Annotated in this window: 50 protein-coding genes, 5 tRNA genes, 6 rRNA genes, 1 other RNA gene, 1 pseudogene and 1 other annotated feature (1 of these 64 running past the window's edge); of the genes and pseudogenes, 57 read left to right on the forward strand and 6 right to left on the reverse strand. The window is 43.6% G+C overall.

Translation table 11 applies throughout. From position 1 onward, the window contains the following. The first annotated feature begins 200 nt into the window (after nucleotides 1-200). The 12 genes from dnaA to rrf (HC660_RS00060) all read left to right on the forward strand — a co-directional run bounded on the left by dnaA (nucleotide 201) and on the right by rrf (HC660_RS00060) (nucleotide 14546). The gene (dnaA, locus tag HC660_RS00005; RefSeq protein ID WP_168746730.1) at nucleotides 201-1541 is read left to right on the forward strand and encodes a chromosomal replication initiator protein DnaA; all 1341 of its coding nucleotides are present in this window, start codon (nucleotides 201-203) and stop codon (nucleotides 1539-1541) included. Nucleotides 1542-1734: 193 nt separating this feature from the next. After that, on the forward strand, nucleotides 1735-2871 hold the full coding sequence (gene dnaN / locus HC660_RS00010) for a DNA polymerase III subunit beta (RefSeq protein ID WP_168746731.1): 1137 nt from the start codon (nucleotides 1735-1737) through the stop codon (nucleotides 2869-2871). A gap of 131 nt (nucleotides 2872-3002) precedes the next feature. Further along, nucleotides 3003-3218 carry a ribosome maturation protein RlbA gene (rlbA, locus tag HC660_RS00015; protein WP_003219264.1) on the forward strand — a complete coding sequence of 72 codons (216 nt, stop codon included), beginning with the start codon at nucleotides 3003-3005 and terminating at the stop codon, nucleotides 3216-3218. A gap of 15 nt (nucleotides 3219-3233) precedes the next feature. Next, nucleotides 3234-4346 carry a DNA replication/repair protein RecF gene (gene recF, locus HC660_RS00020; RefSeq protein WP_168746732.1) on the forward strand — a complete coding sequence of 371 codons (1113 nt, stop codon included), beginning with the start codon at nucleotides 3234-3236 and terminating at the stop codon, nucleotides 4344-4346. A 17-nt stretch (nucleotides 4347-4363) separates the two neighbouring features. Continuing rightward, nucleotides 4364-4609, forward strand: coding sequence for an extracellular matrix regulator RemB (gene remB / locus HC660_RS00025; protein ID WP_010332676.1), 246 nt, complete (start codon nucleotides 4364-4366; stop codon nucleotides 4607-4609). Between the two features lie 55 nt (nucleotides 4610-4664). Then, nucleotides 4665-6581, forward strand: coding sequence for a DNA topoisomerase (ATP-hydrolyzing) subunit B (gene gyrB / locus HC660_RS00030; protein WP_010332677.1), 1917 nt, complete (start codon nucleotides 4665-4667; stop codon nucleotides 6579-6581). A 211-nt stretch (nucleotides 6582-6792) separates the two neighbouring features. Continuing rightward, on the forward strand, nucleotides 6793-9264 hold the full coding sequence (gene gyrA / locus HC660_RS00035) for a DNA topoisomerase (ATP-hydrolyzing) subunit A (RefSeq protein ID WP_168746733.1): 2472 nt from the start codon (nucleotides 6793-6795) through the stop codon (nucleotides 9262-9264). Between the two features lie 288 nt (nucleotides 9265-9552). Further along, nucleotides 9553-11102, forward strand: a 16S ribosomal RNA gene (locus HC660_RS00040). Between the two features lie 101 nt (nucleotides 11103-11203). Beyond that, a tRNA-Ile gene (locus tag HC660_RS00045) sits at nucleotides 11204-11280 on the forward strand. 12 nt (nucleotides 11281-11292) lie between these two features. After that, nucleotides 11293-11368, forward strand: a tRNA-Ala gene (locus HC660_RS00050). Between the two features lie 81 nt (nucleotides 11369-11449). Further along, nucleotides 11450-14377: ribosomal RNA gene (locus tag HC660_RS00055) — 23S ribosomal RNA — on the forward strand. A gap of 53 nt (nucleotides 14378-14430) precedes the next feature. Further along, nucleotides 14431-14546 (forward strand): 5S ribosomal RNA (gene rrf / locus HC660_RS00060). Together the 16S, 23S and 5S rRNA genes with 2 tRNA genes alongside form the textbook arrangement of a ribosomal RNA operon. 37 nt (nucleotides 14547-14583) lie before the next feature. Here rrf (HC660_RS00060) and HC660_RS00065 read toward each other — a convergent pair. Beyond that, nucleotides 14584-15534: a YaaC family protein gene (locus HC660_RS00065; RefSeq protein WP_168749331.1), complete on the reverse strand. Its 951-nt coding sequence runs from the start codon at nucleotides 15532-15534 to the stop codon at nucleotides 14584-14586. 120 nt (nucleotides 15535-15654) lie between these two features. Here HC660_RS00065 and guaB point away from each other — a divergent pair, with 120 nt between their 5' ends. The 6 genes from guaB (at nucleotide 15655) to HC660_RS00095 (ending at nucleotide 22133) form a co-directional block, all read left to right on the forward strand. After that, complete coding sequence (gene guaB / locus HC660_RS00070) at nucleotides 15655-17121, forward strand: IMP dehydrogenase (RefSeq protein WP_168746734.1); 1467 nt, start codon at nucleotides 15655-15657, stop codon at nucleotides 17119-17121. A gap of 154 nt (nucleotides 17122-17275) precedes the next feature. After that, nucleotides 17276-18607, forward strand: coding sequence for a D-alanyl-D-alanine carboxypeptidase (dacA, locus tag HC660_RS00075; protein ID WP_168746735.1), 1332 nt, complete (start codon nucleotides 17276-17278; stop codon nucleotides 18605-18607). A 196-nt stretch (nucleotides 18608-18803) separates the two neighbouring features. After that, nucleotides 18804-19688 (forward strand): pyridoxal 5'-phosphate synthase lyase subunit PdxS, encoded by an 885-nt coding sequence (gene pdxS, locus HC660_RS00080; RefSeq protein WP_024123589.1) that lies wholly within the window; start codon nucleotides 18804-18806, stop codon nucleotides 19686-19688. Between the two features lie 20 nt (nucleotides 19689-19708). Continuing rightward, nucleotides 19709-20299, forward strand: a complete 591-nt coding sequence (pdxT, locus tag HC660_RS00085; RefSeq protein ID WP_168746736.1) for a pyridoxal 5'-phosphate synthase glutaminase subunit PdxT — start codon at nucleotides 19709-19711, stop codon at nucleotides 20297-20299. Between the two features lie 52 nt (nucleotides 20300-20351). After that, nucleotides 20352-20564, forward strand: a binding site (T-box leader). Nucleotides 20565-20630: 66 nt separating this feature from the next. Continuing rightward, nucleotides 20631-21908 carry a serine--tRNA ligase gene (gene serS / locus HC660_RS00090; protein ID WP_168746737.1) on the forward strand — a complete coding sequence of 426 codons (1278 nt, stop codon included), beginning with the start codon at nucleotides 20631-20633 and terminating at the stop codon, nucleotides 21906-21908. Between the two features lie 132 nt (nucleotides 21909-22040). After that, nucleotides 22041-22133 (forward strand) — tRNA-Ser (locus HC660_RS00095). A gap of 114 nt (nucleotides 22134-22247) precedes the next feature. Here the strand turns inward: HC660_RS00095 and dck are convergent. The 4 genes from dck to HC660_RS00115 all read right to left on the reverse strand — a co-directional run bounded on the left by dck (nucleotide 22248) and on the right by HC660_RS00115 (nucleotide 25517). Further along, complete coding sequence (gene dck / locus HC660_RS00100; RefSeq protein WP_168746738.1) at nucleotides 22248-22901, reverse strand: deoxyadenosine/deoxycytidine kinase; 654 nt, start codon at nucleotides 22899-22901, stop codon at nucleotides 22248-22250. Continuing rightward, on the reverse strand, nucleotides 22898-23521 hold the full coding sequence (dgk, locus tag HC660_RS00105; RefSeq protein WP_168746739.1) for a deoxyguanosine kinase: 624 nt from the start codon (nucleotides 23519-23521) through the stop codon (nucleotides 22898-22900). Before dgk ends, dck begins: the two co-directional genes overlap by 4 nt. Nucleotides 23522-23619: 98 nt before the next feature. Continuing rightward, nucleotides 23620-24909 (reverse strand): glycoside hydrolase family 18 protein, encoded by a 1290-nt coding sequence (locus HC660_RS00110; protein ID WP_211090772.1) that lies wholly within the window; start codon nucleotides 24907-24909, stop codon nucleotides 23620-23622. A 56-nt stretch (nucleotides 24910-24965) separates the two neighbouring features. Beyond that, on the reverse strand, nucleotides 24966-25517 hold the full coding sequence (locus HC660_RS00115; RefSeq protein ID WP_010332741.1) for a cysteine hydrolase family protein: 552 nt from the start codon (nucleotides 25515-25517) through the stop codon (nucleotides 24966-24968). 83 nt (nucleotides 25518-25600) lie between these two features. On the opposite strand from HC660_RS00115, the gene tadA reads away from it, so the two are divergent. From tadA to rsmI, 25 genes and pseudogenes are all read left to right on the forward strand, one after another. Further along, the gene (gene tadA / locus HC660_RS00120) at nucleotides 25601-26086 is read left to right on the forward strand and encodes a tRNA adenosine(34) deaminase TadA (protein WP_168746741.1); all 486 of its coding nucleotides are present in this window, start codon (nucleotides 25601-25603) and stop codon (nucleotides 26084-26086) included. An 82-nt stretch (nucleotides 26087-26168) separates the two neighbouring features. Next, nucleotides 26169-26433: signal recognition particle sRNA large type (ffs, locus tag HC660_RS00125), an RNA gene on the forward strand. A 128-nt stretch (nucleotides 26434-26561) separates the two neighbouring features. After that, nucleotides 26562-28256, forward strand: a complete 1695-nt coding sequence (dnaX, locus tag HC660_RS00130; RefSeq protein ID WP_168746742.1) for a DNA polymerase III subunit gamma/tau — start codon at nucleotides 26562-26564, stop codon at nucleotides 28254-28256. Between the two features lie 23 nt (nucleotides 28257-28279). Next, the gene (locus tag HC660_RS00135) at nucleotides 28280-28603 is read left to right on the forward strand and encodes a YbaB/EbfC family nucleoid-associated protein (RefSeq protein ID WP_010332744.1); all 324 of its coding nucleotides are present in this window, start codon (nucleotides 28280-28282) and stop codon (nucleotides 28601-28603) included. Between the two features lie 14 nt (nucleotides 28604-28617). Further along, a complete protein-coding gene (gene recR / locus HC660_RS00140; protein WP_003242386.1) occupies nucleotides 28618-29214 on the forward strand; it encodes a recombination protein RecR in 597 nt (198 codons plus the stop codon). A gap of 18 nt (nucleotides 29215-29232) precedes the next feature. Continuing rightward, a complete protein-coding gene (locus HC660_RS00145; RefSeq protein ID WP_010332745.1) occupies nucleotides 29233-29457 on the forward strand; it encodes a YaaL family protein in 225 nt (74 codons plus the stop codon). Nucleotides 29458-29523: 66 nt separating this feature from the next. Next, a complete protein-coding gene (gene bofA / locus HC660_RS00150; protein WP_010332746.1) occupies nucleotides 29524-29787 on the forward strand; it encodes a sigma-K factor-processing regulator BofA in 264 nt (87 codons plus the stop codon). A gap of 247 nt (nucleotides 29788-30034) precedes the next feature. Beyond that, nucleotides 30035-31583 (forward strand): 16S ribosomal RNA (locus tag HC660_RS00155). 101 nt (nucleotides 31584-31684) lie between these two features. Further along, nucleotides 31685-31761: transfer RNA gene (locus HC660_RS00160), tRNA-Ile, on the forward strand. A 12-nt stretch (nucleotides 31762-31773) separates the two neighbouring features. Further along, nucleotides 31774-31849 (forward strand) — tRNA-Ala (locus HC660_RS00165). Nucleotides 31850-31930: 81 nt separating this feature from the next. Then, nucleotides 31931-34858: ribosomal RNA gene (locus HC660_RS00170) — 23S ribosomal RNA — on the forward strand. Between the two features lie 53 nt (nucleotides 34859-34911). Beyond that, a 5S ribosomal RNA gene (gene rrf, locus HC660_RS00175) occupies nucleotides 34912-35027 on the forward strand. Between the two features lie 180 nt (nucleotides 35028-35207). After that, the gene (locus HC660_RS00180; protein ID WP_168746743.1) at nucleotides 35208-35402 is read left to right on the forward strand and encodes an anti-sigma-G factor; all 195 of its coding nucleotides are present in this window, start codon (nucleotides 35208-35210) and stop codon (nucleotides 35400-35402) included. 142 nt (nucleotides 35403-35544) lie between these two features. Then, a complete protein-coding gene (locus HC660_RS00185; RefSeq protein ID WP_168749333.1) occupies nucleotides 35545-36159 on the forward strand; it encodes a 5-bromo-4-chloroindolyl phosphate hydrolysis family protein in 615 nt (204 codons plus the stop codon). Between the two features lie 17 nt (nucleotides 36160-36176). Next, complete coding sequence (locus HC660_RS00190; RefSeq protein ID WP_168746744.1) at nucleotides 36177-37334, forward strand: toxic anion resistance protein; 1158 nt, start codon at nucleotides 36177-36179, stop codon at nucleotides 37332-37334. Between the two features lie 84 nt (nucleotides 37335-37418). Next, a complete protein-coding gene (locus HC660_RS00195; protein ID WP_168746745.1) occupies nucleotides 37419-38858 on the forward strand; it encodes an aminotransferase class I/II-fold pyridoxal phosphate-dependent enzyme in 1440 nt (479 codons plus the stop codon). After that, nucleotides 38855-39493 carry a dTMP kinase gene (gene tmk, locus HC660_RS00200; protein WP_010332683.1) on the forward strand — a complete coding sequence of 213 codons (639 nt, stop codon included), beginning with the start codon at nucleotides 38855-38857 and terminating at the stop codon, nucleotides 39491-39493. Before HC660_RS00195 ends, tmk begins: the two co-directional genes overlap by 4 nt. 74 nt (nucleotides 39494-39567) lie before the next feature. Continuing rightward, nucleotides 39568-39897 carry a cyclic di-AMP receptor DarA gene (gene darA, locus HC660_RS00205; protein WP_003218295.1) on the forward strand — a complete coding sequence of 110 codons (330 nt, stop codon included), beginning with the start codon at nucleotides 39568-39570 and terminating at the stop codon, nucleotides 39895-39897. A gap of 12 nt (nucleotides 39898-39909) precedes the next feature. After that, the gene (locus HC660_RS00210; RefSeq protein ID WP_168746746.1) at nucleotides 39910-40350 is read left to right on the forward strand and encodes a YaaR family protein; all 441 of its coding nucleotides are present in this window, start codon (nucleotides 39910-39912) and stop codon (nucleotides 40348-40350) included. Nucleotides 40351-40361: 11 nt separating this feature from the next. Continuing rightward, a complete protein-coding gene (gene holB / locus HC660_RS00215) occupies nucleotides 40362-41351 on the forward strand; it encodes a DNA polymerase III subunit delta' (RefSeq protein WP_010332685.1) in 990 nt (329 codons plus the stop codon). A 2-nt stretch (nucleotides 41352-41353) separates the two neighbouring features. Beyond that, complete coding sequence (gene ricT, locus HC660_RS00220; RefSeq protein WP_010332686.1) at nucleotides 41354-42181, forward strand: competence/sporulation regulator complex protein RicT; 828 nt, start codon at nucleotides 41354-41356, stop codon at nucleotides 42179-42181. Nucleotides 42182-42195: 14 nt separating this feature from the next. After that, nucleotides 42196-42555 (forward strand): DNA replication initiation control protein YabA, encoded by a 360-nt coding sequence (gene yabA, locus HC660_RS00225; RefSeq protein ID WP_010332687.1) that lies wholly within the window; start codon nucleotides 42196-42198, stop codon nucleotides 42553-42555. Between the two features lie 60 nt (nucleotides 42556-42615). Further along, nucleotides 42616-43360, forward strand: a pseudogene (locus HC660_RS00230) (tRNA1(Val) (adenine(37)-N6)-methyltransferase). Further along, nucleotides 43347-43646 (forward strand): GIY-YIG nuclease family protein, encoded by a 300-nt coding sequence (locus HC660_RS00235; protein WP_010332689.1) that lies wholly within the window; start codon nucleotides 43347-43349, stop codon nucleotides 43644-43646. The pseudogene HC660_RS00230 and the gene HC660_RS00235 overlap by 14 nt, the downstream one beginning before the upstream one ends. After that, complete coding sequence (gene rsmI / locus HC660_RS00240) at nucleotides 43621-44499, forward strand: 16S rRNA (cytidine(1402)-2'-O)-methyltransferase (RefSeq protein WP_168746747.1); 879 nt, start codon at nucleotides 43621-43623, stop codon at nucleotides 44497-44499. Before HC660_RS00235 ends, rsmI begins: the two co-directional genes overlap by 26 nt. A gap of 49 nt (nucleotides 44500-44548) precedes the next feature. Here the strand turns inward: rsmI and abrB are convergent, their stop codons facing one another. Further along, entirely contained in the window at nucleotides 44549-44839 is a 291-nt protein-coding gene (gene abrB, locus HC660_RS00245) for a transition state genes transcriptional regulator AbrB (protein ID WP_003226760.1), read from the reverse strand. A 496-nt stretch (nucleotides 44840-45335) separates the two neighbouring features. Here abrB and metG point away from each other — a divergent pair, with 496 nt between their 5' ends. The 14 genes from metG to HC660_RS00315 all read left to right on the forward strand — a co-directional run. After that, nucleotides 45336-47330 carry a methionine--tRNA ligase gene (gene metG / locus HC660_RS00250; protein ID WP_168746748.1) on the forward strand — a complete coding sequence of 665 codons (1995 nt, stop codon included), beginning with the start codon at nucleotides 45336-45338 and terminating at the stop codon, nucleotides 47328-47330. Between the two features lie 78 nt (nucleotides 47331-47408). Continuing rightward, nucleotides 47409-48176 carry a TatD family hydrolase gene (locus HC660_RS00255; RefSeq protein ID WP_168746749.1) on the forward strand — a complete coding sequence of 256 codons (768 nt, stop codon included), beginning with the start codon at nucleotides 47409-47411 and terminating at the stop codon, nucleotides 48174-48176. Between the two features lie 245 nt (nucleotides 48177-48421). Next, nucleotides 48422-49645: a G5 and 3D domain-containing protein gene (locus HC660_RS00260; RefSeq protein WP_229150235.1), complete on the forward strand. Its 1224-nt coding sequence runs from the start codon at nucleotides 48422-48424 to the stop codon at nucleotides 49643-49645. 144 nt (nucleotides 49646-49789) lie between these two features. Continuing rightward, nucleotides 49790-50350 (forward strand): ribonuclease M5, encoded by a 561-nt coding sequence (rnmV, locus tag HC660_RS00265; RefSeq protein WP_168746751.1) that lies wholly within the window; start codon nucleotides 49790-49792, stop codon nucleotides 50348-50350. Then, complete coding sequence (gene rsmA, locus HC660_RS00270) at nucleotides 50343-51221, forward strand: 16S rRNA (adenine(1518)-N(6)/adenine(1519)-N(6))-dimethyltransferase RsmA (protein ID WP_168746752.1); 879 nt, start codon at nucleotides 50343-50345, stop codon at nucleotides 51219-51221. The genes rnmV and rsmA overlap by 8 nt, the downstream gene beginning before the upstream one ends. A 160-nt stretch (nucleotides 51222-51381) precedes the next feature. Further along, complete coding sequence (gene prtG, locus HC660_RS00275) at nucleotides 51382-52254, forward strand: sporulation-specific protease PrtG (protein WP_010332695.1); 873 nt, start codon at nucleotides 51382-51384, stop codon at nucleotides 52252-52254. Nucleotides 52255-52455: 201 nt separating this feature from the next. Then, on the forward strand, nucleotides 52456-52716 hold the full coding sequence (veg, locus tag HC660_RS00280; protein ID WP_010332696.1) for a biofilm formation stimulator Veg: 261 nt from the start codon (nucleotides 52456-52458) through the stop codon (nucleotides 52714-52716). Nucleotides 52717-52876: 160 nt separating this feature from the next. Next, entirely contained in the window at nucleotides 52877-53062 is a 186-nt protein-coding gene (locus HC660_RS00285) for a small, acid-soluble spore protein, alpha/beta type (RefSeq protein WP_010332697.1), read from the forward strand. A 147-nt stretch (nucleotides 53063-53209) separates the two neighbouring features. Further along, on the forward strand, nucleotides 53210-54079 hold the full coding sequence (gene ispE / locus HC660_RS00290; protein WP_010332698.1) for a 4-(cytidine 5'-diphospho)-2-C-methyl-D-erythritol kinase: 870 nt from the start codon (nucleotides 53210-53212) through the stop codon (nucleotides 54077-54079). Nucleotides 54080-54134: 55 nt separating this feature from the next. Next, nucleotides 54135-54992 carry a pur operon repressor gene (gene purR, locus HC660_RS00295; protein WP_168746753.1) on the forward strand — a complete coding sequence of 286 codons (858 nt, stop codon included), beginning with the start codon at nucleotides 54135-54137 and terminating at the stop codon, nucleotides 54990-54992. Continuing rightward, complete coding sequence (ridA, locus tag HC660_RS00300; protein ID WP_003226738.1) at nucleotides 54989-55366, forward strand: 2-iminobutanoate/2-iminopropanoate deaminase; 378 nt, start codon at nucleotides 54989-54991, stop codon at nucleotides 55364-55366. The genes purR and ridA overlap by 4 nt, the downstream gene beginning before the upstream one ends. Before the next feature lie 194 nt (nucleotides 55367-55560). Beyond that, nucleotides 55561-55854 (forward strand): septation regulator SpoVG, encoded by a 294-nt coding sequence (gene spoVG / locus HC660_RS00305; RefSeq protein ID WP_003218346.1) that lies wholly within the window; start codon nucleotides 55561-55563, stop codon nucleotides 55852-55854. 191 nt (nucleotides 55855-56045) lie between these two features. Then, nucleotides 56046-57416, forward strand: coding sequence for a bifunctional UDP-N-acetylglucosamine diphosphorylase/glucosamine-1-phosphate N-acetyltransferase GlmU (gene glmU, locus HC660_RS00310; protein ID WP_168746754.1), 1371 nt, complete (start codon nucleotides 56046-56048; stop codon nucleotides 57414-57416). Nucleotides 57417-57438: 22 nt separating this feature from the next. Beyond that, nucleotides 57439-57671, forward strand: partial view of a ribose-phosphate diphosphokinase gene (locus tag HC660_RS00315; RefSeq protein WP_010332701.1) — the 5' portion only. 721 nt of this gene lie beyond the right edge of the window; 233 of the gene's 954 nt are visible here — the first part of the coding sequence; it begins with the start codon at nucleotides 57439-57441; its stop codon lies beyond the right edge, outside the window.

Consider the following 57671-nt stretch of genomic DNA (forward strand, 5'->3'; position numbering starts at 1 on the left):
ATAAGATGTGGATTGATTTCACACAGCATGTGTAGAAAGTTGTCCACATCTTGTGAAATTTGTCGAAAAGCTATTTATCTACTATATTATATGTTTTCAACATTTAATGTGTACGAATGGTTACCGCCATTTGCTCTTTTTTTGTGTTCTATAACAGAAAAAGACGTTATTTTTTTAGAAAAGGAGGGACGTGCCGGAAGATGGAAAATATATTAGACCTGTGGAACCAAGCCCTTGCTCAAATCGAAAAAAAATTGAGCAAACCGAGTTTCGAGACTTGGATGAAATCAACGAAAGCCCACTCACTGCAAGGGGATACATTGACAATTACCGCTCCTAATGAATTTGCCAGAGACTGGCTGGAGTCCAGGTACTTGCATCTCATTGCAGATACTATATATGAATTAACCGGGGAAGAATTGAGCATTAAATTTGTCATTCCTCAAAATCAAGATGTCGAAGACTTTATGCCAAAACCGCAAGTCAAAAAATCGGTAAAAGAAGATACATCTGATTTTCCTCAAAATATGCTCAACCCAAAGTATACATTTGATACTTTTGTCATCGGATCTGGAAACCGATTCGCTCACGCAGCTTCCCTAGCAGTAGCGGAAGCACCTGCAAAAGCATACAACCCTTTATTTATCTACGGAGGCGTTGGATTAGGGAAAACACACTTAATGCATGCGATCGGCCATTATGTAATAGATCATAATCCTTCTGCCAAAGTGGTTTATCTGTCTTCTGAGAAATTTACTAACGAGTTCATCAACTCTATTCGGGATAATAAAGCAGTTGATTTCCGCAATCGCTACCGAAATGTTGATGTGCTTTTGATAGATGATATTCAATTTTTAGCCGGGAAAGAACAAACGCAAGAAGAATTTTTTCATACTTTCAACACGCTGCACGAAGAAAGCAAACAAATCGTCATTTCAAGTGATAGACCGCCTAAAGAAATTCCGACACTTGAAGACAGATTGCGTTCACGCTTTGAATGGGGTCTGATTACAGATATCACGCCTCCTGATTTAGAAACGAGAATCGCGATTTTAAGAAAAAAAGCCAAAGCGGAAGGCTTGGATATTCCGAACGAGGTTATGCTTTATATCGCAAATCAAATCGACAGCAACATTCGGGAGCTGGAAGGGGCATTAATCAGGGTCGTTGCGTATTCATCTTTAATTAATAAAGACATTAATGCCGATCTGGCCGCCGAGGCATTAAAAGATATTATTCCTTCCTCAAAACCGAAAGTGATTACAATAAAAGAAATTCAGAGAGTAGTAGGCCAGCAATTCAATATTAAGCTTGAGGATTTCAAAGCAAAGAAACGGACAAAATCGGTAGCATTCCCGCGTCAAATCGCTATGTACTTATCGAGAGAAATGACTGACTCCTCTCTCCCTAAAATTGGGGAGGAATTCGGTGGCCGTGACCATACAACCGTTATTCATGCGCATGAAAAAATCTCAAAACTGATGGCAGATGATGAACAGCTTCAGCAGCATGTAAAAGAAATTAAGGAACAGCTTAAATAATAGGGCCGGGGATAAATCGGGAGAAGTGTGAATAACTTTTCTACAGTCATGCACAGTCTGTCCACATGTGGATAGGCTGTGTTTCCTGTCTTTTTCACAACTTATCCACAAATCCACAAGCCCTACTATTACTTCTACTACTTTTTTTAAAAAAAATATATATATTAATACATTATCCGTTAGGAGGATAAAAATGAAATTTACGATTCAAAAAGATCGTCTTGTTGAAAGTGTCCAAGATGTGTTAAAAGCAGTTTCATCCAGAACTACAATTCCGATTTTGACCGGTATTAAGATCGTTGCCTCAGATGAAGGGGTATCTTTTACAGGAAGCGATTCTGATATTTCCATTGAGTCTTTTATTCCGAAAGAAGAGGGAGATAAAGAAATCGTTACGATTGAACAGCCAGGCAGCATTGTATTACAAGCCCGCTTCTTTAGCGAAATTGTAAAAAAACTCCCGATGGCAGCTGTAGAAATCGAAGTGCAAAATCAATATCTGACGATTATCCGCTCTGGAAAAGCCGAATTTAACCTAAATGGACTTGATGCTGATGAATATCCGCATTTGCCGCAGATCGAAGAGCATCATGCGATTCAGATTCCTACGGATTTGTTAAAAAACCTAATTAGACAAACAGTGTTTGCGGTGTCCACCTCAGAAACACGCCCTGTATTGACAGGTGTAAACTGGAAAGTGGAGAAAAGTGAATTATTATGCACTGCGACGGATAGCCACCGTTTGGCTTTAAGAAAAGCGAAACTTGATATTTCAGAAGACAGATCCTATAACGTCGTGATACCGGGTAAGAGCTTAACTGAACTCAGCAAAATTTTAGATGACAACCAAGAACTAGTTGATATCGTCATTACAGAAACCCAGGTTCTGTTTAAAGCAAAAAACGTCTTGTTCTTCTCGCGCCTGTTGGATGGAAATTACCCAGATACAACGAGCCTTATTCCGCAAGAAAGCAAGACAGAAATCATTGTGAACACAAAAGAATTCCTTCAAGCGATTGATCGTGCATCTCTATTAGCCAGAGAAGGACGCAATAACGTGGTGAAGCTTTCTGCAAAGCCTGCTGAATCAATTGAGATTTCTTCTAATTCACCTGAAATCGGAAAAGTTGTGGAAGCAGTTCTTGCAGATCAGATTGAGGGTGAGGAATTAAATATCTCTTTTAGTCCAAAATATATGCTGGATGCATTAAAGGTGCTTGAAGGAGCAGAGATACGTGTCAGCTTTACAGGAGCTATGAGACCTTTCTTAATTCGCACGCCGAATGATGAAACAATCGTACAGCTTATCCTCCCTGTCAGAACCTATTAATCCGATATACGGCTGCCGACCTGTTCGGCAGCTTTTCTATTCGGTATCTGCTCCGTCAAGTTTTCCCTTTCCCTAATTCGTTTTTTTTTAGTACAATTAGATATTAGTGATATTTGAAAGAGGTCGATATAATGGCAAATCCGATTTCTATTGATACAGAGATGATTACACTCGGTCAATTTCTGAAATTAGCCGATGTGATTCAGTCAGGCGGTATGGCAAAGTGGTTTTTGAGCGAGCATGAAGTGCTTGTAAACAATGAGCCGGACAATCGCCGCGGCAGAAAGCTGTATGTTGGAGATGTGGTAGAGATTGAAGGATTTGGTTCATTTCAAGTCGTCAATTAAAGCGGGTGACACTGATTGCATATCCAGAACTTAGAACTGACATCTTACCGCAACTACGAACATGCTGAACTTCAATTTGAAAATAAAGTAAATGTGATCATTGGAGAAAATGCCCAGGGGAAAACAAACCTCATGGAAGCGATCTATGTCTTGTCCATGGCAAAATCGCATCGGACTTCAAATGACAAAGAACTTATCCGATGGGACAAAGACTATGCTAAAATAGAGGGAAGAGTGATGAAGAAAAACGGAGCGATTCCGATGCAGCTCGTCATCTCCAAAAAGGGTAAAAAGGGCAAGGTCAATCATATCGAACAGCAAAAACTCAGCCAGTATGTCGGTGCCCTCAACACCATCATGTTTGCGCCGGAAGATTTAAACCTTGTAAAGGGAAGCCCTCAAGTGAGACGGAGGTTTCTTGACATGGAAATCGGCCAAGTTTCTCCCGTCTACCTGTATGACCTTTCTCTTTACCAGAAGATTCTTTCCCAGCGAAATCACTTTCTGAAGCAGCTGCAAACAAGAAAACAAACTGACAGAACAATGCTTGATGTTCTGACTGATCAGCTTATTGAAGTTGCCGCAAAAGTCGTCGTAAAACGTCTGCAATTCACGGCACAGCTCGAAAAATGGGCGCAGCCTATCCATTCGGGCATCTCAAGAGGGCTTGAGGAACTGACGCTGAAGTACCATACGGCTCTTGAGGTATCAGATCCTGAAGACTTGTCGAAAATAGGAGATAGCTATCAAGAAGCGTTTTCTAAATTAAGAGAAAAAGAAATTGAGCGTGGCGTCACGCTGTCTGGACCTCATCGGGATGATGTTCTTTTCTATGTGAACGGACGCGATGTGCAGACGTACGGTTCTCAAGGACAGCAGCGGACGACGGCATTATCCCTTAAGCTGGCTGAGATTGACCTGATCCATGAAGAAATCGGAGAATATCCCATTTTACTATTGGATGATGTGCTGAGTGAGCTGGATGATTATCGCCAATCGCACTTGCTTCATACCATCCAGGGCCGTGTACAAACGTTTGTCACAACGACAAGCGTCGATGGCATTGATCACGAAACCTTACGGCAAGCAGGAATGTTCCGTGTGCAAAACGGTGCGTTAGTGAAGTGAAGAAATGAGGTGGGCAATTGTATATTCATTTAGGTGATGATTTTGTGGTTTCGACATGCGATATTATTGGCATTTTTGATTTTAAAGCCAACATGTCGCCAATTGTTGAAGAATTTCTGAAAAAACAGAAACACAAGCTGGTGCCTTCCGTAAATGGCACACCCAAATCTATCGTAGTCACGGTTCAGAATATATATTACTCTCCCTTATCTTCCAGCACATTAAAAAAACGTGCGCAATTTATGGTTGAAATAGATTCTTAGTGATTTTTTATAACGAATATATTGTTTAAGAAAAGTGTAGGTGAATAACGTGGCTATGGAACAGCAGCAAAATAGTTATGATGAAAATCAGATACAGGTACTAGAAGGATTGGAAGCTGTTCGTAAAAGACCGGGGATGTACATCGGTTCAACTAACAGTAAAGGTCTTCACCATCTGGTATGGGAAATTGTCGACAATAGTATTGACGAAGCCCTGGCCGGTTATTGTACAGATATCAATATCCTAATTGAAAAAGACAACAGCATCACAGTAATTGATAATGGCCGCGGGATTCCAGTCGGTATTCATGAGAAAATGGGCCGTCCTGCGGTTGAAGTCATTATGACTGTGCTTCACGCCGGAGGAAAATTTGACGGAAGCGGATATAAAGTATCCGGAGGTTTGCACGGTGTAGGTGCCTCGGTCGTTAACGCGTTATCAACAGAGCTTGATGTGACTGTTCACCGTGACGGAAAAATCCATCGTCAAGTCTATAACCGCGGTATCCCGGTTTCTGATCTCGAGGTTATTGGCGAAACGGATCATACCGGAACGACTACACATTTTGTTCCAGATCCTGAAATTTTCACGGAAACAACTGAGTATGAATATGATCTGCTTGCTAACCGTGTTCGTGAACTAGCCTTTTTGACAAAAGGCGTAAACATCACGATTGAAGATAAACGTGAAGGACAAGAACGCAAAAATGAGTATCATTACGAAGGCGGAATAAAAAGCTATGTAGAGTATTTAAACCGCTCCAAAGAAGTTGTCCATGAAGAGCCGATTTATATTGAAGGCGAAAAGGACGGCATTACGGTTGAAGTCGCTCTGCAATACAATGACGGCTACACAAGCAATATTTACTCATTTACAAACAATATCAACACGTACGAAGGCGGTACCCATGAAGCCGGTTTTAAAACAGGGCTGACTCGTGTCATCAATGATTACGCCAGAAAAAAAGGACTCATAAAAGAAAATGATCCAAACTTGAGCGGAGATGATGTGAGAGAAGGGCTTACCGCGATTATCTCAATCAAACACCCGGATCCGCAGTTCGAAGGCCAAACGAAAACAAAATTAGGCAACTCAGAGGCACGGACTATCACAGATACGTTATTTTCTGCGGCGTTGGAAACATTTATGCTTGAAAATCCAGATGCAGCCAGAAAAATCGTTGACAAAGGTTTAATGGCAGCAAGAGCAAGAATGGCTGCGAAAAAAGCACGTGAATTAACGCGCCGCAAAAGCGCTTTGGAGATTTCAAACCTTCCCGGTAAATTAGCGGACTGCTCTTCGAAAGACCCGAGCATCTCCGAGTTATATATCGTAGAGGGTGACTCTGCCGGAGGATCTGCAAAACAGGGGCGTGACAGACATTTCCAGGCCATTTTGCCGCTTAGAGGTAAAATCCTGAACGTTGAAAAAGCAAGGCTTGATAAAATTCTTTCTAACAACGAAGTTCGTTCTATGATTACTGCACTCGGCACAGGTATCGGGGAAGATTTCAACTTGGAAAAAGCCCGTTATCACAAAGTTGTCATTATGACAGATGCCGACGTTGACGGCGCGCACATCAGAACATTGCTGTTGACGTTCTTTTACAGATATATGCGTCAGATTATCGAAAACGGCTATGTGTACATCGCGCAGCCGCCGCTCTACAAAGTCCAGCAAGGTAAACGTGTTGAATATGCCTACAATGACAAGCAGCTTGAGGAACTGTTGCAAACTCTTCCTCAAACGCCTAAGCCTGGATTGCAGCGTTACAAAGGTCTTGGTGAAATGAATGCCACCCAGCTTTGGGAGACAACTATGGATCCGAGCTCAAGAACACTTCTGCAGGTGACTCTAGAGGATGCAATGGATGCGGATGAAACGTTCGAAATGCTGATGGGAGACAAAGTAGAACCGCGCAGAAATTTCATAGAAGCAAATGCGAGATACGTGAAAAATCTCGACATCTAATAATAAAAAGCCTTATTTCCAATTAGAAATAAGGCTTTTTTCTGAACTGGATAGGACCCAGGAATTCTTGTAAAACCTATATATTCTAGTAATTTAATGTGTATAAGTATAAGTTTATTGATATAATGGAGAATAGCGAAATCGTATTGAAGATCATAATGGACAATCTACTCCCACATAATTTCATGTGATACTTCAGGGAGGTTTTTTAATGAGTGAACAAAACACACCAAAAGTTCGTGAAATAAATATCAGTCAGGAAATGCGCACGTCCTTTTTGGATTATGCGATGAGCGTTATCGTATCCCGGGCACTGCCGGATGTGCGTGACGGTTTAAAACCGGTTCACAGACGGATTTTATACGCGATGAATGATTTAGGCATGACGAGTGACAAGCCGTATAAAAAATCGGCTCGTATCGTCGGAGAAGTTATCGGGAAATACCATCCTCACGGTGATTCAGCGGTATATGAATCTATGGTCAGAATGGCGCAGGATTTCAACTACCGTTATATGCTTGTCGACGGTCATGGAAACTTTGGTTCTGTAGACGGAGACTCAGCCGCTGCGATGCGTTACACCGAAGCCAGAATGTCTAAGATCGCCATGGAAATTCTGCGAGACATTACAAAAGACACGATTGATTATCAAGATAACTATGATGGGTCAGAGAGAGAACCTGTTGTCATGCCGTCAAGATTCCCAAACCTGCTTGTAAATGGAGCAGCCGGAATTGCAGTCGGAATGGCTACAAATATTCCGCCGCACCAGCTTGGAGAAATTATTGACGGAGTGCTTGCCGTAAGCGAGAACAAGGACATAACAATCCAAGAGCTGATGGAATTCATTCCTGGACCGGATTTCCCGACTGCCGGACAAATTTTAGGCAGAAGCGGAATCCGCAAGGCATATGAATCCGGAAGAGGTTCTATTACGATTCGGGCAAAAGCAGAAATTGAAGAAACTTCTTCAGGGAAAGAAAGAATTTTGGTAACAGAACTCCCTTATCAGGTGAATAAAGCGCGTCTAATTGAGAAGATTGCTGATCTTGTCAGGGATAAGAAAATTGAAGGAATAACTGATTTGCGTGATGAATCTGACCGTAACGGTATGCGGATTGTCATTGAAATCAGACGAGATGCCAATGCGCATGTTATCCTGAACAACCTGTACAAACAGACAGCCCTGCAAACCTCCTTCGGGATTAATATGCTCGCGCTTGTTGACGGTGAGCCGAAGGTATTAAATTTAAAGCAATGTCTGGTGCATTACCTAGATCATCAAAAAGTCGTTATCAGACGCCGTACAGCTTATGAATTGCGTAAAGCGGAGGCAAGAGCGCATATCTTGGAAGGATTAAGGATTGCTCTTGATCATCTTGATGCAGTTATATCCCTTATCCGTAGCTCTCAAACTGCTGAAATTGCGAGAACAGGGTTAATTGAACAATTCTCGCTGACCGAAAAGCAAGCCCAAGCTATTCTAGACATGAGGCTCCAGCGTTTAACAGGATTGGAACGAGAAAAGATTGAAGAAGAATACCAATCCCTTATTAAATTAATTGCAGAGCTTAAAGAAATCTTGGCCAATGAAGAAAAAGTGCTTGAGATCATCCGTGAAGAGCTTACAGAAATTAAAGAGCGTTTCAACGATGAAAGACGCACTGAGATCGTTACTGCCGGTCTTGAAACAATTGAAGATGAAGATCTCATCGAAAGAGAGAACATCGTTGTCACCCTGACACATAACGGATATATCAAACGTCTGCCTGCTTCGACCTACCGCAGTCAAAAGCGCGGAGGAAAAGGCGTTCAGGGAATGGGAACAAACGAAGATGATTTCGTTGAACATTTGATCTCTACTTCAACACATGACACGATTCTCTTCTTCTCCAACAAAGGGAAAGTGTATCGTGCAAAAGGGTATGAAATCCCTGAATACGGTAGAACCGCTAAGGGAATCCCGATTATCAATCTGTTGGAGGTAGAAAAAGGTGAATGGATTAACGCAATTATCCCAGTCACCGCATTCGAAGAAGATCTCTATCTCTTCTTCACAACAAAACATGGGATTTCAAAACGCACTTCACTGTCTCAGTTTGCTAATATCCGTAACAACGGCTTAATTGCGCTGAGCTTGCGGGAAGATGATGAATTAATGGGTGTCCGGCTTACTGACGGCACAAAACAAATCATCATCGGAACGAAAAACGGACTGCTGATTCGTTTCTCTGAAACAGATGTTAGGGAAATGGGAAGAACAGCGGCAGGCGTAAAAGGCATCACCCTTACTGATGACGATATTGTCGTCGGCATGGAAATATTAGAGGAAGAATCTGATGTCCTTATCGTGACTGAGAAAGGTTACGGTAAACGAACTCCGGCTGAAGAATACAGAACCCAAAGCCGAGGCGGAAAAGGACTGAAAACATGTAAAATCACGGAGAACAACGGCCATTTAGTAGCGGTGAAAGCTACCAAAGGTGAAGAGGATCTGATGATTATTACTGCCAGCGGTGTACTCATCAGAATGGATATCAATGATATCTCAACTACCGGACGCGTAACTCAAGGCGTACGTCTCATCAGAATGGCGGAACAAGAGCATGTTGCCACAGTCGCATTAGTTGAGAAAAACGATGATAATGAAGAAAATGAGCAAGAAGAGACGCAAGAAAGTTAAAGAAAAAGCGCGGCTATACCAGCTGCGCTTTTTTATATCAAAAACTCTTTACAGTGAGAAGAATTATGGTATAATCATTTCTGTTGTCTTTTAAAAAAGATATGACATTACTAGATGAAAACATTTTTTAAAAAAAGTGTTGACCTAGTTAACTAAAAATGTTACTATTAAGTAGTCGCTTCGAGAGAGGCGCGCAAAGTTCTTTGAAAACTAAACAAGACAAAACGTACCTGTTAATTCAAGTTTTAAATAAATCGCACAGCGATGTGCGTAGTCAGTCAAACTACTTTATCGGAGAGTTTGATCCTGGCTCAGGACGAACGCTGGCGGCGTGCCTAATACATGCAAGTCGAGCGGACAGATGGGAGCTTGCTCCCTGATGTTAGCGGCGGACGGGTGAGTAACACGTGGGTAACCTGCCTGTAAGACTGGGATAACTCCGGGAAACCGGGGCTAATACCGGATGCTTGTTTGAACCGCATGGTTCAAACATAAAAGGTGGCTTCGGCTACCACTTACAGATGGACCCGCGGCGCATTAGCTAGTTGGTGAGGTAACGGCTCACCAAGGCAACGATGCGTAGCCGACCTGAGAGGGTGATCGGCCACACTGGGACTGAGACACGGCCCAGACTCCTACGGGAGGCAGCAGTAGGGAATCTTCCGCAATGGACGAAAGTCTGACGGAGCAACGCCGCGTGAGTGATGAAGGTTTTCGGATCGTAAAGCTCTGTTGTTAGGGAAGAACAAGTACCGTTCGAATAGGGCGGTACCTTGACGGTACCTAACCAGAAAGCCACGGCTAACTACGTGCCAGCAGCCGCGGTAATACGTAGGTGGCAAGCGTTGTCCGGAATTATTGGGCGTAAAGGGCTCGCAGGCGGTTCCTTAAGTCTGATGTGAAAGCCCCCGGCTCAACCGGGGAGGGTCATTGGAAACTGGGGAACTTGAGTGCAGAAGAGGAGAGTGGAATTCCACGTGTAGCGGTGAAATGCGTAGAGATGTGGAGGAACACCAGTGGCGAAGGCGACTCTCTGGTCTGTAACTGACGCTGAGGAGCGAAAGCGTGGGGAGCGAACAGGATTAGATACCCTGGTAGTCCACGCCGTAAACGATGAGTGCTAAGTGTTAGGGGGTTTCCGCCCCTTAGTGCTGCAGCTAACGCATTAAGCACTCCGCCTGGGGAGTACGGTCGCAAGACTGAAACTCAAAGGAATTGACGGGGGCCCGCACAAGCGGTGGAGCATGTGGTTTAATTCGAAGCAACGCGAAGAACCTTACCAGGTCTTGACATCCTCTGACAATCCTAGAGATAGGACGTCCCCTTCGGGGGCAGAGTGACAGGTGGTGCATGGTTGTCGTCAGCTCGTGTCGTGAGATGTTGGGTTAAGTCCCGCAACGAGCGCAACCCTTGATCTTAGTTGCCAGCATTCAGTTGGGCACTCTAAGGTGACTGCCGGTGACAAACCGGAGGAAGGTGGGGATGACGTCAAATCATCATGCCCCTTATGACCTGGGCTACACACGTGCTACAATGGACAGAACAAAGGGCAGCAAAACCGCGAGGTTAAGCCAATCCCACAAATCTGTTCTCAGTTCGGATCGCAGTCTGCAACTCGACTGCGTGAAGCTGGAATCGCTAGTAATCGCGGATCAGCATGCCGCGGTGAATACGTTCCCGGGCCTTGTACACACCGCCCGTCACACCACGAGAGTTTGTAACACCCGAAGTCGGTGAGGTAACCTTTATGGAGCCAGCCGCCGAAGGTGGGACAGATGATTGGGGTGAAGTCGTAACAAGGTAGCCGTATCGGAAGGTGCGGCTGGATCACCTCCTTTCTAAGGATATTTACGGAATATAAGACCTTGGGTCTTATAAACAGAACGTTCCCTGTCTTGTTTAGTTTTGAAGGAACTTTGTTCCTTGAATAAGTTAAGATGGGCCTGTAGCTCAGCTGGTTAGAGCGCACGCCTGATAAGCGTGAGGTCGGTGGTTCGAGTCCACTCAGGCCCACCATCTTATACAAATGGGGCCTTAGCTCAGCTGGGAGAGCGCCTGCTTTGCACGCAGGAGGTCAGCGGTTCGATCCCGCTAGGCTCCACCAACGTGTTCTTTGAAAACTAGATAACAGTAGACATCACATTCAATTAGTAACACAAGATATCACATAGTGATTCTTTTTAACGGTTAAGTTAGAAAGGGCGCACGGTGGATGCCTTGGCACTAGGAGCCGATGAAGGACGGGACGAACACCGATATGCTTCGGGGAGCTGTAAGCAAGCTTTGATCCGGAGATTTCCGAATGGGGAAACCCACCACTCGTAATGGAGTGGTATCCATATCTGAATTCATAGGATATGAGAAGGCAGACCCGGGGAACTGAAACATCTAAGTACCCGGAGGAAGAGAAAGCAAATGCGATTCCCTGAGTAGCGGCGAGCGAAACGGGATTAGCCCAAACCAAGAGGCTTGCCTCTTGGGGTTGTAGGACACTCTATACGGAGTTACAAAGGAACGAGGTAGATGAAGAGGTCTGGAAAGGCCCGCCATAGAAGGTAACAGCCCTGTAGTCAAAACTTCGTTCTCTCCAGAGTGGATCCTGAGTACGGCGGAACACGTGAAATTCCGTCGGAATCCGGGAGGACCATCTCCCAAGGCTAAATACTCCCTAGTGACCGATAGTGAACCAGTACCGTGAGGGAAAGGTGAAAAGCACCCCGGAAGGGGAGTGAAAGAGATCCTGAAACCGTGTGCCTACAAGTAGTCAGAGCCCGTTAACGGGTGATGGCGTGCCTTTTGTAGAATGAACCGGCGAGTTACGATCCCGTGCAAGGTTAAGCAGAAGATGCGGAGCCGCAGCGAAAGCGAGTCTGAATAGGGCGCATGAGTACGTGGTCGTAGACCCGAAACCAGGTGATCTACCCATGTCCAGGGTGAAGTTCAGGTAACACTGAATGGAGGCCCGAACCCACGCACGTTGAAAAGTGCGGGGATGAGGTGTGGGTAGGGGTGAAATGCCAATCGAACCTGGAGATAGCTGGTTCTCTCCGAAATAGCTTTAGGGCTAGCCTCAAGGTAAGAGTCTTGGAGGTAGAGCACTGATTGGACTAGGGGCCCCTACCGGGTTACCGAATTCAGTCAAACTCCGAATGCCAATGACTTATCCTTGGGAGTCAGACTGCGAGTGATAAGATCCGTAGTCGAAAGGGAAACAGCCCAGACCGCCAGCTAAGGTCCCAAAGTATACGTTAAGTGGAAAAGGATGTGGAGTTGCTTAGACAACCAGGATGTTGGCTTAGAAGCAGCCACCATTTAAAGAGTGCGTAATAGCTCACTGGTCGAGTGACTCTGCGCCGAAAATGTACCGGGGCTAAACGTATCACCGAAGCTGCGGACTGTTCTTCGAACAGTGGTAGGAGAGCGTTCTAAGGGCTGTGAAGCCAGACCGGAAGGACTGGTGGAGCGCTTAGAAGTGAGAATGCCGGTATGAGTAGCGAAAGAGGGGTGAGAATCCCCTCCACCGAATGCCTAAGGTTTCCTGAGGAAGGCTCGTCCGCTCAGGGTTAGTCGGGACCTAAGCCGAGGCCGAAAGGCGTAGGCGATGGACAACAGGTTGATATTCCTGTACCACCTCCTCACCATTTGAGCAATGGGGGGACGCAGGAGGATAGGGTAAGCGCGGTATTGGATATCCGCGTCCAAGCAGTTAGGCTGGGAAATAGGCAAATCCGTTTCCCGTAAGGCTGAGCTGTGATGGCGAGCGAAATTTAGTAGCGAAGTTCCTGATTCCACACTGCCAAGAAAAGCCTCTAGCGAGGTGAGAGGTGCCCGTACCGCAAACCGACACAGGTAGGCGAGGAGAGAATCCTAAGGTGATCGAGAGAACTCTCGTTAAGGAACTCGGCAAAATGACCCCGTAACTTCGGGAGAAGGGGTGCTCTGTTAGGGTGAAAGCCCGAGAGAGCCGCAGTGAATAGGCCCAGGCGACTGTTTAGCAAAAACACAGGTCTCTGCGAAGCCGTAAGGCGAAGTATAGGGGCTGACGCCTGCCCGGTGCTGGAAGGTTAAGAGGAGCGCTTAGCGTAAGCGAAGGTGCGAATTGAAGCCCCAGTAAACGGCGGCCGTAACTATAACGGTCCTAAGGTAGCGAAATTCCTTGTCGGGTAAGTTCCGACCCGCACGAAAGGCGCAACGATCTGGGCACTGTCTCAACGAGAGACTCGGTGAAATTATAGTACCTGTGAAGATGCAGGTTACCCGCGACAGGACGGAAAGACCCCGTGGAGCTTTACTGCAGCCTGATATTGAATGTTGGTACAGCTTGTACAGGATAGGTAGGAGCCTTGGAAACCGGAGCGCCAGCTTCGGTGGAGGCATCGGTGGGATACTACCCTGGCTGTATTGACCTTCTAACCCGCCGCCCTTATCGGGCGGGGAGACAGTGTCAGGTGGGCAGTTTGACTGGGGCGGTCGCCTCCTAAAAGGTAACGGAGGCGCCCAAAGGTTCCCTCAGAATGGTTGGAAATCATTCGCAGAGTGTAAAGGCACAAGGGAGCTTGACTGCGAGACCTACAAGTCGAGCAGGGACGAAAGTCGGGCTTAGTGATCCGGTGGTTCCGCATGGAAGGGCCATCGCTCAACGGATAAAAGCTACCCCGGGGATAACAGGCTTATCTCCCCCAAGAGTCCACATCGACGGGGAGGTTTGGCACCTCGATGTCGGCTCATCGCATCCTGGGGCTGTAGTCGGTCCCAAGGGTTGGGCTGTTCGCCCATTAAAGCGGTACGCGAGCTGGGTTCAGAACGTCGTGAGACAGTTCGGTCCCTATCCGTCGCGGGCGCAGGAAATTTGAGAGGAGCTGTCCTTAGTACGAGAGGACCGGGATGGACGCACCGCTGGTGTACCAGTTGTTCTGCCAAGGGCATCGCTGGGTAGCTATGTGCGGACGGGATAAGTGCTGAAAGCATCTAAGCATGAAGCCCCCCTCAAGATGAGATTTCCCATTCCGCAAGGAAGTAAGATCCCTGAAAGATGATCAGGTTGATAGGTCTGAGGTGGAAGTGTGGCGACACATGGAGCTGACAGATACTAATCGATCGAGGACTTAACCAAATTTCTAATGATGTCACACCTGTTATCTAGTTTTGAGAGAACACTCTCAATTGTTTGGTGGCGATAGCGAAGAGGTCACACCCGTTCCCATGCCGAACACGGAAGTTAAGCTCTTCAGCGCCGATGGTAGTCGGGGGTTTCCCCCTGTGAGAGTAGGACGCCGCCAAGCAAGGGTAAAACCCAGCTCATTGAGCTGGGTTTTTTGTTTATACATATTGCTGCAGGAATTTCAAAATGTATTTAGGGAATTTGTTTTCCGTTACCATTAAAAACTGCTGAATGAACACGTAATCATCACTAACATGCTGCGTTAATAGCTCATACCACCATTCTGTCTCATACCTCGCAATCATTCCTATGTTGTACAAAATTAAATAGTGGATTGTTATTTCAGGAAGTTTTAGAAATTGATCTCGTTTAGAAGGAATATAATATTGTCTTTTGTCCATATCAAATAATAGGCTGATTGAGGTCCATGGATTTATGTCTTGCCGTGAAAGATGGAACTGAAGATCATCTTTATCTTTCTTCAAAAAGGTCCATTGAAAATGATGAGACATATATTCAACAAATCGTGAATCGGACATCTTATAATGAATCACGATATCCTCTGGTATAGATACCAAGTCCTTATCCTTCCGAATCTTTGCAATAAATAGTTCCTTTTTCTGGAAATAAAAAATATCACTTAATTCTGGTATAGCGGCTAATAACTTTTTCATAGTATACCGTTCATCTTCTATACCTGATTGACCAAATAAGTGTTTCATGAAGTGCATACATAATCCGTTGCGTTGTATTTTTACTTCATCATCGCTAAAACAATAATTTTGCTTCTTTCTTTTACGTGCTGTGACGCCATGTGCGAGAACAGATGTATGGCTTGGGTAGTGAGGATCCTGTGTGATGAGACAGGCTTTGATCAGCTGTGACATCCCGTAAAATAAAAGAATCGGTTTGATTTCTAAAGGCGAGCAAGAGGCTTGCTTATAAAATGATTCAGCATGCTTCAAGAAGAAAATAAACCGCTCGCTGTTTTTAAAAGAGTTCCGTTTCGCCTCATCTGCACCATTTAAGACATAGACTTTTTCTAGAAATTTCTGGGTTGATTCTACGGAATAAAATAGCGCTAAGTCTTTCCATTCATGATATGTCATATGTATTTCTAATTCCTTTCCGTTATCTAAATATTTCAACTCTTTTTGGGTTCCTTGACATGCTCTTGGCTTGTTGATAATCTACATATAATATTTTGCCGAAAAGAGGGGGATTTACTAATGTGGGAAAGTAAATTTTCAAAAGAAGGCTTAACGTTCGACGATGTGCTGCTTGTACCAGCTAAGTCAGAGGTACTTCCGCGTGATGTGGATTTATCTGTTGAACTTACAAAGACGTTAAAGCTGAATATTCCTGTCATCAGTGCAGGTATGGATACTGTAACAGAATCAGCAATGGCAATTGCAATGGCTAGACAGGGCGGCTTGGGCATTATTCATAAAAATATGTCGATCGAGCAGCAGGCTGAACAAGTTGATAAAGTAAAACGCTCTGAACGAGGCGTTATTACAAATCCCTTCTTTTTAACTCCTGATCACCAAGTTTATGATGCGGAGCATTTGATGGGGAAATACAGAATTTCCGGTGTTCCGATTGTAGATAACGAAGAAGACCAAAAGCTTGTCGGAATCATCACGAACCGCGACCTTCGCTTTATTTCTGATTACTCAATGAAAATCAGCGATGTCATGACAAAAGAAGAACTTGTCACTGCACCGGTTGGAACGACTTTAGACGAAGCTGAAAAGATTTTGCAGAAACATAAAATTGAAAAGCTTCCACTCGTTGACGATCAAAATAAATTAAAAGGTCTTATCACGATCAAAGACATTGAAAAAGTTATCGAATTCCCTAACTCATCTAAAGACATTCACGGGCGTCTGATCGTTGGTGCGGCAGTTGGCGTAACTGGCGACACGATGACACGCGTGAAAAAGCTTGTAGAAGCCAATGTGGATGTCATTGTGATCGACACAGCACACGGGCATTCTCAAGGCGTGTTAAACACAGTGACAAAGATCCGTGAAACGTATCCTGAATTAAATATTATCGCTGGAAACGTAGCAACTGCTGAAGCAACAAAGGCACTCTTCGAAGCTGGTGCTGATGTAGTCAAAGTAGGAATCGGACCGGGTTCCATTTGTACTACTCGTGTTGTAGCGGGTGTAGGTGTACCTCAAATCACAGCGATTTATGACTGTGCGACTGAAGCAAGAAAACATGGCAAAACAATTATCGCAGACGGCGGAATTAAATTCTCTGGCGATATTGCAAAAGCATTGGCAGCCGGCGGACATGCTGTTATGCTTGGAAGCTTACTGGCAGGTACGTCAGAAAGCCCTGGTGAAACTGAAATCTACCAAGGCAGAAGATTCAAAGTATACCGCGGTATGGGATCTGTTGCTGCAATGGAAAAAGGAAGTAAAGACCGTTACTTCCAAGAAGAAAACAAAAAATTCGTTCCAGAAGGAATTGAAGGACGCACACCTTACAAAGGACCGGTTGAAGAAACAGTTTATCAGCTAGTCGGCGGTCTTCGTTCTGGTATGGGATATTGCGGATCTAAAGATCTTCGTGCTTTAAGAGAAGAAGCTCAGTTCATTCGTATGACTGGTGCAGGCCTTCGTGAAAGTCATCCGCATGATGTACAGATTACAAAAGAATCACCTAACTATACAATTTCATAAATAAATTGTTACAAATTAAAAACATTTGACAGGGTCTCTGACTCTGTCTATTTTTTTTATACTGATTATGATAAAATTTATACTGTTGTGCATTGAAAATGTCCTTAACGGCTTAATTATAGATGAAGAAAAATGAAATACGGAGGTCGTACGATTGAACATCAAGAAATGTAAACAGCTATTGATGTCATTGGTTGTTTTAACACTGGCCGTAACTTGCCTGACTCCAATGTCAAAAGCAAAGGCTGCCAGCGATCCAATTGATATCAACGCATCAGCTGCTATTATGATCGAAGCTTCTTCAGGTAAAATTCTTTACAGCAAAAATGCAGAGGAAAGACTGCCAATTGCAAGTATGACAAAAATGATGACAGAGTATCTGTTATTAGAAGCAATTGATGAAGGCAAAGTAAAATGGGATCAAACCTATACGCCTGATGACTATGTGTATGAGATTTCCCAAGATAACAGTTTATCAAACGTTCCTCTTCGGAAAGACGGAAAATACACAGTAAAAGAACTTTATCAAGCGACAGCAATCTATTCTGCAAATGCGGCTGCGATTGCCATTGCAGAAGTTATTGCAGGCTCTGAAACAAAGTTCGTTGAAAAAATGAATGCAAAAGCAAAAGAACTGGGATTAACAAATTACAAATTTGTTAATGCAACAGGTCTTGAAAACAAGGATCTCCACGGCAAGCAGCCTGAAGGGACAAGCGTAGATGAAGAAAGTGAAGTTTCTGCTAAGGACATGGCTATTCTTGCAGATCACCTGATTACTGACTACCCTGAGATTTTAGAAACTTCCAGCATCTCAAAAATGAAGTTCAGAAAAGGCACAGATGATGAAATGGACATGCCGAACTGGAACTTTATGCTGAAGGGTCTTGTCAGTGAGTATAAAGGTGCAACTGTAGATGGACTGAAAACAGGTTCTACTGACTCTGCGGGTTCATGTTTTACAGGAACAGCTGAAAGAAACGGTATGCGTGTCATCACTGTAGTGTTAAACGCAAAAGGCAACATTCACACTGGCCGTTTCGATGAAACGAAAAAGATGTTTGATTATGCTTTCAATAATTTCTCTATGAAAGAAATTTATGCTGAAGGCGATCAGGTAACAGGCCATAAAACCGTTTCTGTAGATAAAGGTAAAGAGAAAGAAGTAGGCATTGTGACAAGCAAGGCATTTTCTCTTCCTGTCAAAAATGGTGAAGAAAAGAATTACAAAGCAAAAGTCACTTTAAACAAAGACACCTTGACTGCCCCTGTGAAAAAAGGGACGAAGGTTGGGAAACTGACTGCAGAATATACAGGTGATGAAAAGGACTATGGATTCCTTAACAGCAGCCTGGCAGGGGTAGACCTTGTGACAAAAGAAAATGTAGATAAAGCAAACTGGTTTGTTTTAACAATGCGCAGCATCGGCGGATTTTTTGCTGGTATCTGGGGAAGCATTGTTGATACAGTAACTGGCTGGTTTTAATGAATGGAAAGAGCTCTGATTAATGTTAGGGCTCTTTCGCTTAATATACTGAAAAAACCCAATTTTTAATAAAAAATGATTTTCAAAGCCCTAAAAACCGAATAAAATAAGTAATATCCATATGAATTATTGGATTTCTAGGATACAATAAGAAGTAGAAATCATATAACTATACCTTGATTAGGGGGACCAAAAAATGGCTCAAACAGGTACTGAACGAGTAAAACGCGGAATGGCAGAAATGCAAAAAGGCGGCGTCATCATGGACGTCATCAATGCAGAACAAGCGAAGATTGCTGAAGAGGCTGGAGCTGTCGCTGTAATGGCGCTAGAACGTGTACCAGCTGATATTCGTGCGGCTGGAGGAGTTGCCCGTATGGCAGACCCTACTATCGTGGAAGAAGTAATGAATGCAGTATCTATCCCGGTAATGGCAAAAGCGCGTATCGGACATATTGTTGAAGCGCGTGTGCTTGAAGCTATGGGTGTTGACTATATTGATGAAAGTGAAGTTCTGACTCCGGCTGACGAAGAATTTCATTTAAATAAAAATGAATACACAGTTCCTTTCGTCTGCGGCTGCCGTGATCTTGGTGAAGCAACACGCCGTATTGCTGAAGGCGCTTCTATGCTTCGTACGAAAGGCGAGCCTGGAACAGGCAACATTGTTGAGGCTGTTCGCCATATGCGCAAGGTAAACGCTCAAGTACGCAAAGTGGTTGCAATGAGCGATGATGAGCTAATGACTGAAGCGAAAAATTTGGGAGCGCCTTATGAGCTGCTTCAACAAATTAAAAGAGACGGTAAACTTCCTGTCGTTAACTTTGCGGCTGGCGGCGTAGCGACTCCTGCAGATGCGGCACTTATGATGCAGCTTGGCGCTGACGGTGTATTTGTTGGTTCTGGTATCTTCAAATCAGACAATCCTGCAAAATTTGCAAAAGCAATTGTGGAAGCAACAACTCACTTCACTGATTATAAATTGATTGCAGAGCTTTCAAAAGAGCTTGGAACTGCAATGAAAGGGATTGAAATCTCAAATTTACTTCCAGAACAGCGTATGCAAGAACGCGGCTGGTAAGAATATAGGAGAGCTGCGACATGTTAACAATAGGTGTACTAGGACTTCAAGGAGCAGTCAGAGAGCATATCCATGCAATTGAAGCATGCGGTGCAGCTGGACTTGTTATTAAACGCCCAGAGCAGCTAAACGAAATCGATGGTTTAATTTTGCCGGGCGGAGAAAGCACGACAATGCGCCGTTTAATTGATACGTATCAATTCATGGAGCCATTGCGTGAGTTTGCTGCTCAGGGAAAACCGATGTTTGGGACATGTGCCGGGTTAATTATATTGGCAAAAGAAATTGCCGGTTCAGATAACGCTCATTTAGGTTTGCTGAATGTAGTTGTTGAACGGAATTCGTTTGGCCGGCAGGTCGATAGCTTTGAGGCTGATTTAACCATTAAAGGGCTGGACGAACCTTTTACTGGCGTATTCATCCGTGCGCCGCATATCTTGGAAGCCGGTGAAAATGTTGAAGTGATTTCTGAGCATAACGGACGCATTGTTGCGGCTAAACAGGATAATTTCTTGGGCTGTTCGTTCCATCCGGAGCTGACAGAGGATCATCGGGTGACAAAGCTGTTCGTTCAAATGGTTGAGGAATACAAGCAAAAAGCCCTTGTATAAAACAGTTGAAAGCTGTGGAAACTTATAGTACATTATAAACACAAATAAAGATCGAAAAGCGTTGATAGGAACTAGTAGGAAGCCTCTCTTTCTAAGAGAGCCGATGGTTGGTGCGAATCGGTGAAAGATGCTGTCTGAATCCATCCTTGAGCGAAATGCTGAATGAAGTAGGCGTTTACGGGATAACCGTTATGTGTGAAAGCGGAAAACAAGTCTATGGCTTGTTTTCAATCAGGGTGGCAACGCGAGAGCTCTCGTCCCTTTCATGGGGATGAGGGCTCTTTTTATTTTCGATAATTCAATGAATTTAATGAAAAAAGGAGTGTTTCGCATGCTTGATACGAAAATGCTGAGAGCGAATTTTCAAGAAATTAAAGCAAAGCTTGTACACAAAGGCGAAGACTTAACAGATTTTGATAAGTTCGAGGAGCTTGATGATAAAAGACGAGAGCTTATCGGAAAAGTAGAAGAGCTAAAAGGAAAACGGAATGAAGTATCCCAGCAGGTAGCTGTTTTAAAACGCGAGAAAAAAGACGCGGATCATATCATTAAAGAAATGCGTGAAGTCGGCGAGGAAATTAAAAAACTTGATGAAGAATTAAGAACAGTGGAATCTGCCCTTGAAACCATTCTTCTCTCAATCCCGAATATTCCTCACGAATCAGTGCCAGTCGGTGAAACAGAAGATGATAACGTGGAAATCCGGAAATGGGGCGAAACACCTTCATTTGCATACGAGCCAAAACCGCATTGGGATATTGCTGATGAGCTTGGCATTCTTGATTTTGAACGTGCTGCGAAGGTGACAGGCAGCCGCTTCGTGTTTTATAAAGGCTTAGGTGCTCGCTTGGAGCGTGCGCTTTATAATTTTATGCTAGACCTTCATGTGGATGAGTATAACTATACTGAGGTCATCCCGCCTTATATGGTAAACCGCGCAAGCATGACGGGAACAGGCCAGCTTCCAAAGTTCGAAGAGGATGCGTTTAAGATCAGAGAAGAGGATTACTTCTTGATTCCGACTGCTGAAGTGCCGATCACAAACATGCATCGGGATGAAATTCTGTCAGGAGACAGCCTGCCGATTAATTATGCGGCATTCAGTGCCTGCTTCCGCTCAGAAGCTGGTTCAGCAGGGCGCGATACACGGGGATTAATCCGTCAGCACCAGTTTAATAAAGTGGAGCTTGTGAAGTTTGTAAAGCCGGAAGATTCTTATGATGAGTTAGAAAAGCTCACAAACCAAGCTGAGCGTGTGCTTCAGCTGTTGGAACTCCCATACCGTGTAATGAGCATGTGTACGGGTGATTTAGGATTTACAGCTGCGAAAAAATACGATATAGAAGTATGGATTCCGAGCCAAGACACTTATCGTGAAATTTCTTCTTGCAGCAACTTCGAAGCGTTCCAAGCCAGACGTGCGAACATTCGTTTCAGACGTGAAGCGAAAGGCAAACCAGAGCATGTACACACATTGAACGGCTCAGGTCTGGCAGTCGGAAGAACAGTTGCTGCTATTTTAGAAAATTATCAGCAGGAAGACGGAAGCGTCATTATACCAAAAGTGCTTCGCCCTTATATGGGAAATAGAGAAGTCATCAAAGCGTAATGCTGAAAAGGTGTGCCTGATAAGGCACGCCTTTTCGCTATTTAAATTGAACATTTTTATAAAAACAAAAAAAGTTTTTAAAAATGCTTGACCATCACAGAACATTCATGATATAGTAAGTCTTGTCGATACGGAGGAATACCCAAGTCCGGCTGAAGGGATCGGTCTTGAAAACCGACAGGGGTGTCAAAGCCCGCGGGGGTTCGAATCCCTCTTCCTCCGCCATATTGATTTTAATTCTAATGAAACTCAAGCATATATTGGAGATTGTTTTGTCCGTTGCACCGTTTGCAACGGATTTTTTAATATCATAAAAAAGTGAATCTCAGGTCATGAGATTCACTTTTTTTTCGTTTCATGAATGACAGTTGCAATTTGATCAACAATGTTCTCGATAGAACTTTCATCATTCTTCAGATCATAATCCTCAATACGGATTTTCAGGACAGGACAGGCGTTAAAACCGCTGATCCAGTTTTCGTAACGTGTGTGCATTTCTTCCCAATAAGACCGGTCTGTTTGAAGCTCCATTTCACGTCCGCGTTCCTCAATCCGGGTTAATATGTTTTCCAGATCGCCTTCTAAGTAGATCAGCACATCAGGATGCGGGAAATACGGTGTCATGACCATTGCTTCAAACAGGCTTGTATACGTTTTATAATCAATCTTTGACATCGTCCCTTTGTCAGCGTGCATTTTTGCAAAAATCCCAGTATCCTCATAAATAGAACGATCCTGTACAAACCCTCCGCCAGCTTCAAAAATATTTTTCTGTTCTTTGAACCGTTCAGCTAAGAAATAGATTTGCAGATGGAAGCTCCAGCGTTCAAAATCATGATAGAATTTTTCTAAGTAGGGGTTATGATCGACTTCTTCAAGAGAGGTTTTAAAGCCAAGCCGTTTAGCCAATGCTCTTGTTAAAGTTGATTTACCGACACCTACTGTTCCTGCTACTGTAATGATTGAATTCTTAGGGATATGATGTTCTTTCATTTTATAAGCTCCTTTACATGGGCGGCAATACGTTCAAAATCGCTCTTATTCAAAACGAAATCCTTTGAATCGCCATCTATTGTTAACACCGTAAGACCTGGATCTGCATCCTGCAGCTGCTTGATGGCGATGTCATAATCTGCGATCAGCTGTTCCAAATAGCTGGTTTCAATTTTTTTCTCAAAGGGGCGCCCGCGTTTTTCAATGCGGTGTAACAATGTTGGCAGACTTGCCTTTATGTAAATGATGACATTTGGCTTTGGAAGATCATCGGTAAGAAGATGATAAATCTTTCTGTATTTGTTGAGCTGCTGTTCAGACAGCGTTCGTTCCGCAAAAATCACATTTTTATAAATGTGATAATCAGCTATTACAGGCTGTCCTTCGTTTAAAAAGTGAAGGCTGGTATCCTCAAGCTGTTTGTATCTGTGACAAAGAAAAAACATCTCAAGCTGGAAGCTCCATTCCTCTATATTGTCATAAAACTTATCAAGGTATGGGTTATCCTCAACAATCTCACTGATCATAGGGAATCCAAGCTCTTGTGAAAGCATCGTCGCGAGCGTTGTTTTTCCTGCCCCGATAGGACCTTCAACTGCGATAAAAGGGGCTGTATTCATTGGAATCCTCCTTATTTCTAAAAAACGTCCGTCAATTGCTGACCTTCATATTGTATCACAACCCTTGGATTCCCCTATGAAAAAAAGACGTTTCCAAATTAACGGAACGTCTTTTTGACAACTTGAAATTGATCAGAAAGCAGCAGCCAGTTTTGAGGAAAGGAAAGTCCCAGCTTCCAATAACTAATGCCTCTTAAATTCAGCTCTTTAATCAGATTGAATTTGGCTTGGATCGATCGGGCATCCTCAAACCATACCTCATGCCTTCTGTTTTCTGCATCAGTATAGCGAAAGAAAGGGGCTTGAGCGGTTTCGTCATACTGGATGTCGGCATTGTTTTGATCAGCTATGACAATGGCTTGCTGAGGGCTTATCGCTCTTGCCGGATTTCCTCCTGCTGTATAAGGCAGTGTCCAGTCATACCCATATAAATTCTGTCCCATAACAATTTTATTCGCAGGCATTTCTGTCAAAGCATATTCTATGACGTCTCGAACAGGCCCAATTGGAGAAACAGCTTGAGCTGGCCCGCCGCTATAGCCCCATTCATATGTCATGAGGACAACAAAGTCGACAATTTGGCCATGGGCCCTGTAATCATGAGCTTCGTACCATCTCCCCTGCTGTGTTGCGCTTGTTTTAGGGGCAAGCGCCGTAGAAATTTCTAAGCCTTCTCGATGGAAAAGATCCCTTGCCTCGCGGAGAAATTGATTATATGCCTCTCTATCCTGGGGCCGTAAGTATTCAAAGTCAAAATGAATAGCACGGAAGCCATATCTTCTGGCATTCTCGACTATTTCATTCAAAAGTCTTCTTTTCACAGTATTGTCGTTCAAAAGGATCCGGCCGAGCTCATCGCTGAATGCCTGGTTTTCTAGGTTTGTTATAATCATCATCATTGTCGTGTCTTGATTCTCTGCAATGCTTCTTAAATTCGTTAAAGGCGGTGCGACTAAGGTTCCATCACGCTGTGCCTGGAAACTGAATGCGCCAAGGTACGTTAAGTAGGGCGACGCTTCTCTGGCCACCTGCTGGAGATTTTCACTGACTTGATTTCCGCGGGGCTCCAAATAAGCACTTGATTCGATGTCTCGTTTAGGAACTGGAGGAATGTATAAACGGAAACCAATCTGCAGTACGGTATTTAACTGGATTCGGTTCACCCTGGCAAGCTCGGCTGCTGTCGTATTGAATTGCCGTGCGATGGATGTCAGGGTATCGCCTTGTTGAACATCATAAAACTGGCCAGCTATTGGAATGACAATGGTCTGTCCGACAACAAGGCTGCCGGGATTCGGTATTTCATTCGTTTCTGTAATTTCATTTACAGTTGTTCTGTATTGTGAAGCGATAGCAGTAAGAGTGTCACCTTGTTTCACTACATAAATTTGAATGAAAAACGCCTCCTTTCATATCGCTACAATGTATGAAAGGAAAGCGCTAATCATGTTTGTTTTTCAGTAATTTGTTCTTCCGTTGTAATTTCTGCGAAAAGAACATTTTCCATCATAGTTAGGGCAAATTCATTATCCTTATCGCTGTTAGAAGCAATGCAGTCCTTAGGTATCGTAATGCTGTATTCTCTCATGTAAGCATCATTAGCAGTGAATAGCACGCATATATTCCCCGCTATACCTGTTAAGACAATGCGTTTCACCTGTAATTCAGTAAGGAGGGTATGGAGGGCTGTTTCATAAAAAGCGGAGTGTTTCGGTTTGATTAGAAAATAGTCGGCATCCTCGGGTGATATCTTTTCAATAATGGCCTTGCTCTTCTCGTTTTCACATTCTTGCTGGATATTTTGGATATCCGCTTGCCAAAGCCCGTAATGATCATTAATGTATATAATCGGCCAGTCATTTTGTCTCGCGTGCTTTTTTAATGATAAAATGTGAGGAACGATTTTTTCTGTTTTGTTGGCGAGGCTTTCTCCCATATCGAATTCAAAATTATTGATCATGTCGACAATGAGAAGAGCTGTGTCTGCTTTAGACATCGACAGTCTCCTTTCTGTTTAAGTTATAATTAATATGTAGCCTTTTTAGGTAAGGAAAAAACTTTGAAAAGAGAGCTAACCTTATGAATCAAGATGAACTTTATATGAAAGAAGCAATAAAAGAAGCGAAAAAAGCTGAAGCGAAAGGCGAGGTGCCGATTGGCGCCGTGCTTGTCGTGAATAATGAAATCGTGGCAAGCGCGCACAATTTAAGAGAAACAGAGCAGCGGTCTATCGCTCATGCGGAAATGCTTGTGATTGATGAAGCGTGCAAGTCACTTGGAACATGGAGACTGGAGGGGGCAACTCTTTACGTTACCCTTGAGCCTTGTCCGATGTGTGCTGGAGCTGTTGTGCTTTCACGCGTGGAAAAAGTGGTGTTTGGTGCTTTTGATCCAAAAGGAGGCTGTTCAGGCACGTTAATGAACCTTCTTCAGGAAGAACGCTTTAATCATCAGGCTGAAGTGGTGAGCGGTGTGCTAGAGGAAGAATGCGGAGGAATGCTCAGTGCGTTTTTCAGAGAGTTGAGAAAAAAGAAGAAAGCTTCTAGGAAAAACTTGTCTGAGTAGTAAGGTTGCAATTTTTAGGGGAAAAGGATATACTTATGTGTGCATCGTCATAGATGCGACAAAAAATTTGATATTTATTTTGCCGTGCTAAGCGGGGAGGTAGCGGTGCCCTGTACCCGCAATCCGCTCTAGCGGGGCCGAATCCCTTCTCGAGGTTCGTTTACTTTAAGGTCTGCCTTAAGTAAGTGGTGTTGACGTTTGGGTCCTGCGCAATGGGAATTCATGAACCATGTCAGGTCCGGAAGGAAGCAGCATTAAGTGAAACCTCTCATGTGCCGCAGGGTTGCCTGGGCCGAGCTAACTGCTTAAGTAACGCTTAGGGTAGCGAATCGACAGAAGGTGCACGGTAAATCAATCATCAAATTTTCAAACTCACCTAATATTAGGTGAGTTTTTTGTTATGTAAAAGAGCTTTTGGAATCGATACACGGTTCATGTATAATGGGAATGATGAATAACGGAGGAGGGCGCACCCGTGAGTTACCAAGCTTTATATCGAGTATTCAGGCCTCAGCGCTTTGAAGATGTGGTTGGACAAGAGCACATTACAAAAACGCTGCAAAATGCCCTTTTGCAAAAGAAATTTTCTCATGCTTATCTGTTTTCCGGGCCGAGGGGTACGGGAAAAACCAGTGCGGCCAAAATATTTGCCAAAGCTGTCAACTGTGAACACGCTCCTGTTGATGAGCCATGTAACGAATGTGCAGCCTGTAAAGGGATAACAAACGGGTCCATATCCGATGTCATAGAAATTGATGCCGCTTCTAACAACGGTGTTGATGAAATTCGTGACATCCGCGACAAAGTGAAGTTTGCCCCGTCGGCCGTCACATATAAGGTATATATCATAGATGAGGTGCATATGCTGTCTATCGGCGCCTTTAACGCGTTATTAAAAACGTTAGAAGAGCCGCCTGAGCATTGTATTTTCATTTTAGCAACAACAGAACCGCACAAAATTCCTTTAACCATTATATCCAGATGTCAGCGTTTTGACTTCAAGCGAATTACATCCCAAGCGATTGTCGGACGTATGAACAAAATAGTTGATGCTGAAGAGCTGCAGGTTGAAGAAGGAGCGCTCGACATTATTGCGAGTGCTGCAGATGGCGGTATGAGGGATGCTTTGAGCCTTCTTGATCAGGCAGTCTCATTCAGCGGTGACGAGCTAAAAGTTGATGATGCGCTTCTGATTACCGGAGCCGTTTCTCAGTTATATATAGGAAAGCTTGCGCAATCTCTGCATGAAAAACATGTTTCTGAAGCTTTGGAAACATTGAATGAGCTGCTTCAGCAAGGGAAAGACCCGGCGAAGCTGATAGAGGATATGATTTTCTATTTCAGAGACATGCTGCTGTTCAAAACAGCTCCTGGCTTAGAGGGTGTACTGGAAAAAGTAAAAGTCGATGAAACGTTCCGAGAATTGAGTGAACAAATTCCGACTCAGGCGATATATGAAATGATCGATATCCTGAACAAGAGCCACCAGGAAATGAAATGGACGAACCATCCCCGTATCTTCTTTGAGGTGGCTGTGGTGAAGATTTGTCAGACGTCTCATCAACCAGCTGCTGCGGATCTGCCTGAAGTTGATATGCTGATGAAAAAGATCCAGCAGCTTGAGCAAGAAGTAGAACGGCTCAAAACCACCGGCGTAAAAGCAGCGGCGGAAAGTCCGAAAAAAGAGGGACCGCGTGCGCCAAAAGGCGGAAAATCCAATTACAAAGCGCCGGTAGGCAGAATTCATGAGATTTTAAAGGAAGCAACGAGGACGGACCTTGATCAGCTCAAAAGCAGCTGGGGCAAGCTTCTGGCTCATTTGAAACAGCAAAACAAAGTATCTCATGCTGCGCTGCTGAATGACAGTGAACCTGTGGCTGCAGCTTCTACAGCATTTGTACTGAAATTCAAATATGAAATACATTGTAAAATGGTCGCGGAGGATAACAACGGAGTCCGGACTAATCTTGAACAGATTTTAGAATCAATGCTCGGTAAAAGAATAGATTTGATTGGCGTTCCAGAAGCACAATGGGGTAAAATAAGAGAAGAATTTTTAGTAGATCATCAGCAGGAAAATGAAGGATCAAATGAACCGGCTGAAGAAGACCCGCTTATTGCCGAGGCGAAAAAGCTTGTCGGAGCGGATTTAATTGAAATAAAAGACTAACAATATGAAAGAGAGTGAATGCTATGCGTGGCGGAATGGGAAATATGCAAAAAATGATGAAGCAAATGCAAAAAATGCAAAAGGATATGGCCAAAGCTCAAGAAGAGCTTGCAGAAAAGGTAGTTGAAGGAACTGCAGGCGGCGGTATGGTAACAGTAAAAGCAAACGGGCAAAAAGAAATTCTGGATGTCATCATTAATGAAGATGTAGTTGACCCGGAAGATATCGAAATGCTTCAGGATTTAGTGCTTGCTGCAACAAATGAAGCCTTGAAAAAAGTTGACGAGATCACAAACGAAACAATGGGTCAATTTACAAAAGGAATGAACATGCCAGGTTTGTTCTAGGGGGATAAAAGAAAATGCAATATCCTGAACCAATATCAAAGCTGATCGACAGCTTTATGAAATTGCCAGGGATCGGACCGAAAACAGCGGTTCGTCTGGCTTTTTTTGTTCTAGGTATGAAAGAAGATGTGGTATTAGATTTTGCGAAGGCATTGGTAAATGCGAAACGCAATCTGACATATTGTTCAGTTTGCGGGCATATTACAGATCAGGACCCTTGTTATATATGTGAAGATACAAGAAGGGATAAGTCCATTATCTGTGTTGTGCAAGACCCTAAGGATGTTATTGCTATGGAGAAAATGAAAGAATACAACGGACAGTATCATGTTCTCCACGGCGCCATTTCCCCAATGGACGGCATCGGACCAGAGGATATAAAGATACCAGAATTGTTAAAACGATTACAGGATGATCAAGTGACAGAAGTGATTCTCGCAACAAACCCTAATATAGAAGGGGAAGCAACAGCGATGTATATATCAAGGCTCTTGAAGCCATCTGGTATTAAGCTCTCCCGTATTGCCCACGGACTGCCCGTCGGCGGTGACTTGGAATATGCTGATGAGGTCACTCTTTCTAAAGCACTTGAAGGAAGACGTGAATTGTAAGGGAGGAAAAAGCGATCCATGGGTTTTCTTCGCAAGAAAACATTGAGAAGAGAGTTTGATGAAAAACTAATCGAGCAGCTTTTTAAGCAAAAGGAAGAGTGGAATAGGCAAAAGAAGCTGGTCGAAAAAAGCCTTGAGCCATCAGCTGAGGTTTTATGCGAGCTGAAAGTAGCTGAAGCGAAGTATTTTTTTTACTTGAGGGAAGCGAAACAGCGAAATTTGACAATCAGCCGGTGGAAGTAAGTGGTCTAAACTCCTGGATCTTCTCATAAGCTTGTACTAGAACAAGCGAAGGGGATGAGAAGATTCATGGAGCCTATTTTCATTATAGGGATTATTTTAGGACTAGTTATTCTTCTGTTTTTATCAGGTTCACCTGCAAAGCCGCTAAAGTGGATTGGTATAACTGCTGTTAAATGTGTAGCGGGTGCTTTGTTGTTGGTATGTGTGAACATGTTCGGAGGCAGCCTTGGCATCCATGTGCCGATTAATATTGTCACAACAGCCATAAGCGGAATTTTGGGCATACCGGGAATAGCAGCGTTAGTAGTGATTAAGCATTTTATTGTTTAATTCATATTATATATTGACTTTAAGACGTAAGGGTGTTATTCTAATATACGTCGCTGATGACGGATAAACTTTTTAAAGAAATTACGAAAAAAAGTTGTTGACGGAAACAGCAGAAAATGTTATGATAATAAAGTCGCTTAAAGAGCGATTGCAAAGTTCTTTGAAAACTAAACAAGACAAAACGTACCTGTTAATTCAAGTTTTATTATAAAATCGCACAGCGATGTGCGTAGTCAGTCAAACTACTTTATCGGAGAGTTTGATCCTGGCTCAGGACGAACGCTGGCGGCGTGCCTAATACATGCAAGTCGAGCGGACAGATGGGAGCTTGCTCCCTGATGTTAGCGGCGGACGGGTGAGTAACACGTGGGTAACCTGCCTGTAAGACTGGGATAACTCCGGGAAACCGGGGCTAATACCGGATGCTTGTTTGAACCGCATGGTTCAAACATAAAAGGTGGCTTCGGCTACCACTTACAGATGGACCCGCGGCGCATTAGCTAGTTGGTGAGGTAACGGCTCACCAAGGCAACGATGCGTAGCCGACCTGAGAGGGTGATCGGCCACACTGGGACTGAGACACGGCCCAGACTCCTACGGGAGGCAGCAGTAGGGAATCTTCCGCAATGGACGAAAGTCTGACGGAGCAACGCCGCGTGAGTGATGAAGGTTTTCGGATCGTAAAGCTCTGTTGTTAGGGAAGAACAAGTACCGTTCAAATAGGGCGGTACCTTGACGGTACCTAACCAGAAAGCCACGGCTAACTACGTGCCAGCAGCCGCGGTAATACGTAGGTGGCAAGCGTTGTCCGGAATTATTGGGCGTAAAGGGCTCGCAGGCGGTTCCTTAAGTCTGATGTGAAAGCCCCCGGCTCAACCGGGGAGGGTCATTGGAAACTGGGGAACTTGAGTGCAGAAGAGGAGAGTGGAATTCCACGTGTAGCGGTGAAATGCGTAGAGATGTGGAGGAACACCAGTGGCGAAGGCGACTCTCTGGTCTGTAACTGACGCTGAGGAGCGAAAGCGTGGGGAGCGAACAGGATTAGATACCCTGGTAGTCCACGCCGTAAACGATGAGTGCTAAGTGTTAGGGGGTTTCCGCCCCTTAGTGCTGCAGCTAACGCATTAAGCACTCCGCCTGGGGAGTACGGTCGCAAGACTGAAACTCAAAGGAATTGACGGGGGCCCGCACAAGCGGTGGAGCATGTGGTTTAATTCGAAGCAACGCGAAGAACCTTACCAGGTCTTGACATCCTCTGACAATCCTAGAGATAGGACGTCCCCTTCGGGGCAGAGTGACAGGTGGTGCATGGTTGTCGTCAGCTCGTGTCGTGAGATGTTGGGTTAAGTCCCGCAACGAGCGCAACCCTTGATCTTAGTTGCCAGCATTCAGTTGGGCACTCTAAGGTGACTGCCGGTGACAAACCGGAGGAAGGTGGGGATGACGTCAAATCATCATGCCCCTTATGACCTGGGCTACACACGTGCTACAATGGACAGAACAAAGGGCAGCGAAACCGCGAGGTTAAGCCAATCCCACAAATCTGTTCTCAGTTCGGATCGCAGTCTGCAACTCGACTGCGTGAAGCTGGAATCGCTAGTAATCGCGGATCAGCATGCCGCGGTGAATACGTTCCCGGGCCTTGTACACACCGCCCGTCACACCACGAGAGTTTGTAACACCCGAAGTCGGTGAGGTAACCTTTATGGAGCCAGCCGCCGAAGGTGGGACAGATGATTGGGGTGAAGTCGTAACAAGGTAGCCGTATCGGAAGGTGCGGCTGGATCACCTCCTTTCTAAGGATATTTACGGAATATAAGGCCTTGGGTCTTATAAACAGAACGTTCCCTGTCTTGTTTAGTTTTGAAGGAACTTTGTTCCTTGAATAAGTTAAGATGGGCCTGTAGCTCAGCTGGTTAGAGCGCACGCCTGATAAGCGTGAGGTCGGTGGTTCGAGTCCACTCAGGCCCACCATCTTATACAAATGGGGCCTTAGCTCAGCTGGGAGAGCGCCTGCTTTGCACGCAGGAGGTCAGCGGTTCGATCCCGCTAGGCTCCACCAACGTGTTCTTTGAAAACTAGATAACAGTAGACATCACATTCAATTAGTAACACAAGATATCACATAGTGATTCTTTTTAACGGTTAAGTTAGAAAGGGCGCACGGTGGATGCCTTGGCACTAGGAGCCGATGAAGGACGGGACGAACACCGATATGCTTCGGGGAGCTGTAAGCAAGCTTTGATCCGGAGATTTCCGAATGGGGAAACCCACCACTCGTAATGGAGTGGTATCCATATCTGAATTCATAGGATATGAGAAGGCAGACCCGGGGAACTGAAACATCTAAGTACCCGGAGGAAGAGAAAGCAAATGCGATTCCCTGAGTAGCGGCGAGCGAAACGGGATTAGCCCAAACCAAGAGGCTTGCCTCTTGGGGTTGTAGGACACTCTATACGGAGTTACAAAGGAACGAGGTAGATGAAGAGGTCTGGAAAGGCCCGCCATAGAAGGTAACAGCCCTGTAGTCAAAACTTCGTTCTCTCCAGAGTGGATCCTGAGTACGGCGGAACACGTGAAATTCCGTCGGAATCCGGGAGGACCATCTCCCAAGGCTAAATACTCCCTAGTGACCGATAGTGAACCAGTACCGTGAGGGAAAGGTGAAAAGCACCCCGGAAGGGGAGTGAAAGAGATCCTGAAACCGTGTGCCTACAAGTAGTCAGAGCCCGTTAACGGGTGATGGCGTGCCTTTTGTAGAATGAACCGGCGAGTTACGATCCCGTGCAAGGTTAAGCAGAAGATGCGGAGCCGCAGCGAAAGCGAGTCTGAATAGGGCGCATGAGTACGTGGTCGTAGACCCGAAACCAGGTGATCTACCCATGTCCAGGGTGAAGTTCAGGTAACACTGAATGGAGGCCCGAACCCACGCACGTTGAAAAGTGCGGGGATGAGGTGTGGGTAGGGGTGAAATGCCAATCGAACCTGGAGATAGCTGGTTCTCTCCGAAATAGCTTTAGGGCTAGCCTCAAGGTAAGAGTCTTGGAGGTAGAGCACTGATTGGACTAGGGGCCCCTACCGGGTTACCGAATTCAGTCAAACTCCGAATGCCAATGACTTATCCTTGGGAGTCAGACTGCGAGTGATAAGATCCGTAGTCGAAAGGGAAACAGCCCAGACCGCCAGCTAAGGTCCCAAAGTATACGTTAAGTGGAAAAGGATGTGGAGTTGCTTAGACAACCAGGATGTTGGCTTAGAAGCAGCCACCATTTAAAGAGTGCGTAATAGCTCACTGGTCGAGTGACTCTGCGCCGAAAATGTACCGGGGCTAAACGTATCACCGAAGCTGCGGACTGTTCTTCGAACAGTGGTAGGAGAGCGTTCTAAGGGCTGTGAAGCCAGACCGGAAGGACTGGTGGAGCGCTTAGAAGTGAGAATGCCGGTATGAGTAGCGAAAGAGGGGTGAGAATCCCCTCCACCGAATGCCTAAGGTTTCCTGAGGAAGGCTCGTCCGCTCAGGGTTAGTCGGGACCTAAGCCGAGGCCGAAAGGCGTAGGCGATGGACAACAGGTTGATATTCCTGTACCACCTCCTCACCATTTGAGCAATGGGGGGACGCAGGAGGATAGGGTAAGCGCGGTATTGGATATCCGCGTCCAAGCAGTTAGGCTGGGAAATAGGCAAATCCGTTTCCCATAAGGCTGAGCTGTGATGGCGAGCGAAATTTAGTAGCGAAGTTCCTGATTCCACACTGCCAAGAAAAGCCTCTAGCGAGGTGAGAGGTGCCCGTACCGCAAACCGACACAGGTAGGCGAGGAGAGAATCCTAAGGTGATCGAGAGAACTCTCGTTAAGGAACTCGGCAAAATGACCCCGTAACTTCGGGAGAAGGGGTGCTCTGTTAGGGTGCAAGCCCGAGAGAGCCGCAGTGAATAGGCCCAGGCGACTGTTTAGCAAAAACACAGGTCTCTGCGAAGCCGTAAGGCGAAGTATAGGGGCTGACGCCTGCCCGGTGCTGGAAGGTTAAGAGGAGCGCTTAGCGTAAGCGAAGGTGCGAATTGAAGCCCCAGTAAACGGCGGCCGTAACTATAACGGTCCTAAGGTAGCGAAATTCCTTGTCGGGTAAGTTCCGACCCGCACGAAAGGCGCAACGATCTGGGCACTGTCTCAACGAGAGACTCGGTGAAATTATAGTACCTGTGAAGATGCAGGTTACCCGCGACAGGACGGAAAGACCCCGTGGAGCTTTACTGCAGCCTGATATTGAATGTTGGTACAGCTTGTACAGGATAGGTAGGAGCCTTGGAAACCGGAGCGCCAGCTTCGGTGGAGGCATCGGTGGGATACTACCCTGGCTGTATTGACCTTCTAACCCGCCGCCCTTATCGGGCGGGGAGACAGTGTCAGGTGGGCAGTTTGACTGGGGCGGTCGCCTCCTAAAAGGTAACGGAGGCGCCCAAAGGTTCCCTCAGAATGGTTGGAAATCATTCGCAGAGTGTAAAGGCACAAGGGAGCTTGACTGCGAGACCTACAAGTCGAGCAGGGACGAAAGTCGGGCTTAGTGATCCGGTGGTTCCGCATGGAAGGGCCATCGCTCAACGGATAAAAGCTACCCCGGGGATAACAGGCTTATCTCCCCCAAGAGTCCACATCGACGGGGAGGTTTGGCACCTCGATGTCGGCTCATCGCATCCTGGGGCTGTAGTCGGTCCCAAGGGTTGGGCTGTTCGCCCATTAAAGCGGTACGCGAGCTGGGTTCAGAACGTCGTGAGACAGTTCGGTCCCTATCCGTCGCGGGCGCAGGAAATTTGAGAGGAGCTGTCCTTAGTACGAGAGGACCGGGATGGACGCACCGCTGGTGTACCAGTTGTTCTGCCAAGGGCATCGCTGGGTAGCTATGTGCGGACGGGATAAGTGCTGAAAGCATCTAAGCATGAAGCCCCCCTCAAGATGAGATTTCCCATTCCGCAAGGAAGTAAGATCCCTGAAAGATGATCAGGTTGATAGGTCTGAGGTGGAAGTGTGGCGACACATGGAGCTGACAGATACTAATCGATCGAGGACTTAACCTAATTTCTAATGATGTCACACCTGTTATCTAGTTTTGAGAGAACACTCTCAATTGTTTGGTGGCGATAGCGAAGAGGTCACACCCGTTCCCATGCCGAACACGGAAGTTAAGCTCTTCAGCGCCGATGGTAGTCGGGGGTCTCCCCCTGTGAGAGTAGGACGCCGCCAAGCAAGGGTAAAACCCAGCTCATTGAGCTGGGTTTTTTGTTTGTCCATGTACAAGTGAAATCGAAACTATACAAACACCGACAGCTTATATAGCCCATATACTGATCTCAAGATTCCAAAAGATCTAAATAATGTATACAATATCAGGTTTCAGGAAAGGCTAATTGTACGGAGGTGGGGACGATGGACGAAACGGTTAAACACCATCAAACATGTATTATATGCGAACAAGAGAAAAGCAGAGGGATTCATCTTTATACAAAATTCATATGCTTAGATTGTGAGAGAAAAGTAATTTCTACAGCAACTTCCGATCCTAACTATGCCTTTTATGTCAAGAAACTAAAGAGCATTCATACACCGCCATTATACTCTTAGACCTGAGAAGGTCTTTTTTTGTACCATTTTTCACTTTATATCAAGCAATGGATACGATAAAAGAACATGAAACTTGTTTAGGGACTGAACGTAGTAGATAATAATGTTAAATATGAAATACTCACAGGAGTCGATGATGTTGATGCATAGAATTCTTCAATTTTTGATATGGAGTTTCACAAGCAGTGCGACTTTTGTTTTCATAGGGTTATTGAGTTTTTTTGGTTTTAACCAATCACTTTTTTTATCTTTTGTATATGGCGTCTCATCAGCAACTCTCGTATACACAGCGGGTTTGTGGAATTCTAGGCGGTTATTTCTTAAAAGACATGAACTGACGGGAAGAGAATATGTGTATATTAAGAAAAATCTTGAGGAAGCAAGACAAAAAATAATCCGTCTAAGAAAAGCCTTATTTCAAGCGAAAAATATCCAGATGTTTAAGCAAAATGCAGAGATGCTAAGACTTGTGAGAAGGATCTATATGTTAACCAAAAAAGAGCCAAAACGGTTTTATCGGGCTGAGCGTTTCTTTTATCAGACTCTAGATTCTGTTGTGGAACTGACGGAGAAATATGCTTTTCTTTCTTCTCATCCGAAAAAAAACAAAGAACTTTCGATGTCTTTGAGTGAAGCACGTATCACACTTGCTGAATTGACGAAGCGTTTAGAAGAAGATTTAACTCAATTAATGGGCGACGAAATTGGTGAACTGCAATTTGAATTAGATGCAGCGAAGCATTCTTTGAAAAAATAACGGAAGGGGCAAGGACGGTGAATAAAGATCGAAGCGAACTTCAAATAGACGGAGTGTTGGCAGACCCTTTTGGAGATATCAAAATACCAAAGGGGGAGGCTGTTGAATCAGAGAAGCAGCCAGTGCGTCTTGTCGATGTTCTGCCTGAAGAAAACAAAGAAAAAGCATACCAGTTGTCTCAACAGATCGATCATAACAATATGAACAGTATTGTCTTGTACGGCTCACAAGCCCAGTCTAAGCTGCTGAATTTTTCTCATACGATGATTGATCATGTTCAAAAGAAGGACGTCGGCGAAATCGGTGAAATCCTTGGTGAACTGATGAAAAAGCTGGAGCAAGTAAACCCAGATGAACTGCAGACTAAGAAAAAAGGTTTCTTGGCACGCATGTTTGGGAAAGTGTCTCATTCTCTTCAGGAGGTTCTGTCAAAGTATCAAAAGACCAGTGTGCAGATAGACAGAATCAGTTTAAAGCTCGAGCATTCAAAACATGCATTAATCAGTGATAATAAGCTGTTAGAGCAGTTATATGATAAAAACAAAGAATATTTTTCATCACTGAATGTTTATATTGCTGCTGGTGAATTGAAGCTTGATGAATTAAGAACGAAAACAATTCCTGAACTGAAACGACAGGCCGAATCAAGTGAACATAATCAAATGGCCGTTCAAGAAGTAAACGATTTGATCCAGTTTGCTGACCGATTGGATAAAAGGGTGCACGACTTGCTATTGAGCAGGCAAATTACCATACAAAGCGCTCCGCAAATCAGGTTAATTCAAAATACGAATCAGGCATTAGCTGAAAAAATCCAGTCATCCATTGTAACCGCAATCCCGCTCTGGAAGAACCAAGTAGCGATTGCATTGACACTTTTACGGCAGCGAAACGCTGTGGATGCACAGCAAAAAGTATCCGATACAACCAATGAACTTTTGCTAAAAAACGCGGAGCTTTTAAAAACCAATACAATTGAAACAGTGAAAGCAAATGAACGAGGGCTTGTTGATATTGATACCTTAAAGAAGGTACAGGAAAGCTTAATCAGTACGCTTGAAGAAACACTGACGATTCAAGAAGAAGGGCGGATCAAACGCCGACAGGCTGAAGAAGAGCTCATGATGATGGAAGGCGATTTGAAGCAAAAGCTGCTTGCGATAAAGGAAAGGTAGTTTACCAGTAAGACTTAGCTTTAAGTTCTGTCATAGGAACGATATAATAAAGAGTAAGAATACACATTCAAAAGGATTGTTTTAATGAACACACCTTTATATCATGCACTGATTCAACATGCGAGAAGGAATTCTCATTCATTTCACGTTCCGGGACATCACAATGGAGATGTCTTTTTTGATGAGGCTAAGACCATATACAACCCGCTTCTTACAATTGATCTGACTGAGCTATCGGGGCTTGATGATTTGCATCATCCTTCAGGAGTAATTAAGGAAGCCCAAGATCTTGTCAGCCAATTGTATGGAGCGGCAGAAAGTTTTTTTCTTGTAAACGGCACGACTGTCGGCAACTTAGCGATGATTTTATCAGTTTGTGATCCTGGAGATACGATCCTGATCCAAAGAAACTGCCATAAATCTGTCTTTCATGCTGTAGATTTGGCTGGAGCTGAGCCGATTTATCTCGCACCTGACATTGATGAATTCATGCATGTGCCTACGCATGTTCCACTTGATACGATAAAAGAAGCTCTAAAGGCATATCCAGATGCGAAGGGACTGGTGCTGACCAATCCGACTTATTATGGACATAGCGCGGATTTGACTGAAATCATTTCAGAGGCCCATCAATACGGGATTCCTGTGCTGGTGGATGAAGCGCATGGCGCGCACTTTGTTTTAGGGGAGCCTTTTCCGGCTTCAGCGTTGCAAATGGGAGCAGATATTGTTGTCCAGTCGGCGCACAAAACGCTGCCTGCCATGACGATGGGGTCTTATTTGCACCTCAATAGCAACAGGATTGAACGAAACAGGGTAGCGGATTACTTGAATCGTTTACAAAGCAGCAGCCCGTCTTATCCGATAATGGCTTCATTGGATCTTGCTCGCGCTTATGTGCAGCATATGATAGAGGAACATAAGCTTTCTGACGTTCTGCAGCATATTCAATCGATTAAACAAACGTTTGATTCACTTGCATATGCTGAAACGGTTGAACCGGCCAATCAACGGCTTTCCACTGATCCGCTGAAGCTCACCATTCGTTCCAAATGCGGCCATTCAGGTTTTACACTGCAAAAAATATTAGAGCGTGTCAACATATTCACAGAGCTTGCCGATGAAAATCAGGTTTTGCTTGTTCTCCCTTTGGGAGGAAAACGGAGAATCGATGCGGAAACAATTAAGAACATTGATCATGAGATTGAAAAGACTCCATCTGATCAGATAAATGTTTCAGCAGAATGGATAGCACAGCCTATTACTGTTTTGCCTTATCAAAAAAAGGTTTTAAACACGTTACAGAAAGAATACGTGAATTTTAATGAAGCGGCAGGGCGGCTTAATGCAGAGGATGTTATACCTTATCCGCCGGGAATTCCGATGATTATGGCAGGCGAAAGAATCACAAGAGAAAGCGTGCAAAAGCTCAGCCGCTTGATCAGCATGAAAACGCATGTTCAAGGGAATATGAAAATCAATGAGAAGCAATTACTTGTTTATATAGAAGAGGAGAAATCATGAGCGGTTTATTTATTACATTTGAAGGTCCTGAAGGCGCGGGAAAAACAACTGTATTACAGGAAATGAAAAAGATACTGACAGCAGAGGGCCTTCAGGTTACAGCAACACGGGAACCAGGCGGCATAGATATCGCAGAACAAATTCGAGAAGTTATTCTAAACGAGAACAACACGTTAATGGATCCAAAAACAGAAGCTCTCTTATATGCAGCTGCAAGACGTCAGCATTTAGTTGAAAAAGTAAAACCTGCTTTAGAGCAGGGGAATATTGTACTTTGTGACAGATTCATTGACAGTTCACTCGCATACCAAGGATATGCAAGAGGCCTTGGGATTGATGAGGTTCTTTCGATTAACCAATTCGCCATTGGGGATATGATGCCTCATGTCACAATATATTTTTCAATTGATCCGGAAGAGGGCCTGAAGCGTATTGATGCGAACGGCTCTCGGGAGAAAAATCGGCTCGATCTGGAAAAGTTGAGCTTTCATACAAAAGTTCAGGAAGGTTATCGGGAGCTGATGAAGCGTTTTCCAGAAAGATTCCATTCAGTTGATGCCGCTCAATCGAAAGACCTCGTTGTTCAGGACGTTCAAAAGGTTATCAATGAAGCGTTGAAAAAAATTCAATTGTGACCTGTTTCTCATTAGTTGATATAATAATGTAAACGAGATCATTGTTGTTTCCAATCTAAAGGAGGCCTTTACAGATGAAATTAATAGTGGCAGTTGTACAAGATCAGGACAGCAACCGACTTTTGAAAACTTTAACAGATCACAACTTTAGAGTCACAAAGCTTGCGACGACAGGAGGATTTCTTAAATCAGGCAATACAACGTTTATGATTGGTGTCGAGGATATACGCGTCGATAAAGCATTGAGTCTCATTAAAGAAAACGGACAGAAACGTGATCAGATGATTGCTCCTGTATCTCCAATGGGCGGAAATGCTGATTCATATGTCCCTTATCCAGTCGAAGTTGAAGTTGGCGGAGCGACAGTATTTGTCCTTCCAGTCGATGAATTTCATCAATTTTAAGGATTTGAAACTGTGAAAATCAATAAAGATATACGCACATTTATAGATAATAAGCAGCTTCCTTCTATGAAAACAGCTGAGATTTCAGCATCTTTTAAAACATCAATGGAGAACCAAAGCAGCAAATTAAAGTTTGATCAGCTGACCAGGCTGTTAACAGACATAGAAGCATTTGGGAAAAGACTGACGAAATCACGGAATTTTAAAGACTTGGCAAGATTTAAAGGGCTTGTGAAACGTTTTATCAAAGAAGCTGTTGACAGCGGCCTTTCACATGAAACGTCGAAAAGCTTTGACCTTTACGGAAACAGCAGAACACTGGGACTTGTGAAAGAAATAGACGAGAAATTGATAAAGCTTACAGAAGAGATGATGGATCTGGAAAAACCGGCAATTGATTTGCTGGAGCGTATTGGCGAAATAAAAGGTTTATTAATTAACCTTTACACATAGAGAGTGATACAATGGCAATATCCTGGAAGGAAATGACCGAGCTTCAGCCCAGAGTAATGAAGCTTTTATATAATAGTATTGAGAAGGACAGATTATCACACGCTTATTTATTTGAAGGCAAAAAAGGAACAGGCAAGCTGGAGGCCGCAATGCTTCTTGCGAAAAGCTTTTTTTGTCTGGAAGCCGGAGCAGAGCCCTGTGAGAACTGCAGAAATTGTAAGCGGATTGAGTCGGGGAACCACCCTGATCTCCATCTGGTACAGCCTGATGGATTATCGATTAAAAAGGCGCAAATTCAAGCGCTGCAAGAAGAGTTTTCAAAAACAGGGCTTGAATCGCATAAAAAGCTGTATATCATATCACATGCAGATCAAATGACGGCTAATGCGGCAAACAGCCTGCTGAAGTTTTTAGAGGAACCGAACAGAGACACAATGGCCATCCTTATCACTGAGCAGCCTCAAAGGTTATTGGATACCATCATTTCAAGATGCCAAACCCTTCCTTTTCAGCCTTTGCAGCCTAAAGCAATTGAAGACCGACTGATAGAACAGGACGTGTCGCCTTATATGGCGAGGCTCCTGGCGAACATGACCAACAATGTAGCAGAAGCAGTCGAATTAAGTCGAAATGATGAGTTTGCAGAGTCTAGAGCGAAAGTGATAAAATTGTATGAAGTCTTACACCAGCGGAAAGGACATGCCTTTTTCTTTATTCAAGATCAATGGATGCCCTTTTTCAAAGAAAAAACCCATCAAGAAATGGGTCTTGATATGCTCTTATTGATATATCGCGATGTGTTGTCCATCCAAATAGGAAATGAAGATAAATTGATTTATCAAGACTTATTCCAATCAATAAAACAGCATGCGCTACAATCAACACAACAAAGCGTTACGAACCAGATACTTGCTGTTTTAGAAGCAAAGAAACGGCTTCATTCCAATGTGAATGTGCAGGGATTAATGGAGCACTTGGTGTTAATGTTGCAGGAGGGATAAGCTTGTACAATGTAATTGGCGTCCGCTTTAAGAAAGCGGGTAAAATATATTATTTCGATCCGAATGGATTTCATATAGAACAAGACAGCTGCGTCATTGTAGAAACTGTCAGAGGCGTTGAGTACGGCCAGGTTGTTGTCGCGAATAAACAGGTGGATGAGCATGATGTTGTGCTTCCGCTTCGTAAAGTGATACGCGTGGCTGACGAGCGCGATCTTCTCATTGTAGAAGAAAATAAACAAGAAGCTTTATCAGCATTTGAAATATGTCAAAAGAAAGTAATAGATCACGGCTTGGATATGAAGCTGGTCGATGTGGAGTTTACGTTCGACCGCAATAAAGTGATTTTTTACTTCACTGCTGACGGCCGAGTAGACTTTAGAGAACTTGTAAAGGATTTAGCCTCCATCTTCAAAACAAGGATTGAGCTTCGCCAAATTGGAGTGAGAGATGAGGCAAAAATGCTCGGAGGAATTGGCCCTTGCGGCAGAATGCTTTGCTGTTCAACATTCCTCGGAGATTTTGAACCTGTGTCTATTAAGATGGCGAAGGATCAGAACTTATCTTTAAATCCAACAAAGATTTCTGGTCTTTGCGGACGTCTGATGTGCTGTCTGAAATACGAAAACGATGAGTATGAGACTGCAAAGGAACAGCTTCCGGATATAGGGGAAATGATTACGACAGCAAACGGGCCTGCGAAAGTCGTCGGGCTGAATATTCTGGAACGGGTGCTTCAGGTGGAACTGATGAACCGTGAAAAAGTGATAGAATATACTTGGGAAGAGCTCTTGGAAGAGGGCGTCGTATCCGCACAAACCACAGATTAACGAGGTGTGGAACCTTGGATAAAAAAGAGTTATTTGATACCGTCATTAACTTAGAAGAACAAATCGGCTCGCTTTACCGGCAGCTGGGGGATTTAAAGCAGCATATCGGTGAGATGATTGAAGAAAATCATCATCTACAGCTTGAAAATAAGCATTTGCGTAAACGGCTGGACGATACGACGCAACAGATTGAAAAGTTTAAAGCTGATAAAAAAGAATCAAAAACACAGAAGACAGAGCAAGCTGATATAGGGGAAGGATATGATAATCTGGCACGTCTGTATCAGGAAGGGTTCCATATCTGTAACGTCCACTATGGAAGCGTCAGAAAAGAAGATTGTCTCTTCTGTCTGTCATTCTTAAATAAAAAATAAGGAAAAAGGCTTCCGCATCAGACGGAAGCCTTTTTCAAAGGTGCTGGAAAGGATAAGAAAATGGTTTCATTACATGACGATGAAAGATTAGACTATTTGCTGGCAGAGGACATGAAGATCATACAAAGTCCAACGGTGTTTGCTTTTTCATTGGACGCTGTGCTTCTCTCCAAATTTGCTTATGTTCCGATTCAAAAAGGAAAAAATTTTTGATTTGTGCACTGGCAACGGCATTGTGCCACTGCTGCTGAGTACAAGGTCAAAAGCCAAAATTCTTGGAGTTGAAATTCAGGAAAGACTGCATGATATGGCTGTCCGCAGTGTGGCGTATAATGAGCTGCAGGATCAAATTCAAATCATACATGATGATCTGAAAAACATGCCTGAAAAGCTGGGGCATAATAGATATGATGTTGTTACCTGCAACCCGCCTTATTTTAAAACACCGAAACAGGCCGAACAAAATTTGAATGAGCACCTCCGTATCGCAAGACATGAAATTCACTGTACATTGGAAGATGTCATTTCTGTCAGCAGTAAATTGCTAAAGCAAGGCGGAAAGGCAGCGCTCGTTCACCGGCCGGGCCGGCTTCTCGAAATTTTTGAATTGATGAAGGCTTATCAAATTGAGCCGAAGCGTGTTCAGTTTGTCTATCCGAAACAAGGGAAGGAAGCCAATACCATTTTGGTTGAAGGCATAAAAGGCGGGCGGCCAGATTTGAAAATACTTCCTCCGCTGTTCGTGTATAACGAACAAAATGAATACACAAAAGAAATCAGGACCATTTTATATGGAGACAAATAACCATTTCTTTTATGTTGTACAGTGCAAAGACAACAGTTGGTATGCAGGGTATACCAACGATCTGCAGAAACGGCTGAAAACTCACAACGATGGAAAGGGCGCAAAGTATACAAAAGCGAGACGCCCGGTTGATTTAATTTTTGCTGAGGCATTTGCAACGAAGCGGGAAGCTATGCAGGCGGAATATTACTTTAAAAAACTGACCCGCAGAAAAAAAGAGCTTTATATAGAAGAAAAACGGAACAGCAAGGAGGCTGTATATGTTAAGGCGCCAGATGAGCTTTAATGGTAAGTCGGATATGGGGATTCTTTATTTGGTTCCGACACCTATCGGAAATTTAGAGGATATGACGTTTCGAGCGATCGAAACACTGAAATCAGTGGATGCGATTGCTGCAGAGGATACGAGGCAAACAAAAAAGCTTTGCCATGTATATGAAATTGAAACCCCGCTTGTCAGTTATCACGAACACAATAAAGAAAGCAGCGGCCACAAAATCATTGAATGGCTGAAGTCCGGGAAGGACATAGCGCTGGTCAGTGACGCCGGGCTGCCGACAATTTCTGATCCGGGAGCGGAAATCGTCAAGGACTTTACAGAAATGGGCGGTTATGTTGTTCCTCTGCCGGGGGCCAATGCCGCATTAACAGCGCTTATCGCTTCAGGAATTGTACCGCAGCCTTTCTTTTTCTACGGATTTCTCAACAGGCAGAAAAAAGAAAAGAAGAAAGAACTCGATGTCCTCAAAAAACGACAAGAAACGATTGTTTTTTATGAAGCACCTCACCGATTGAAGGAAACCTTGTCTGTGATGTTAGAGATATTAGGAGACCGGGACATTGCGGTGACGCGTGAACTTACTAAGAAATATGAAGAGTTTATAAGAGGAACGATATCAGAAGTGATAGACTGGGCAAATGAGGATCAGATCCGCGGAGAGTTTTGTCTTGTGGTCGAGGGCAATAACTCTGAGGAACAAGATGAAGAAACACATTGGTGGGAGAACCTCTCTGCAAAAGAACATGTCGAGCATTACATCTCAAAGGGAGCAACCTCAAAAGAAGCCATTAAAAAAGCGGCCGTAGATCGTAACGTCCCAAAACGTGAAATGTATGATGCATACCATATTCAGCAATAAAAAAAACGTTCTTGTGTCATAACAAGAACGTTTTTTGTGTAAAAAATGATTATTTAAGGTTTTGAAGCTGGTTTTGGATTTCGCTGATGATTTGCTCAGCGCCTTCTTTGCTTAGTACCAATTTGCCGCCGGCAAGTTTAAGGTTATCGTCAGAAACTTCACCAGTTACTTGGCAAGTCATGTTTGGTTTATATTTTTTAAGGATGATTTTTTCATCATCAACATAAATTTCAAGAGCATCTTTTTCTGCGATTCCAAGAGTACGACGCAATTCGATAGGAATCACTACACGTCCTAATTCATCAACTTTACGTACAATACCAGTAGATTTCATAAACATTCTCCTCCCAAGAGATAATTATTGTTTAAGTTATATTTTTCTTCGTCATTATTCGACAAAATCCTTACCTTCATAGCATAACAAGGTTTCCAATAATCGTCAATCCTTTTGTTTACTATTGATTGTAAGATTTAGTTCTTATAGTCAGTAATGGCTTTGAAACTACCGGATTAACAGCATTTTATAATTTTCTAATAAAGCTATTATCCTATGAAAAATCCTTTTAAATCAAGACTTTCGAACCAAGGTTTTTTATACCGTATGATTATATACGACAAAATTCGACATGAACAGACTTTTTTTATTTTTATTAAAGGTTTTTAATTTTAATTATTCTTTTTAGGGGCATACGTATATATCCTTGATCTTAAAGGCTAAGATGGTATCATAGATAAAGGATAAATATAAAAATAGGTAATCATATATGTTTTGCACTTTTCGCCGCTCTCGTCCTTTGGGCGGGAGCTTTTTGACATTCTGATTGGGAGGTTTCAAGATGCCGCAAGAAAACAATACATTTTACATTACAACACCGATTTATTATCCGAGCGGAAAATTACATATCGGCCATGCGTATACAACAGTCGCTGGTGACGCAATGGCACGCTACAAACGATTAAAAGGCTTTGATGTGCGCTATTTAACGGGAACGGATGAGCATGGGCAGAAGATCCAACAAAAAGCTGAACAGGAAAACATTACGCCTCAAGAGTATGTGGATCGCGCAGCGGCAGATATTCAGAAACTGTGGAAACAGCTTGAAATCTCAAACGATGACTTTATCCGCACAACTGAAAAACGGCATAAAGTTGTCATAGAAAAGGTGTTCCAAAAGCTTCTTGAAAACGGGGACATCTATCTTGATGAATACGAGGGCTGGTACAGTATTCCTGATGAAACATACTACACGGAAACTCAGCTTGTAGATATTGAACGAAATGAAAAGGGTGAGGTTATTGGCGGGAAAAGCCCTGACAGCGGCCACCCTGTCGAATTGATCAAAGAGGAATCCTATTTCTTCCGTATGGGGAAATATGCTGACCGTCTTTTGAAATTCTATGAAGAAAATCCAACCTTCATTCAGCCGGAGTCACGTAAAAACGAGATGATTAACAACTTCATCAAACCCGGCCTTGAGGATTTAGCTGTTTCACGCACCACATTTGACTGGGGTGTGAGGGTGCCGGAAAATCCAAAACATGTTGTATATGTTTGGATCGACGCACTATTCAACTATTTAACAGCACTCGGTTATGATACAGAAAATGATGAGCTTTATCAAAAATATTGGCCAGCCGATGTTCATTTAGTTGGTAAGGAAATTGTACGGTTCCATACCATTTATTGGCCGATCATGCTAATGGCTCTGGACCTTCCGTTGCCGAAGCAAGTATTTGCGCATGGCTGGCTTTTGATGAAAGATGGAAAAATGTCGAAATCCAAAGGGAATGTTGTTGATCCAGTCACGCTCATCGAACGCTACGGTTTAGACGAGCTTCGTTATTACCTGCTTCGTGAAGTGCCATTTGGATCTGACGGTGTTTTCACGCCGGAAGGTTTTGTTGAACGAATTAACTATGACTTAGCGAATGATTTAGGTAACCTTTTGAATCGTACTGTTGCCATGATCAATAAATACTTTGACGGGCAAATCGGTTCTTATAAAGGTGCCGTAACGGAATTTGACCAGACGCTCTCTTCCGTGGCTGAGGAAACAGTGAAATCCTATGAAAAAGCAATGGAAAAGATGGAATTCTCGGTCGCTCTTTCAACATTATGGCAGTTGATCAGCCGAACTAATAAATACATTGACGAAACGGCTCCATGGGTTCTTGCCAAAGATCCTGAAAAAGAAAAAGAACTGCAGTCGGTTATGTATCACCTTGCTGAATCATTGCGTATTTCAGCCGTACTGCTTCAGCCGTTCCTGACAAAAACACCGGTAAAAATGTTTGAGCAGCTGGGCATCACGGATGATGCTTTAAAAGCCTGGGACAGCATTACAGCTTTCGGTCAGCTTAAAGACACAAAAGTACAAAAAGGCGAGCCTTTATTCCCACGTTTAGAAGCAGAAGAAGAAATTGCGTACATTAAAGGGAAAATGCAGGGCTCAGCTCCAGCTAAAAAAGAGAAAAAAGAAGAAGAGCCGCAAGAGGTCGACCGTTTACCTGAAATTACGATTGATCAGTTCATGAATGTAGAACTTCGTGTGGCAGAGGTTATAGAAGCAGAGCCGGTGAAAAAAGCAGATCGTTTACTGAAACTCCAGCTTGACCTTGGCTTTGAGAAACGCCAAGTCGTTTCCGGTATTGCAAAACATTATAAACCTGAACAGCTTATTGGAACAAAACTCGTATGTGTAACAAATCTAAAACCGGTTAAGCTGAGAGGAGAGCTCTCTCAAGGAATGATCCTTGCAGGAGAAGCAGACGGCGTATTAAAAGTCGTATCCATCGACCAGTCCTTACCGAAGGGCACAAGAATTAAATAATGATAAACAAAAGGTGTTTCACGTGTAACAATTCGTCGAACACCTTTTGTGTTTCGACAAGAAAGGAGTTTTTCATTTATGTTATTTGACACACATGCGCATTTAAATGCAGAACAATACAATACAGATCTAGAAGAGGTTATTGAGCGGGCGAAAGCTGAAAAAGTGGACCGGATTGTAGTCGTCGGTTTTGACCGGCCGACCATTACCCGGGCGATGGAAATGATTGAGGAATATGATTTTATATATGCTGCCATCGGCTGGCACCCAGTTGACGCCATTGACATGACAGAGGAAGATTTGGCTTGGATTAAAGAGCTTTCTGCTCATGAAAAAGTGGTAGCGATAGGTGAAATGGGTCTGGATTATCATTGGGATAAATCTCCTAAAGATGTTCAAAAAGAAGTATTTAGAAAACAAATTGCCCTCGCAAAAGAGGTCAATCTCCCTATTATTATCCACAACCGTGATGCAACAGAGGATGTCGTTACCATTTTGAAAGAGGAAGGCGCAGACGAAGTCGGCGGCATCATGCATTGTTTTACGGGCAGTATTGAAGTGGCAAGAGAATGTATGAAGATGAATTTTTATTTGTCATTTGGCGGTCCTGTCACCTTCAAAAATGCGAAGAAACCAAAGGAAGTTGTAAAGGAAATTCCGAATGATAGGCTGCTGATTGAAACTGACTGTCCGTTTCTTACCCCAACTCCTTTTCGAGGGAAAAGAAATGAGCCAAGCTATGTGAAATATGTGGCAGAACAGATTGCTGAACTAAGAGGGACAACCTTTGAAGAAATTGCATCAATTACGACTGAAAATGCAAAAAGACTTTTCCGTATGAACTGACAAAAAACGCTAGCGGGTTTTGTAAGAGCTTGTCCGTTCCGGGGTTTTTCCATAAATGTTCTACATGCTTTCTTCTCCTCATAGGATAGGTTTGTCGACAAGTCTTTCTTCCGTTTCTCGGTGTGTTTCAGGATAATGAAGAAGACACTGAGCTTTTAGGGGAAGGAGAAGGGAGGGTTGACAGCCTTTTAGATACTCTATATAATCTCTCCGAGGAGAAGGAGGCGTTTTTCATCACACAAAAAATGAAAAAGCTGTTTTCCGTAAAGCTTAGCAAAAGCAAAGTCATTCTGGTTGCTGCTTGTTTGCTGCTGGCGGGAGGCGGGACTGCGTACGCAGCTCATGAGCTGACGAAACAATCAGTCTCAGTTTCTATCAACGGCAAGAAGAAAAATATACGCACACATGCAAAAACAGTCGGTGATCTTTTAGAAGCACTTGATATAAAGACAAGAGATGAAGACAAGATCACACCTGCTAAACAGACACAGATAACAGCAGATATGAATGTTGTGTATGAGGCTGCAAAACCTGTGAAGCTTACTTTAAACGGGAAAGAAAAGACATTATGGTCAACAGCAAAAACGGTCGGTGCATTACTGGACGAACAAGATGTTGATGTAAAAGAACACGATCAGATTGATCCCGCAATAGATACAGAAGTTTCGAAAGACATGAAAATTAACATAGAACCTGCGTTCCAAGTCACTGTGAATGATGCAGGGAAAGAAAAGAAGATCTGGACGACTTCGACTACGGTCGCTGACTTTTTAAAACAGCAAAAGATGAACATAAAAGACGAAGATAAAATCAAGCCTGCGTTAGATGAAAAGCTAACGAAAGGAAAGGCTGATATTACAATAACTCGTATCGAAAAGGTCACCGATGTAGTTGAAGAGAAAATAGCGTTTGATGTGAAAAAACAAGAAGACGCTTCTCTTGAAAAAGGGCAAGAAAAGGTCGTCCAAAAAGGAAAAGAAGGCAAGCTCAAAAAACATTATGAAGTCGTAAAGGAAAACGGCGAAGAAGTTTCCAGAGAGCTTGTAAAAGAAGAAACAGCCGAGCAAAGCAAAGATAAAGTGGTTGCGATCGGCACAAAGCAAAGCAGTCCGAAGATTGAAAAGGTCAGTGCTTCCGGCGATTCAAAACCAGTTGTGTCTCGGAGCAATGAATCAACAGGTAAAGTCATGACAGTATCATCTACAGCTTATACGGCAAGCTGCAGCGGATGTTCAGGACATACGGCTACAGGCGTTAATCTGAAGAATAATCCTAATGCAAAAGTCATCGCAGTAGATCCAAATGTCATTCCGCTAGGCTCAAAAGTCCACGTTGAAGGATATGGATACGCCGTTGCTGCTGATACGGGCTCAGCGATTAAAGGGAATAAAATAGACGTCTTTTTCCCTGAGAAATCATCGGCTTACCGATGGGGAAATAAAACAGTCAAAATTAAAATCTTGAATTAATATATACTTATCTATACAGAGGGTTTTGCGCCCTCTGTTTTTTTCGTTATAATAGACGAAGTGTATTTTCTGCTTATTAGACGCTCGACATATGAAAAAGTTTCATCAATATACAAAAGTTTTTATTTTGTCTTGGAGGAAATAATGAAAATTAAAGAGATCATTGTGGTCGAGGGGCGTGACGATACGGCCCGCATCAAATTGGCTGTTGATGCAGACACAATTGAAACAAATGGTTCAGCCATCGGTGATCATGTGATTGAACAAATCCGTTTGGCTCAGGAAACCAGAGGCGTTATCATCTTAACGGACCCGGATTTCCCGGGAGAAAAAATACGCAAAACTATTTCCGAGGCTGTACCCGGCTGTAAGCATGCATTTTTGCCAAAGCACCTTGCGAAACCTAAAAACAAACGGGGAATTGGCGTAGAACACGCATCAATTGAAAGCATCCGGGCATGTTTAGAAAACGTGCATGAAGAAATGGAAGCTCAGCCGAGTGAAATTTCTGCTGAAGACCTAATTCACGCCGGGCTGATTGGCGGATCTGAAGCAAAACGCCGCCGTGAACGTCTTGGTGAGCTGCTGAAAATCGGATATACAAATGGCAAACAGCTTCAAAAACGGCTGCAAATGTTTCAAATTAAAAAAAGTGATTTTATGAGTGCGCTCGATACCGTCATGCGGGAGGAACAGGATGAATAAAGATATTGCGACACCGATAAGAACGAAAGAGATACTAAAAAAATACGGTTTTTCTTTTAAAAAGAGTTTGGGGCAGAATTTCTTAATTGATACGAACATTTTAGACAGAATTGTCGACCACGCCGAAGTGACGGAGAAAACCGGTGTCATTGAAATCGGCCCGGGGATCGGGGCTTTGACTGAACAGCTTGCCAAGCGGGCAAAAAAGGTCGTGGCATTTGAAATTGATCAGCGTTTATTGCCGATCCTTAAAGACACGCTCTCCCCATATGACAATGTCACTGTCATTCATCAAGACGTACTTAAGGCAGACGTGAGATCGGTCATTGAAGAGCAATTTAAAGACTGTGATGAGGTGATGGTTGTAGCCAACCTACCTTATTATGTGACAACGCCGATTATCATGAAGCTGCTTGAAGAAAACCTCCCGCTGAAAGGGATTGTCGTTATGCTGCAAAAGGAAGTAGCTGAACGTATGGCTGCTGATCCTTCATCTAAGGAGTACGGTTCACTTTCTATTGCTGTGCAATTTTATACAGAAGCCAAAACGGTGATGATCGTTCCGAAAACGGTATTTGTTCCTCAGCCTAATGTAGATTCAGCAGTCATTCGGCTGATTCGCCGCGACGGCCCGGCAGTGGATGTAGAAAACGAAGCCTTTTTCTTTCAGTTAATTAAGGCGAGCTTTGCTCAGCGCCGCAAAACGTTGCTTAATAACTTAGTGAACAATCTGCCTGATGGTAAAGCAAAAAAACCAATGATTGAGCAAGTACTGGAAGAAACGAATATTGACGGCAAGCGCCGAGGTGAATCCTTGTCTATTGAGGAATTCGCTGCGCTGTCTAACGGATTGTACAAAGCCCTTTTCTAAAAGGGCTTTTTGTTTTCGCACCACATGGACTGCCGCTACATAGGCTAGAGAAGGACCTTAAATTCAATGATAAGAAAAACTTGCACTCAGCGAAAAAAGGCGCTTTTCTCAAGGCTCTTTCTTTCATGATGAGGCTTAGTCTATGTGTGGAGTGAGGAACGTGCAATTTAAAATAGGGGATATGGTAGCCAGAAAATCCTATCAAATGGATGTTTTGTTTCGCATATTAGCGATAGAACAAACAAGTACAGGGAATTCAATTGCCATTTTGCATGGTGACGAAGTCAGGCTGATTGCTGATGCGGATTTTTCTGATTTGGTGGCTGTGCAAAAAGATGAGCAGCTGATGCGAAAAAAGAAAGATGAGAGCAGAATGAATGAATCACTTGAGCTGCTCCGTCAGGATTATAAGTTGCTGAGAGAGAAACAGGAGTACTATGCAACAAGCCAGTACCAGCATCAGGAGCATTATTTTCATATGCCGGGCAAGGTACTTCATATGGACGGTGATGAGGCGTATTTGAAAAAATGCCTGAGTGTCTATAAAAAGATCGGTGTGCCGGTTTACGGCATTCATTGTCACGAAAAGAAAATGTCTGCTTCTATAGAAGAATTGCTCGACAAATATCGACCTGACATCCTGGTGATTACCGGCCATGATGCATACTCGAAGCAAAAGGGCGGCATTGACGATTTGAGCGCATACAGACATTCGAAACACTTTGTCGAAACCGTTCAGAAAGCCCGAAAAAAAATCCCTCACTTAGATCAGCTAGTTATTTTTGCGGGGGCTTGCCAATCCCATTTTGAATCACTTATAAGAGCGGGAGCCAATTTCGCGAGTTCTCCTTCAAGAGTAAACATCCATGCTCTTGATCCTGTATATATCGTGGCGAAAATCAGCTTTACGCCTTTTATGGAAAGAGTCAACGTATGGGAAGTGCTCCGGAATACACTGACAAGAGAGAAAGGGCTTGGAGGCATTGAAACAAGAGGAGTATTGAGGGTCGGAATGCCTTATAAGTCCAATTAGCCCCGGATAGATGATTTATTCGGGGTTTTTATTTTACATAATGATACATAATTTACCGAAACTTGCGGAAAATATTTGAGGAATCATAGAATTTTGTCAAAATAATTTTGTTGACAACGTCTTATTAACGTTGATATAATTTAAATTTTATTTGACAAAAATAGGCTCGTGTTGTACAATAAATGTAGTGAGGTGGATGCAATGGCGAAGACGTTGTCCGATATTAAAAGGTCGCTTGATGGGAATTTAGGTAGAAGGCTGACGTTAAAAGCAAACGGTGGCCGCCGAAAAACGATTGAGCGTTCGGGCATTTTAGCTGAGACGTACCCTGCTGTTTTTGTGATACAACTAGATCAAGACGAGAACTCGTTTGAAAGAGTTTCATACAGTTATGCTGATATTTTGACTGAGACTGTTGAACTGACATTTAATGATGACGCAGCAAGCTCAGTAGCATTTTAACGGGCAGTGAACTTTTTGTTTACTGCTTTTTGTTTTGTCTTTTTTGATTTCCATTAATTCTCTCGATACTTTCACTGACATTAAACAAAAGATAAAAACGGTCACATTTTATCGTGACGTGCACGAATCGTTATCATCTCTAAAAAAGGGGTTGTTTCGTTTGGGCAGACGTCGTGGAGTTATGTCAGATGAGTTTAAATATGAGCTGGCTAAGGACCTTGGTTTTTACGACACTGTAAAAAATGAAGGTTGGGGAGGCATTCGTGCCCGCGATGCCGGTAACATGGTAAAACGGGCAATTGAAATCGCCGAACAGCAGATGGCTCAGAATCAGAATAACCGATAAGGAATGTGACCCGGGGGACGTATGGTTCCCCGGTTTTTGATTTTGGTTGTAAATACATAATAGCTCCAATATGGATATGTTCATCCCGCACTTCAAATGTGATACAATGTTCATACTTATGTTTAGATGGAGAAGTAGGTGAAAGCTATGCGTATTTTAGAAAAAGCGCCAGCCAAGATCAATCTGTCACTCGACGTTACCCGAAAACGCCCGGATGGTTATCATGAAGTCGAAATGATTATGACGACAATTGATTTAGCGGATCGGATTGAATTGACGGAGCTGGCAGAAGATGTAGTAAGGGTTTCATCCCACAACCGCTTTGTGCCCGATGATCAGAGAAACTTAGCTTATCAGGCTGCCAAGCTCGTCAAAGACAGATACAACGTGAAAAAGGGAGTTGCCATCATGATCACGAAGGTGATTCCCGTGGCTGCCGGCCTTGCCGGCGGAAGCAGTGATGCGGCCGCAACGCTCAGAGGACTGAACAGACTGTGGAATTTAAATCTTTCTGCAGAAACGCTGGCGGAGCTGGGAGCGGAAATTGGCTCAGACGTCTCGTTTTGCGTCTATGGCGGAACTGCGCTTGCCACTGGACGCGGTGAAAAGATCAAACACATCAGCCCGCCTCCGCATTGCTGGGTCATTTTGGCGAAGCCAACAATTGGAGTTTCTACGGCCGAGGTCTACAGACAGCTGAAGCTTGATGAGGTGGAACACCCGGATGTAAACGGTATGATTGACGCGATTGAGGAAAAGAGCTTTCAAAACATGTGCAGCCGTTTGGGGAATGTGCTTGAGTCTGTAACGCTTGATATGCATCCAGAAGTCGCGATGATCAAAAACCAGATGAAACGCTTTGGCGCAGATGCCGTGTTAATGAGCGGAAGCGGTCCGACTGTGTTTGGACTGGTTCAATATGAGTCTAAGGTACAGAGGATTTATAACGGGTTAAGAGGCTTCTGCGATCAGGTATATGCAGTGAGAATGATCGGCGAACAGAACGCTCTTGATTAAATCCGTATGTTAAGTTATATTGATCTTAAAATATTCGGATTTTGGGGGTAAGTTCATGAAGTTTCGTCGCAGCGGCAGATTGGTGGACTTAACAAATTATTTGTTAACCCATCCGCACGAGTTAATACCGTTAACCTTTTTTTCTGAGCGGTATGAATCTGCAAAATCATCGATCAGTGAAGATTTAACAATTATAAAGCAAACCTTTGAGCAGCAAGGGATCGGTACTTTGCTTACTGTTCCCGGTGCTGCCGGAGGTGTCAAATATATTCCGAAAATGAAGCAGGCTGAAGCTGAAGAATTCGTTCAGACCCTTGGACAGTCATTGGCAAATCCTGAGCGTATCCTTCCGGGCGGTTATGTGTATCTAACGGATATCTTAGGAAAGCCATCTGTTCTCTCCAAGGTTGGCAAGCTGTTTGCTTCTGTATTTGCAGACCGCGAAATTGACGTTGTCATGACCGTTGCCACGAAAGGCATCCCTCTCGCGTATGCAGCTGCGAGTTATCTGAATGTGCCTGTCGTCATTGTGCGCAAGGATAACAAGGTAACTGAGGGCTCCACGGTCAGCATTAATTACGTGTCAGGCTCCTCAAATCGCATTCAAACGATGTCACTTGCAAAAAGAAGCATGAAGACGGGTTCAAACGTACTCATTATTGATGACTTTATGAAAGCAGGCGGCACAATTAATGGTATGATTAGCCTGTTGGATGAGTTTAATGCGAATGTAGCGGGGATCGGCGTCTTGGTCGAAGCCGAAGGAGTAAATGAACGTCTTGTTGATGAGTATATGTCACTTCTAACTCTTTCAACGATCAACATGAAAGATAAGTCCATTGAAATCCAGAATGGCAATTTTCTGCGTTTTTTTAAAGACAATCTTTTGAAGAATGGAGAGACAGAATCATGACAAAAGCAGTCCACACAAAACATGCCCCAGCGGCAATCGGACCTTACTCACAAGGGATCATCGTCAATAATATGTTTTACAGCTCAGGCCAAATTCCTTTGACGCCTTCAGGTGAAATGGTGAACGGTGATATTAAGGAGCAGACGCATCAAGTGTTCAGCAACTTAAAAGCGGTGTTGGAAGAAGCAGGTGCTTCTTTTGAAACAGTTGTAAAGGCAACTGTGTTTATCGCGGACATGGAACAGTTTGCGGAAGTGAACGAAGTGTACGGGCAATATTTTGACACGCACAAACCGGCGAGATCTTGCGTTGAAGTTGCGAGACTTCCAAAGGATGCATTAGTCGAAATCGAAGTGATTGCGTTAGTAAAATAATAAGAAAAGTGATTCTGGGTTTGCTCGGAATCACTTTTTTAATTACCTTATGCCTGAAATAAAAGCGTTATGACCTAATTGTGTATTTATATCCTAATTTTTCAAAAAATATTTTAAAAAACAGCAGGAATTCAGAAAAAATCGTGGAATTGATACACTAATGCTTTTATATAGGGAAAAGGTGGTGAACTACTGTGGAAGTTACTGACGTAAGATTACGCCGCGTGAATACCGATGGTCGCATGAGAGCGATTGCATCCATCACGCTGGATCACGAATTTGTCGTACATGATATTCGTGTGATTGATGGAAACAATGGTCTTTTCGTTGCGATGCCGAGTAAACGCACCCCTGATGGAGAGTTCCGCGATATTGCTCATCCTATTAATTCAAGCACGCGTGGAAAGATTCAAGATGCCGTGTTAAATGAGTATCATCGTCTGGGTGACACTGAAGCATTAGAATTCGAAGAAGCTGGAGCTTCTTAAAAAATAACCAAAAAGCAAGGACTGCTGATGGGGCTGAGACAAGCCTTTTTCCGGCAGTCCTTTTTTAATTCTGATTTTTCAAACTAAAATGCACCAATAGAAAATTCTTGCACTTCATGAAGTCTCCTTGAAATCAACTGATATTTAGGATATATTTTTCTATGGATAAAAGGGATATTGGAGGCCATTAAATGGATAAGCGGTTTGCAGTTGTTTTAGCGGCTGGACAAGGAACGAGAATGAAATCAAAGCTTTATAAAGTCCTTCATCCAGTTTGTGGTAAGCCTATGGTAGAGCACGTCGTAGACGAAGCTTTAAAGCTATCTTTAACGAAGCTTGTCACGATTGTCGGACATGGTGCGGAAGAAGTGAAAAAGCAGCTTGGTGATAAAAGCGAGTATGCGCTTCAAGCAGAACAGCTTGGCACTGCTCATGCTGTAAAACAGGCACAGCCATTTCTTGCTGACGAAAAAGGTGTAACGATTGTCATTTGCGGAGATACGCCGCTTTTAACAGCGGAGACAATGGAAGCGATGCTGAAAGAACATACACAAAAAGAAGCAAAAGCTACAATCTTGACTGCTGTTGCAGAAGATCCGACTGGATACGGCCGAATCATTCGCGGTGAGGGCGGAGCGGTTCAAAAAATCGTGGAGCACAAGGACGCTTCAGAAGAAGAACGTCTTGTGACTGAAATTAATACTGGAACGTATTGTTTTGATAATGAAGCTCTATTCCGGGCCATTGACCAAGTATCGAACGATAATGTTCAAGGCGAGTATTATTTACCGGATGTGATAGAGATCCTCAAAAATGAAGGCGAAACTGTTGCCGCTTACCAGACTGGTAACTTCCAAGAAACGCTCGGAGTTAATGATAGAGTTGCTCTTTCTCAGGCTGAATTGTTTATGAAAGAGCGGATTAATAAACGGCATATGCAAAATGGTGTTACGCTGATTGACCCGATGAATACGTATATTTCTCCTGAAGCTGTCATCGGAAGCGATACTGTGATTTATCCTGGAACTGTGATTAAAGGTGAGGTGCAAATCGGAGAAGATACGATTATCGGCCCTCATACTGAGATTATGAATAGTTCCATTGGAAGCCGTACTGTGATTAAACAATCGGTAGTCAACAACAGTAAAGTGGGGAATGATGTAAACATAGGACCTTTTGCTCACATCAGACCTGATTCTGTCATCGGGAATGAAGTGAAGATCGGGAATTTTGTTGAAATCAAAAAGACGCAATTCGGAGACCGAAGCAAGGCTTCTCATTTAAGCTATGTCGGGGATGCCGAAGTAGGCAAAGACGTCAACTTGGGCTGCGGTTCAATTACTGTTAATTATGATGGAAAGAATAAATATTTAACGAAAATTGAAGACGGCGCATTTATCGGCTGCAACTCCAATTTGGTTGCCCCTGTCACAGTCGGAGAAGGCGCTTATGTAGCGGCAGGCTCAACTGTTACGGAAGATGTACCTGGAAAAGCACTTGCTATCGCCAGAGCGAGACAAGTAAATAAAGACGATTATGTGAAAAAAATTCATAAAAAATAATCCTAAATTCGGAGGTTTATCCATGTCTAATCAATACGGAGATAAGAATTTAAAGATTTTTTCTTTGAATTCTAATCCAGAGCTTGCAAAAGAAATCGCAGATATAGTTGGAGTTCAATTAGGGAAGTGTTCTGTCACAAGATTTAGTGATGGGGAAGTCCAAATTAATATCGAAGAAAGTATTCGCGGATGTGACTGTTACATCATCCAGTCTACAAGTGACCCCGTTAACGAGCATATTATGGAACTGTTGAT

Origin of the sequence: Bacillus mojavensis (assembly GCF_012648005.1) — a bacterium.
GTDB lineage: Bacteria > Bacillota > Bacilli > Bacillales > Bacillaceae > Bacillus > Bacillus mojavensis.

What these genes read in the sequence shown, in the direction of transcription:
- guaB (WP_168746734.1), top strand. Translation starts at nt 15,655, where the DNA reads ATGTGGGAAAGTAAATTTTCAAAAGAAGGCTTAACGTTCGACGATGTG.
- rlbA (WP_003219264.1), top strand. Translation starts at nt 3,003, where the DNA reads ATGGCAAATCCGATTTCTATTGATACAGAGATGATTACACTCGGTCAA.
- darA (WP_003218295.1), top strand. Translation starts at nt 39,568, where the DNA reads ATGAAATTAATAGTGGCAGTTGTACAAGATCAGGACAGCAACCGACTT.
- tmk (WP_010332683.1), top strand. Translation starts at nt 38,855, where the DNA reads ATGAGCGGTTTATTTATTACATTTGAAGGTCCTGAAGGCGCGGGAAAA.
- metG (WP_168746748.1), top strand. Translation starts at nt 45,336, where the DNA reads ATGCCGCAAGAAAACAATACATTTTACATTACAACACCGATTTATTAT.
- rsmI (WP_168746747.1), top strand. Translation starts at nt 43,621, where the DNA reads ATGTTAAGGCGCCAGATGAGCTTTAATGGTAAGTCGGATATGGGGATT.
- dck (WP_168746738.1), bottom strand. Translation starts at nt 22,901, where the DNA reads ATGAAAGAACATCATATCCCTAAGAATTCAATCATTACAGTAGCAGGA.
- HC660_RS00145 (WP_010332745.1), top strand. Translation starts at nt 29,233, where the DNA reads ATGGGTTTTCTTCGCAAGAAAACATTGAGAAGAGAGTTTGATGAAAAA.
- rsmA (WP_168746752.1), top strand. Translation starts at nt 50,343, where the DNA reads ATGAATAAAGATATTGCGACACCGATAAGAACGAAAGAGATACTAAAA.
- ridA (WP_003226738.1), top strand. Translation starts at nt 54,989, where the DNA reads ATGACAAAAGCAGTCCACACAAAACATGCCCCAGCGGCAATCGGACCT.
- recR (WP_003242386.1), top strand. Translation starts at nt 28,618, where the DNA reads ATGCAATATCCTGAACCAATATCAAAGCTGATCGACAGCTTTATGAAA.
- purR (WP_168746753.1), top strand. Translation starts at nt 54,135, where the DNA reads ATGAAGTTTCGTCGCAGCGGCAGATTGGTGGACTTAACAAATTATTTG.
- tadA (WP_168746741.1), top strand. Translation starts at nt 25,601, where the DNA reads ATGAATCAAGATGAACTTTATATGAAAGAAGCAATAAAAGAAGCGAAA.
- HC660_RS00135 (WP_010332744.1), top strand. Translation starts at nt 28,280, where the DNA reads ATGCGTGGCGGAATGGGAAATATGCAAAAAATGATGAAGCAAATGCAA.
- HC660_RS00235 (WP_010332689.1), top strand. Translation starts at nt 43,347, where the DNA reads ATGGAGACAAATAACCATTTCTTTTATGTTGTACAGTGCAAAGACAAC.
- ispE (WP_010332698.1), top strand. Translation starts at nt 53,210, where the DNA reads ATGCGTATTTTAGAAAAAGCGCCAGCCAAGATCAATCTGTCACTCGAC.
- HC660_RS00065 (WP_168749331.1), bottom strand. Translation starts at nt 15,534, where the DNA reads ATGACATATCATGAATGGAAAGACTTAGCGCTATTTTATTCCGTAGAA.
- gyrB (WP_010332677.1), top strand. Translation starts at nt 4,665, where the DNA reads ATGGAACAGCAGCAAAATAGTTATGATGAAAATCAGATACAGGTACTA.
- HC660_RS00185 (WP_168749333.1), top strand. Translation starts at nt 35,545, where the DNA reads ATGCATAGAATTCTTCAATTTTTGATATGGAGTTTCACAAGCAGTGCG.
- HC660_RS00195 (WP_168746745.1), top strand. Translation starts at nt 37,419, where the DNA reads ATGAACACACCTTTATATCATGCACTGATTCAACATGCGAGAAGGAAT.
- dnaN (WP_168746731.1), top strand. Translation starts at nt 1,735, where the DNA reads ATGAAATTTACGATTCAAAAAGATCGTCTTGTTGAAAGTGTCCAAGAT.
- pdxT (WP_168746736.1), top strand. Translation starts at nt 19,709, where the DNA reads ATGTTAACAATAGGTGTACTAGGACTTCAAGGAGCAGTCAGAGAGCAT.
- HC660_RS00260 (WP_229150235.1), top strand. Translation starts at nt 48,422, where the DNA reads ATGAAAAAGCTGTTTTCCGTAAAGCTTAGCAAAAGCAAAGTCATTCTG.
- glmU (WP_168746754.1), top strand. Translation starts at nt 56,046, where the DNA reads ATGGATAAGCGGTTTGCAGTTGTTTTAGCGGCTGGACAAGGAACGAGA.
- gyrA (WP_168746733.1), top strand. Translation starts at nt 6,793, where the DNA reads ATGAGTGAACAAAACACACCAAAAGTTCGTGAAATAAATATCAGTCAG.
- HC660_RS00255 (WP_168746749.1), top strand. Translation starts at nt 47,409, where the DNA reads ATGTTATTTGACACACATGCGCATTTAAATGCAGAACAATACAATACA.
- dgk (WP_168746739.1), bottom strand. Translation starts at nt 23,521, where the DNA reads ATGAATACAGCCCCTTTTATCGCAGTTGAAGGTCCTATCGGGGCAGGA.
- HC660_RS00115 (WP_010332741.1), bottom strand. Translation starts at nt 25,517, where the DNA reads ATGTCTAAAGCAGACACAGCTCTTCTCATTGTCGACATGATCAATAAT.
- HC660_RS00180 (WP_168746743.1), top strand. Translation starts at nt 35,208, where the DNA reads ATGGACGAAACGGTTAAACACCATCAAACATGTATTATATGCGAACAA.
- serS (WP_168746737.1), top strand. Translation starts at nt 20,631, where the DNA reads ATGCTTGATACGAAAATGCTGAGAGCGAATTTTCAAGAAATTAAAGCA.
- rnmV (WP_168746751.1), top strand. Translation starts at nt 49,790, where the DNA reads ATGAAAATTAAAGAGATCATTGTGGTCGAGGGGCGTGACGATACGGCC.
- veg (WP_010332696.1), top strand. Translation starts at nt 52,456, where the DNA reads ATGGCGAAGACGTTGTCCGATATTAAAAGGTCGCTTGATGGGAATTTA.
- bofA (WP_010332746.1), top strand. Translation starts at nt 29,524, where the DNA reads ATGGAGCCTATTTTCATTATAGGGATTATTTTAGGACTAGTTATTCTT.
- holB (WP_010332685.1), top strand. Translation starts at nt 40,362, where the DNA reads ATGGCAATATCCTGGAAGGAAATGACCGAGCTTCAGCCCAGAGTAATG.
- abrB (WP_003226760.1), bottom strand. Translation starts at nt 44,839, where the DNA reads ATGTTTATGAAATCTACTGGTATTGTACGTAAAGTTGATGAATTAGGA.
- pdxS (WP_024123589.1), top strand. Translation starts at nt 18,804, where the DNA reads ATGGCTCAAACAGGTACTGAACGAGTAAAACGCGGAATGGCAGAAATG.
- dnaA (WP_168746730.1), top strand. Translation starts at nt 201, where the DNA reads ATGGAAAATATATTAGACCTGTGGAACCAAGCCCTTGCTCAAATCGAA.